The organism is Flaviaestuariibacter amylovorans (assembly GCF_039541815.1).
GTDB lineage: Bacteria > Bacteroidota > Bacteroidia > Chitinophagales > Chitinophagaceae > Flavisolibacter > Flavisolibacter amylovorans.
The window spans coordinates 460205-502089 of the sequence record NZ_BAABGY010000016.1; the positions used below are offsets into that span (position 1 = coordinate 460205).

A 41885-nucleotide genomic window follows, 5' to 3' on the forward strand; every position below is an offset into this window, starting at 1 on the left:
TAGGTCGTTTCGGTGCGGGTCAACAGTTAGCGGTCATAAGCAGGGCATTAGTCAAGCAGGGAAAAGCCCTTCTTGCGCGCCTGGGTTTGTTCACGGAGGATAAAGTCTTTCTCTTTGCGACGGCCGATGAGCTCGAGCTCGTTGAGCTTCTCCAGCAGGTCTTTCCAGCGGGAGAGGAACAGGAACACGGGGCCGAAGCTTCGTTGTATGTTGAAATGGTCGTATTGCAGTTCCATCGCGTTGGCCAGCATGTCTTCAAAGGCCGACGGGTTGATCTCGTTCCACTCCTTGAAGTACTGCAGCATCTCCTCTTTCTCTTTCTCCGGCATGAAGTCGAGCTCGACCTTCAGCCAGTTGGCGAGCTGCGCCGCGCCTTCCGCGATGTACACGGGCGAGTGGTGCGGCCAAATGTTGCGATAAGCGAAAAAGATGGAAGCGATATAGTGTGTGCTGGCGGCGCAGAGTTTACGCACGTTCTGGGCCAGTGGCGTGTTCTGCGACTTGGCTACGATCTTTTGCACGATGCTCGTGCTGTACTCCTGGATCGAGCTGAAAAGCGTACCCAGTGTATTGTAATGCTGCACCATCGCGGGGTGTCCCTTGATCGTGGCACAGGGCGGTATGTAATGATTATCGAGCACCACCTCGTCGCCGCGGCGCTCGAAGCGGGCCACCGGGATGTGGAAGGCGCCGAGCTCGTGCACCGCGATGTCTTCCTCGGCAATGATGTGCATCTCGTAACGCGGGCGCGTATACGGGTTGCGCGGGGGCGTCTCGCTCGGGTCGGGGTCGCCCGCAGGTTGCCGGTTGAAGGGGTTGGCCGTCAGGATCGCCATGAACGACTCGGGGCGGCTGTTGCCGACGGCCATCGACACGTGATCGAGGCGGTCCTCGCAAAAGATCTCCAGGTTATCCTGGGGGAGTATTTCGATGCGGATACCGCCGATGGTGACGGCGCGGCACAAGGTGAGGCTGATCTTGAAATCGGAAGACTGCGCCTTCAGCACCTTCACCTCCACCGACTTCTTGTCGCCGGGGCCCGGCGAGAGCAGCCCGAAGCTGTAGGGGGTGCGGGCAATGCTGTTGGCATCCCTGATCGCATCCAGGAGCGCATTCTCGCTGTCAACGAAATGCTGCTTGTGGATCTTCATCCCGTCGATCCAATTGGTAGCCTGGTATTTGATATATGGGTTCATGATTACAGTCAGTTGAGGTCTTCCACACGAACGCGCTTGGCGAGGATCACCAGCTTCTCGTTGATCGAATTGTCTTTAATGGTGAGGTCGGGGTCCACGTAGCGCTTCGAGCGCAGCAGCGTCGGCTTCGTGAAGAACATCCAGCCGTGCGGATGCTTGCCTTCGTCTACGTACTGGATGGGCGCGTCCTCGAACTTGTAGTTGTAGTTGTTGATGAAGGAGCGGAACCAGTCGGAAAAGCGCATGTCGAGCGGGGCGCGGGCCTTGAAGTTGGTGATCGATGTGTCGTTGGGCGACTTGGAGAACTCGAGCTCCACGATCAGGATCTTGTTGAGGTCGATGCTGTCGAAATCGGGCTCCGGCTCGTCGAGCGGGTAATACCAGACCTTGAAGATCTCGGGCGGGATGGCGGCGAGCAGGTCGAGCGTGAGGAGGAAGAGGTGGGGCACCACGAACAGCAGGATGCTCGAGCCAAACATCGGACCCATCTCAGAGCCGGTCAGGTGTTCAAACAGGAGGGTAAAGCCGACGAAGCCAAAGGCGGCGTTCGCGAACACGAGTGCCGCTTCGGAGATTCCCTTCTTTTCGAAGGAGCCAAAGAACTCCTTGCGCAGGAGGCGGCTGTACACGATGCCAAGGCCCAGGTAGACCACTTGCAGCAGTACGTACCACCAGGTAGTGTCGAAGATGGAGGAGAGCTTGCCTGCAAAGGCCGGGAGGGTGATCACGATCGCGCCCACGAGCAGGAAGAGCACTGCCTTTTTATTACGGGCATTCACGCTCCCCGAGTTCAACACCAGGAAGGTGACGATGGCGATCACACCAATCACTGCAGCTACAATCAAATAAGCCATTGACTACCCGGGTTTGTTTGGTTACACGTAAGAATTGATACTTAAATATATCGGTTCGGTATCGGAACTCAAAGCTTTGGTCCTGCTTTTTTTCGATACTTCGAGGTCGATGCGATAGGCCGCCGCCGCGGGCATCAGGAAGGGGATCAGGTAGTCGAGCAGCCTGCGGTTCTTACCTCCGGTAAAGAAGTCGGGCAGCTCGTGACCCGGTATCTCACTGATGCAGATGATGTAGTGCACCTCCTCGATCTCTACGCTGTCGCCGGCGATCGCGTTGATCCCCAACTGCATACGTCCGAGCCGAGGCAACACCTGCGCGGTCCGTACCGCAGTTCTCCGGAACTCCTTGCGGAGCGATACCGGGTAGCCGATCAGCAGGTCGAGGCAGTAGGCCATGCGCACGAGGTCGCCGCGGATCTTGTGTACCACGGGCAGCAGGTGCAGCAAGGACATCAGCTGCTGGTCGTTGAGCAGCGACGAGTCGCCAAAGAGGTTTTCAAACAGCTCGCGCTTGCCCTGCAGCGACTCGGCTCCGTCGAGCGAGCGCTCCTTGAGCTCCAGCTGCAGCCTCCGGTGCAGGAACTCGTTCTCGAAGGGCCCGAAGAAGGCCCGTGCATCGGCCTCCTGGCGGCGGCTGATCCGGATGTCGTCCAGCACATGCTCCTTCGTCTTGACGCGGCGCTTCTCGTTGTTATAGTGAAAGATGCCTTCCGGGAGCATGTCGTACAGCCCCTCGCGGTTCAGTTCCACTACGAGCTGCGGGTCCCCGTCCTCCTTTACATCGTCGTACACGGCCGCAATGTCGCGGCCCGTGGCGCGGTGAAAAGAGCTGACGGTCTTAAAATAGATCTGCTCCTGGGGCAGGCCTGCATGGATCAACTCGGCGGCATACACCTCTCCCCGGACGTCCGATGGGACCTTGGAAAATTCATGTGCAATGCTTTCGGTGGTGGCAGGCATGTCTTGGTCGGATTATTCTCGATGAGCGGATGTAAAAGTAGATTTTTATATATGTCAGGACAATACCTGAAAGTGGGTATTTTTACTACGAGCGCTTCGTTGTACCTTGATTTCTAATTAGCTGCAACTGCTCATGAAGACCGTATTATTACTGGACGCCGCGCGTATGGACGCACATTTCGAGACGGCCAGCTCCTTTACGCTACAGCGGTTTTCCCTTTACGCGCACCCCAAGAACGACCTCCTGCATTCGGTAGCACCCTGGATCTTCGAATATCCCGGCCCGCCCGCCTTCGCAGAATTTTTCCGGACCGAAGGCTGGGGACAAAGCTGGGGCGTACTGGTGGGCTCCGGTGCGGACATCAACGAGCTGCACCGCCACTTCCGCAGGTTCCTCACCGTGCGCCTCGAGGATGGCGAGGAATTGTACTTCCGCTTTTACGACCCGCGGGTACTCCGGGTGTTCCTGCCCACGTGCAGCCCGGCGCAGCTCCAGGAGTTCTTTGGCCCCGTCGGCACCTTTATCGTGGAAGACGAGGATCCGCAGTTTGCCCTCCTGTACCGGCTGCAGCGTGGCGTGCTGCACACCGAGCGCCGCTCCGCCGCCGATGTGCTGCAGGAGCCGAAGACAGCAATGGCAGGCGCGCAGCCGGGAAGCAGCGTGGCGGCCCCTACGCCAACTGCCGCCACACCGGCCGTACCGGAGCTGCCCCACGCCGAGCTGCCGAAGAAGCCCGCCCCTCCCAAATGGCGCATGTTCGACTAGCGGCGTTTTTGAATCGATCACGCTGCTCTTTGTCGTGAGGCGTCAGGCGTGAGGGGAACCTTCCTGCTGCCGGACACTTTTCCTCACGCCTGACGCCTCACGCTTCACGTCTCAAGACGTCCCGGAGCGGGCTCCAAACTTTTTGCACTAACTCAACTGCCATGGATAACGTATTCTTCGAAACTAGGAACAGCGACCGCAACCGCAAGGCCGGCCTTGTACACAAGCAGGTGCAGCTGCTCGGGCGCCGCAACGGGATGGTCTATTTTGTGACCGTTCCGGAGCAGGCCTATTACGGCTATTGCAGCGAAGCCCTCTTCGGCAAGGAATTCACCGAAACGAAAGAAGCGCCGGAGGCCCCGGCTCCTGTGCCGGAAGACCTGTCGGCGCTTCCATTCCAAAAATATCAGTGAGGGCTTACCTGCGCTGGGCACGGTAGGCCTGCAGCACAGGGGCTTCCACCTCGATCGTGTTGCCGGACAGCTGCACCCTGGCAGGCTCGTTGCCGGCGGGCTGCGACAGCTTTTCCACGAGCTGGCGTACCTCTTTAAAACGGACCACGTTCTGCTTGGCTTCTGCGAGCACGCTGTTGAACTGGCCGGCCTTGCGGTTGAAGTCGGCATCAGAGATCCCCCCTTTCGCGGGCGTGGTGGCCGTAGCACCGGTGCGCAACGGGATATCGCCCAGCGACTCTACGATCGGGATGATGGCGGCGAGCGAGTAGGTCTTGATCAGGGAGCTATCGAGGTTTTGCAACACGGAGTACTGATCTTCGATGGCCGTGCGCAGCGATTCCATCTTCAATTCGGCGGCTTTAAGCGCGGTCTTGTCTTGGTCGGCCAGGAAAGCCGTGAGCACCGGCGTGTGGTCTACCGCCAGCACCTTGTAGGAAAGGCCGCTGACCGAATCGATGCCCTGGAAGGCGCGCGGGCGCACGAAGAGCGATCCTGTGGTGGTATCGGCCGGGAGCGCCACTTCCTGCTCGGCCGCGGTGAAGGCGAACTCCTCGGCTACCGGACGCGACACATAGCTGCGGGCGCCCACGACTACCTTTTCGGCGAAGTTGAGCCCGGTAACGAACAGGAGCTGGTACTCACCGGTAGCCAGCTTCTTGTCGTTGATCTCGGTCATGCAGGAGCGAAGGAAGTATTCGTGGCTCGGGTCCTGGATCACCTGGATGGAAGATTTGTCGCCGGCCTGCCACTGCTCGGTATGCGCGTTCAGCACGTCCCAGCGCAGCTCCAGCGGGCCTGCGGGCGACGCCGTGGCCAGGAGGGTGCCCAGGAAGGGACCAACCGCCTCGGTACTCTTCGGGGTCACGATGAGCTGCGTGGAGCGGCTCGTTTTCTCGGAGCGGAATACGGTCGACTCGTTCTTCCAGAAGGTAGGCGTAAGCGCGATGAGCGCCCCGGTCTTGGGGCTGTAGAAAAGGAAGGAGCCCAGCGGCGGCAGTTCACCTTTGGCAAAGCGAACGCTGTCGGTAAACGGCTTCAGGAGGGCGTCGTTGCGGAGGCGGTTCTGCACGTCGGCGGCCCCAAGGGCCTGGATGCGCCCGGGCACGGGCAGGATCAAGCGTACGACGTTGCTCGCCGAGGAGCTGAGGCTGTCGAACAGGCGCTCGAAGGCAAGGGTGCGTTGGCCCTGATAGTCGCCGTACACGCGCACACGCTCGTTCTTGCTCAGTTTGTATTCAAGGTCCTTGATCTCGTTGGGGTTGAGGTTGAGCAGGAACTTGAGCTCACCCGGCTCGTCGGGCTTACCTACCTGGATATAGACCGCGAGGGTTTTATCGGAAAAATTGACCAGCTTGAAATCGAACTTCTTGGCGTTGCCGGCAACAGCCCATCCCAGCATCAGCAACAGGGCAAATACACGTCTCATAATCAGTGGTTTAGCGAAGGTGTTTTGGTTGAAAGCAAATGGAAAAGCCCCATAGGAAAGGCGATACAGACAGCTAAGATATTAAAAAAATTACATGGAAGTGGGGGGCAGGCAGCAAAGAATTTTGTGCAGCGCCGCCGGCGAAGCCCCGCGGGAAGCGCTGTATCGCGGCTTCCGGTGGCCCAATTTTTTTATCCGTTTCTTCCATGTCAAAGCCCGTATTCACCACCAAATCCTCGACGATCCACAAGGTGGATTACAACGAGAAGGAAAAGACGCTGGAGATCGAATTCCGCAGTGGGAATATGTACCGCTACTACAACGTGCCGGCCCGGATGTGGAGGGTGTTCCAGCTCTACATCGAATGCGAGGGCTCCGCAGGCTCCTTCTTCAACGAGTACATCAAGAACCAGTTCACGAGCGAAAAGCTGAAGAGCGGCGCCGGCGAGGAGGAGTAATGTGCTGATAGCGGAATGGAGTCAAAACCTTCGGGAATGCTCCTGAAAATAGGGCGCTGCGTACAGAGCGCCTTTGGTTCCTACTTACCAATAAACGAATAGACCAATAAACGATGGAGGGACCCAGCCTCGTGATCCTGAAAGAGCAGGCGCAGAAGTTCGTCGGAAAGCCGGTAGTAGCCGCTACCGGGGCGGCACGCATCGACTTCGACCGGATCTCCGGCCAGACGCTCCGCAAGCTCGCCACCTGGGGCAAGCACTTCCTGATGGTCTTCGACGACTGCTACATCCGGATCCACTACCTGATGTTCGGCAACTACTACATCGACAGCCAGCATTACAACCCCGAGAAAGTATCCAAGCTCACCCTGCAGTTCCGCAACGGCGAATGGAACAACTACAACTGCGCCGTGAAGATACTCGAAGGCACCGATCTCGATGCCGCCTACGACTGGAGCACCGACCTCATGAGCGACCACTGGAACCCCGCCGCTACCCGCAAAAAGCTGAAGGCCGCCCCCGACCGCCTCGTGAGCGACGTGCTCCTCGACCAGGCACTCTTTTCCGGCCTCGGCAACATCATGAAGAACGAAACCCTCTTCCGCACCCGCATCCACCCCGAAAGTCGCGTGGGCGCGCTGCCCGACAAGCTGCTCAAACAACTCGTGGACGAGGCGCGCACCTATGCGTTCGACTTCCTGCGCTGGAAGCAGGAAGGCACACTCAGGAAACACTGGGAGGCACATACGAAAAAGGTCTGCCCGCGCTGCGAAGGCCCCCTCACAAAGGAGCATACCGGCGTTACGCCGCGCCGCAGCTTCTACTGTGCCCGCTGCCAGAAGCTGTACGTGTAGCTGTCTATTGGTCTATTGGTAAGGAGGAGGGCGTTCTCAGGGCTGGGATCGTCAAGGTTGGCCATTGTTGCGCAGGAAACAGGGTCTTGCCGAACGACCAATCAAAAATCCGAAATCGCGAACCTGAACTCCGGGATCAAACAGTGAGATCCACCTGCGCCAGCCCTACATCTGAGATCCAAGATCTGAGAACCAAGATCTGAGATCTCTGCGATCTCCCTAGCGCGCCAGCAGCACCCGCTCCGTGCGCCAGCCGGCTCCCTCCACAAAATAGCGCAGCAGGTACGTGCCCGCAGCATAGCGGCCGAGCTCGAGCCGGAGCTGCCGGCTATTGCTACCCTGCAGGTGCTGAACTGTGCGGCCATGCATATCCGTTAGCCACAGTGTTGTGACGCGGGCGTTTGCTTCCAGGACGATCCCGCCCCGTGTTGGATTGGGATAGACGCGCGACGCCGGCTCCCTTTTTGTCTGGACAGGCGCCTCGATCTCCCGTACGATCCGCAAACCGCCCGCCAGGCAGCGGAAGGAACCGCAAAGGCCTTTCTCGTGCCGGGATCTAAAACAGCCACCGGACCGCACTAACACCACATCCAGCTCGGTTTTGGGAACAAGCCGTACGTCCAGTGCCTCATCGTCCCATAGAGGCACCACACCCGTTTCGAAGGAGCCCGCGCTTACCAGCAGCCGGCCCGGACGACGCGCCACGGGAAAGGAGAAGTAACCGGCCGAATCGGCCAGCGCAACCGGAACGCCGTTCGCATCGGCGATGGTAGCAAAAGGCACGGGTCTTCCCGTGGTGTCGGAAACCTGGCCGCGTACCCGTTGCTGGGCCAAAGCGCAAACGGAAAGGCAACAGGAGAGCAACAGTAGATATACGGATCGCATGGATTCTGTTTTTTTATGTAAACGATCAGCGCACCAGCACCACGCGCGCGGTGCGCCAGCCTTCGTCGGCCACGAAGTACCGCAGCAGGTAAGTGCCCGAAGGGTAGGCGCCGAGCTGAATGCGCCAGCGGCGGGTCTTGCCGCCAGCGGTGAGGCGCTGCAGCACCTTGCCGGTGAAGTCGGTCACAAAGAGCTCGCGTACGCCGGCGGACGTCACCAGGTGGGCCACGTCGTGCGTGGGGTTGGGGTAAAGCTGCACCGAGCCGCTGTCGGCAATGGCCACGGGTACGGCCGCGGGAGCCGCCGGGTCGCAGGGAGCCACATAGCCCGCTTCGGCAATGAGGCGCTGCATCAGGTGGGCAAGGAGCTCTACCCGGAACTCGTCGGTGGTCGGCTTCAGGTGCTTGCCCCCGATGCCGCTGTCGTCGGTCAGGAACACATAGTTGCCATTGGTGGCCAGCGCCAGGCAGCGCATCAGGTATTCGGTGGGCTTGTCGATGCCGCTGCATACGACCGGGATGATGCGTACGCCAAGGGCAGCGGCCCGACGGGTGAGGGTGTCCATACGCCCGCGGGCCGCGTCGTGCGGGGGCGCATCCAGCACCAGGAACAGAAGGCGGCTCCGCGCCGCGGGCGACCACTGCAGCGAGTCGAGGGCGGTTGCCAGGGCGTCGTCCACGGCTTCGGGGAAGTCGCCGCCGCCGCCGGCCGACTGCGCACCCACGAACCGGAGCAGCGCTGCCGGGTCTTCGTCAAAATCGTGGTGCCGGGTGAGGTAGGCATCGGTATGGTCGCGGTAGAACACGGAGCCAACGCGGAGGCGCACCGGCCCCTGTAGTGCGCGGGCGCCGCTGATCACCTCCTTGAGCTCGGCCTGCAGGTAGGCGATCTCATCGCCCATACTGCCGGTGGCATCTACCACGAAAGCTACGTCCACCACGTCGGGCACGGCACAGCCCCCGGGCACGGCAAGCTGGTTCACGCCCAGGTGAAAGGGCAGGGCCTTGCGGCGCTCGGCACCCGCGCAGGCGATGGTGTAGGCTACACTGCCGTCGGCTCCACCGGCATCGGCCCAGAGCTCCGCCTTGCCGGTGTTGTCGGTCACGGCGCGCCACACGGTGTCGCGGGTGTCGGGATGCAGTAGATATACGGGTACCCCCACGGCCGGTCCGCGGCCGGCGTGCTGCAGCTGCGCACAGTAGCGCTGCCGGAAGCGCAGGCCCCAGCGCCCGCTCGTTGTCTGGAAGTCGGCTTCCTCGTAATCGCTCCAGAGCTTCCACTTTTTAAAGTCATTGAGCTCGCCGGCGGTGAGCTGCTTTCCGGATGGCGCGGGGAACGCGCCGTCGGTCCTGCCCGATCGTTTCACCAGTATCTCTCCCTTCCGCGGTGTGGCGCGCCCGTCCACCGAAAGCCCGGACACCTTACCGGAAAGATCGGCGCCGCGAACCCTGGCGGTGCTGTAACCGAGCTCTTTGGCGTGCCGTGCCGTGCCCAGAGCCGTGACCACTACTTCCGACAAACCTTCGCTGCCGCTACGGCCGAGCACCGCTTTAACGGCTTTGCCGGCACTCTTCTCATGGACCGGCAATGCCTGCTCGAGATAGCCGGCGGCGGAGAAGTGAAGGGTATCGGGCAGCCGGGCAACGCGGATCGTGAAGACACCGTTGACATCAGCAGTGACCGCATTTCGGGTACCCTTCTCCGTAACCGTGACGAACGGTATGGGATTGCCGCCCGGGTCGGTGACGGTGCCGCTGAGGGTATGGGGTTGTGCGGACGCAGCGCCCGCGAGCAGGCACAGGCAGAGTGCCGCCCAGATCAGTCGTAGGCTCATGTGCAGGGGGTTGTAAGAGGAAGAAATACAGGAGCCGCGGCGCTCTGATTATTAGACCGTTGGAAGAGGAGATCTGCTGCGTGCTTTCCATGCCAGCCGAAAAAAGACGCGCCTCCCGCCTTCGCTGAGCTCTTTGCTGCCCGTCAGGATAACATCGGCGGACGGAGTCAGAACGCAACCACCTTTTTCGCCTTGCTCCGCGCCCGGCCCTCGCCCACCTTTCGGTACAACCAGTCGGAGGCCCTTACGGAAAGGTGACCGATGGCGGCGCCCACGAGCACATCAGAGGCCCAATGCGCATTGTTGGTGATGCGGGACGCGCCTACCAGCGAAGCCAGCCCGTAACTGACCGGAGCCACCCAGCGTTTTTCGCGGTAGGCCAGGGCAAAGGCGGTGGCCGTAGCAAAGGCGGTAGCGGTGTGGGCCGACGAAAACGAGGTATGCCTGCGCGGGCCGCCGGGCCCATCGAAGCTGTTGTAAGCCGACCCGCTGCTGGGGCGGTGCCGCTGGATCCCGTATTTGAGCCGGCCCGTGGCGAAGTCGGACAGGGCGAGGCCGCCGGCCCAGATGGCGCTTGTGTGCCGCATTCGCTCGTTGCGCCGGCAGAAGCCCGCCACGGTCAGCGCGCCGCAGGCCATCCAGGCATAGCGGTCTTCGCCCAGGTGGCTGATCGCGCGCGACACGTCGCGCTCCGGGGCCGTGAGCTTGCTTTGGGTAAAGCGCCGGATGGCGGCGTCGCCGAAGCGATAGGTGACGGCCGTAAGGCCGGTATAGACGAGCACCTTGGCGCCGGTGCGCCAGCCGGACGCGGTCTTTGGCAGGGCAGGGATGTTCACGGGTGCGGGGATCGTGGAGTCGGCGGCCAGCAGGCGCAGGGGGGCCGGCAGCAGCAAAAGCGGCAGGAGTACGTGTTTCACAAGCAGTTGGTCGTTCCCGGAAGCTACAACTATTTTCCGGCACCTTGCCGGCGGGATCGTTCAACGAAGTTTGGCGTGCGCCGCGGGGCAAAAAAGCAGTTGCCGCCGGTGTACTGCGCCGCCACGGGCAGCATCCGGCAATGGGCGCGAAATGTGTTGCAGGAGGCCCGGCCGGAAAGCAGAGGCGTGCACCAATGCGGCTATGAGCTACGTGAGGATTCGCACGGTCAGGCAAAGGCCATCGCCACCGCCATGGCCCCGGCGCCCACGGTCAGTCCGGCGTACACCTCGAAGGGGTTGTGATCGCCGGTCACGAGGCGGGCGGTGCAGATGAGGCCGGTCACGAAAAAGCCGATCGACAGGTACAGGCCAAAGGAAAAAGGCGTATGCAGCGCCAGCACATAGAGAAAGGCCACCGCCACGCCGGCCGCCAGGGCATGCATCGAGATCTTGATCCAGGCATTGAGCACGAGACCCGCGGATGTGGCGAGGAATACCGCGAGCGAGAACCAGGCCAGCGGCTCGGGGAAAGAGCCCTGCTTGTGCAGCACGTACCACATCCAGAAATAATAGATGGTGCAGCCGATATAGGGGATGATGCGGTCCTTCTGCGACTGCAGGCGGATGGAGTCGACAAAGCCGAGCCCCTTGGCCAGCAGCACCGTCACCAGCGGGAAGAGGATGTACATGAGCGAGAAGGAGATCGCGAGGCGTCCCTTCTGCCCGGCGTCGAGCGTTACCGTGAACGGGCTCTCGTAGAGGAAGAAGAGCAGGATGTACACCGGGATGAAGAGCGGGTGGAGCAGCACCGACAGCCCCTGCGCCAGGGCGCGGAGAGCAGGATGGAATGGGTGGGGAGCTTCGGTGGTTGTGTTCATGCGGAGGGCAAAAGTAAGCAGGGAGGAGGAATTGGAGGGAGGAGTTTGGAGGGGAATACTTGATTAATTGAGTACATGAGTACTCGAGTACTTGAGGGGAGGGAAAAAGAAAAGGGAGGGATGATTGCTCATCCCTCCCCTCAAGTATTCTATTGTTCTATTATTCTATTATTCAAGTACTCCCTAAAGTTCTTTCCGCAGGCGCGCTACCGGGATGTTGAGCTGCTCGCGGTATTTGGCCACGGTGCGGCGGGCGATGTTGTAGCCTTTTTCCTGGAGGAGTTCGGTGAGGCGCTCGTCGGAGAGGGGCTTTTTCTTGCTTTCGCCTTCGATGAGGTCGGAGAGGATCTTCTTCACCTCGCGCGTCGATACCTCTTCGCCCGTGTCGGTGGTGAGCGATTCGGAGAAGAAGAACTTGAGGCGGTAGGTGCCGAACTCGGTCTGCACGAACTTGGAGTTGGCCACGCGGCTCACCGTGGAGATGTCGAGGCCGGTACGCTCGGCGATGTCCTTCAGGATCATCGGGCGCAGCGAGGTCTCGTCGCCGGTCATGAAGAACTCCTGCTGGTGGTTCATGATGGCCGTCATGGTGGAGAGGAGCGTATGCTGGCGCTGCTTGATGGCGTCGATGAACCACTTGGCGGCGTCGATCTTTTGCTTGATGAAGAGCACGGCCTCTTTCTGGCGGCGGTCTTTTTTCTGGCCGCGGTCGTACTCTTTCAGCATGTCGCGGTAGCCTTCGGAGATGCGCAGCTCGGGGGCGTTCTTGGAGTTGAGCGTCAGCTCGAGCTTGCCCGCGTTGTTGTAGATGAAGAAGTCGGGTACCACGTACGCTTCCGCCTTGTTGACCTCGCCCACGTTGCCGCCCGGCTTCGGGTTCAGCTTCGTGATCTGGATCATGACCTCCTTGAGGCCTTCGTCGGTAAGGTTGAGGCCGCGCTGGATCTTCTCGTAGTGCTTCTTGGTGAATTCGTCGAAGTAGCGGGTGAGGGCCTGGATGGCGATCTCCACTTCCTTGCCGTCGATCTTCTGGCGCTGGAGCTGGAGGATGAGGCATTCCTGCAGGTCGCGGGCGGCCACGCCCGGGGGGTCGAAGTTCTGGATGCGCTTGATGAGCGATTCCACTTCTTCGTCGGAGGTCATCACGTTCTGGCGGAAGGCGAGGTCATCCACGATGGCCGAGGTCTCGCGGCGGAGGTAGCCGTCCTCGTCGATGGAGCCGATGATCTGCTCCGCGATCTTATACTGGCGGTCGTCGAGGTTGAGCATACCGAGCTGGGCTTCGAGCTGCTCGTAGAAGGAGGTCTCCACGCGGTACGGGAGGGTGGTCTTTTCTTCCTGGTCGCCGTAGTTCTCGTCGCGCATCTTGTAGTCGGCGATGTCGTCGTCGCCTTCCGACACGTAGTCGGAGATGTCGATGTTCTCATAGGGATCGTCGGCAGAGTCGCCCTCCTCGTACTCGTCGGAGTCGTTGGAGGCGAACTCGTCGGGCGTTTCGTCGCCTTCGAAGCCTTCGTCGGTCAGCTCCAGGGCGGGGTTCTCCTCGAGCTCCTCCTTGATGCGGTCGTCGAGAATGGCAGTAGGCACCTGCAGCAGCTTCATCAGCTGGATCTGCTGGGGCGAAAGCTTTTGTAACAGCTTTTGTTGTAGACTCTGGTTCAGGCTCATAAAAATCCCTCTTTTCTGCGGCCGCGAAGGCGGTCTCTGGTTTCACTGCGTCAAGCCGTAAATTTACACCAAATCATTGGGGATGGACAGGCGGCTCTGCGGCTTAGGTTTTCTTTTACTAATGGGTTCCGGCGTTTCGGCGCAATTCCGCGCCCCATCGCCCCGGGACTCGTTCCCCATCTATCTTAAAAAAACTGTTCCACCGGACCGGGCCGTGCGCGGGTTGTCCTTTTTCTGCCGCACCGAGTTCCGCTTTCAGCAGGCCACCGGCAAAAGCCTCTTTATCCGGCTCGGCTCCAAGGAATATGTAGATTATTTGGAACAGAAACCGAATGCCCGCTTCGCGGGCATTCGGTGATCTCAGATCTCGGATGTCAGATCTGTGATCTGCTTAAAGTGCAAGAGTTCTTACTGGCTGCGGCCTTTCCTGGAATCGGAGCAACGGCTGTTCAGTTCAGGACTGGCGGTATAGAACGCGCGTCTCCAGATCAAAACGCTTCCATTGCTGTAGTACGGCCACGACCAGAAACAGATCACAGATCCGCGATCCCAGATCTGAGATCACTGCGCGGCCTTCGGCCGCGCAGGCAGCCAGGGCATCGGCGGCACTTCGGCGGGGAGGCGGTAGTGGTTGAGGCGGAGGGTATCGTTCCAGCCGTTGGGATTGCGCTCGAAGCTTTTCGAGGAAAAGTAAACGGAACCCTGGATCTCGGGGTAGCGCCGTAGGATTTCGATCTGCCGCGGGATCTGGTCCTTGCGGTGCCAGGCCGGGGCCTTCTCGTAAAAGCGGTAGATGCCGTGCCCGATGTACACGTGGCGGCCATAGGCATGTTTCGCCCACCAGTCTACCAGCGTGGCGTACTCGGCCCGCGGGTGGCCGATCTCCCAGTAGATCTGCGGCGTCACGTAATCGATCCAGCCTTCGCGGAGCCAGAGCAGGATGTCGGCATAGAGGTCATCGTAGTTGGTGACGCCGGCCTGCGTATTGGAGCCCTCCGGATCCTGGCTCTTGTTGCGCCAGACCCCGAACGGCGAGATGCCGAACTTCACCCAGGGCTTCGTGGCGCGGATGGCGCGGCCGATCTTGGTAATGATGGAGTCGGTGTTGGAGCGGCGCCAGGCGTCCTTCGTGAGGCCGTTGCCGTAGAGGCGGTAGGAGGCCGAGTCGGGAAACTCCTTGCCGGCGATGCGGTACGGGTAGAAGTAGTCATCCATGTGGATGGCGTCCACGTCGTAGCGTTCCACGATGTCTTTCACCACGTTCACCACCCATTGCTGGGCCTCGGGGTTGCCGGGGTCGAAATAGCGCGTGCTGCCGTAGGTCACAAACCACTCGGGGTGGAGGCGGGTGACGTGGGCCGGCGCGATGGAGGAGCTCCGCGTGCTGAATACCGCGCGATAGGGGTTGAGCCAGGCGTGGTATTCCATGCCGCGCTTATGGGCTTCCTCGATGCCGAACTGCATCGGGTCGTAGAAGGGCACGGGCGGGCGGCCCTGCTGGCCGGTGAGCCACTGGCTCCAGGGCTCGTAGGGCGAGGGGTAGAAGGCATCGGCGGCGGGGCGCACCTGCACCACCACGGCGTTCATGCCGTTGGCCTTGTGCAGGTCGAGCTGGCGGCGGAAGTCGATGCGCTGCGAGTCGGGGTTGTATTGCCCCCGTGCCGGCCAGTCGATATTGTCGACCGAGGCCATCCACACGCCGCGGAACTCGTACGCCGGGGCGGCCGGGCTGGCCGAGGTATCAGCGAAAGAGGCGGGCACCGAGTCGACGCGCGTCGTGTCCTGCGCGGTGGCTGCCGCCGCGAGGGCCAGGAAAAAGGTAGTGAGGAGGTGCTTCATGGTGGATACTGGGAGTGGGTTCTGATGGTTCTTTGGGTTTTGAAGGTCGGGGGTTTTGAAGGTCGGGGGTTTTGATGGGTTTTCGGCCGCTGCGTTTGGTGCGGTTTCGTTAAAAACGGAACAGTCGCGCCGCAAACGACCCCTTACCAATAAACAAATAGACTAATAGACCAATAAACGTCACCCCCGGAGCTGGTCGAGCATATTGGACAACTGGGTGGCTTCGGCTTCGGAGAGGCGGCCCATGATCTCCTCGATATGGTCGCCCTCCTTATCGATCTTCTCGAGCAGGGCGAGGCCCTTGGGCGAGATGGTGACGTCGACGAGGCGCTTGTCTTTGGGGCAGGTGCATTTCTGCACGAGCTCCTTGGCCACGAGGCGGTCCACGATGCGGGAGGTATCGCTCATCTTGTCGAGCATGCGCTCGCGGATCTGCAGGGTAGAGAGCGGTTCGGGTGCCGCGCCGCGGAGGATGCGCAGGATGTTGAACTGCTGGTGGGTGATGTCTTCGGAGGCGAGGAAGTGCTTGACGCGCTCCATGATCCAGCCGTAGGTATACAGCAGGTTGATCATCGCCTTTTGCTTGGCGGAGACGAATTTCTTCTGGTGAATGTCTTGTTCGATACCCATATAGCGTCGATAAAGGTAAGACCGTGCCGGTTAAGGAAACTTCAAGTTCAGCCGGATAAAAAAGCAGGCCAGCGGCCCGTTCGCTGCGCTCACGATTGCGCGTGGCGACGCGGCGATGAGCGGCTTTCTGATATTACCGGCCGCGAGCGGCCTGCTTTTCCTAAAGTTGGACGCGGGTTTCATCCCGCCGTTGGCGGGACAGGCTGCGGAGATGCGAAGACGAGGGGAGCGCGCAAAGAATGATGCTTTACGCGGAGTGGCCGTCATTGCGAGGCAGCAGGCCGCCGGAGGCAGGCCTGCAACGAAGCAATCGCCTGCGTTACGCGGAAAGATCGTAAAACGTGGCACCGCAGTAGCGCCAGAAAAATCAAGAGCAGGCAACAGTGCAGCTGTATGGGCAACAGGCCACTTCGTCGTGGCCTCACGCGTAACGTAGGAGATTGCTTCGCTGCGCTCGCAACGACAGTCGCCCGCGGCCGTCGGTAGTAAAGGAAAAGGACCGGTTAGGCACAGCCGCGCCGGTGAAGCATTCACGATTGCCGATTCACGATTCACGTTTCCCAAACCTTCACGCCCTCCGAGCAGTTCGCGCAGATATCGATATTGCTCCGGCTCTGCAGCACCTGGGAGCGGAACTGCTGGTACACGCCGCTGCGCCAGATCTGCCGGAACGAGCCTTCGCGCAGGTGGCCGAGGCGGTGCTGCGCGTCCTTGTCGAAGCAGCAGGGCACCACGGCGCCGTCCCAGGTGATCACCGGGTCGTGCCAGAGGCGCCAGCAGTGGTTGGCGTTGTTGCCCTTGAAGGCCATCTTGCCATCGGCGCCCTTTTTATAACGGCTGTACTTGTTGTTTTCCGGGATGAGTCGGTTGGGGTCGTTCTCGTAATCGTACACCTGCGCCGTCTTCAGCCATACGTCGTCGACGCCGATCTCTTTGGCAAGCGCCCGCACTTCCTCCACCTGGTGCTCGTTGTGGCGCACCACGAGGAACTGGAATACGATAAACGGTGTTTTGCTGTTCAGCTCCTTCTTCCATTTCACGATGTTGCGGGCACCTTCGAGCACTTTATCGAGGCGGCCGCCCACGCGGTACTGCTGGTAGGTCTCCTGCGTGGTGCCGTCGATGGAGATGATGAGGCGGTCGAGGCCGCTCTCCACGGTGCGGCGGGCCACGTCGTCCTTGAGATAGTGGGCATTGGTGGAGGTAGCCGTATAGATCCCCTTTTGCGAGGCATAGCGCACCATTTCGAGGAAGTCGGGGTTGAGGAAGGGCTCGCCCTGGAAGTAGAACACGAGGTAGGCCAGCTCGGGCGCCAGCTCGTCGATCGTTTCGCGGAAGAAATCTTTTTTGAGCATGCCCGTGGGGCGCGTGAAGGCGCGGAGGCCGGAGGGGCACTCGGGGCAGCGCAGGTTGCAGCTGGTGGTGGGCTCGAAGGAGATCGACACGGGCATGCCCCAGTGGATCGTCTTGCCGGTCCAGCGGCTCAGGTGGTAGGAGCTGTAGACCTTCAGCCCGTTCCAGGCGCGGCGTGGCGTGAGCTTCGATAGGAAGTTGAGGCTGTCGGTGAAGTTGAAGGGCATGCGCGGCGAAGATACAAGAACAACAAGGTTTAGGGGGTTTAGAAGGTTTAGGAGGTTTTCCGTCCAAAGGCTACCAGTGAAGTTCTCCGTGGGGTTGATTTTAGTCCGGGCAACCAGATTCGAAATGAAAAAGCCGGTCTAGAGGTATTGCCCATGCGTCGGCGGCAGCCAACCTCCTAAACTCCCTAAACCTTCTAAACCCCCTAAACCTTCTAAACCCCCTGAACCTTTCTCCCATTAGCTTTGCCGCATGCCCCCGCCGCGCCGCCGCCCTCCCTCGAAATCCGTTGCCCGCTCGCAGGTCTTCGCGCGGCGCTTTATCGCGCTCATGATCTTCCTGGCAGGCGCCGGGCTCGCCTGGCTGGCCTGGATGTGGTGGCGCACCGAAGACCTCCGCTCGGTACATTACCCCGAGTTCGGCATCACCATTCCGGCCCAGTACCCCATCCATGGCATCGACGTGTCGCGCTACCAGCAGGGCATCTCCTGGAAGGCCGTGCGCGAGATGAACAGCGACGGCATCCGCCTCGGCTTCGCTTTTATCAAGGCCACCGAGGGCGTTTCTTCTGTAGATCCCTACTTCAGGCGCAACTGGAAGCGGAGCCGCGACGCCGGCATCGTACGCGGCGCTTACCACTTCTTCCTGCCCGCCCGCAGCGGCCGCATCCAGGCCGAGCACTTCATCAAGACCGTAGCCCTCGCCCCCGGCGACCTGCCACCCGTGGTCGACATCGAAAATGCCGGCGGCCGCTCGCCCGCGGCGGTGCGCAAGGAGCTGAAGGCCTGGCTCGACATCACCGAGCAGTACTACGGCGTGCGGCCCATCATCTATACCTACCTCAGTTTTTACAACAACTACCTCGCGGGCCACTTCGACGAGTACCCGCTGTGGGTGGCGCACTACCTGCAACCGGAGCGGCCCCGCACCACGCGGCAATGGGCCTTCTGGCAGCACTCCGAGAGCGGGCGCGTCAACGGCATCCTTTCGAAGGTCGACTTCAACGTATTCAGCGGCGACTCGGCCGCCTTCCGTGCTTTATTGGTACCTTGAGCCCATGGATCAATACGAAGAAGGCGGAATGGACCCCAAGATGCGGCGGCACCTCAAAAAGGTGATGAACACGCTGTTCCTGGGGCTCTTCTGGATGTTCTTCATGACGCTCTTCGGCTTCGCGCTCGGCTGGGCCGTGCCCCTGCAAGGCGGCGTCGACGGGTTCAACATCTTCTTTTACCTCTTCGCCGTGGTCAGCTTCGCGGCACTGCTCCGGTATTACTACAAACTTTGGAAGTAGGCGGATGGCACGCAGAACACGCAGAACACACGGAAATTATTTGCTTTTCACTGCGTGTATTCTTTCCGGTAGCCCATTTTCCTAAGGGCGTGGGGCTTTATAGCTGCTTTTCCGCTAAAAATTCAAGCGGTTGATAGGGGAAGCTCTTTGGAGAAAACGCGGAAAATGGTTTTGAGAGTAATGCGGGTGCGGGTGCCAGTCACTGCAGCATCACCGGTTACACCGTCAGCCCTCCCTCTTACGCGTTTTATCCAAAAGGGCAGCACCTGAGTGGGGCCTCCACATTTAGAGGAAAACCGGCACCCGCGGCCGCCGCACCGAAAGAATGCAGGAATAAAAACAACCGCGTCCCCCACTAGTATTCCGCGTGTTCCGCGCATTCTGCGTGCCCCTTTCCCTAACTTGTTGCCATGAAACGCATCTTCCTCCTTTGCCTGCTCTTTGTGTCGCTGACCGTCGTCGCCCAGCACCGGGATGAAAAAGAGATCCGCGCGGTCCTGGGCAAGCAGGTCGTCGCCTGGAACCGCGGCGACCTGCCGGGCTTTATGGAAGGCTACTGGAAAAGCGATTCGCTGATGTTCATCGGCTCCAAGGGCCTTGAATACGGCTGGCAGGATATCCTCGGCAACTATGAAAAGGCATACCCCGATACGGTGGCGATGGGCAAGCTGACCTTCAACCTCCTGCACGTGAAGCGGCTCTCGCCCGAGTACTACTACGTGGTGGGCAAGTGGCACCTCGCACGCACGAAGGGCGACCAGGGCGGGCACTTCAACCTCCTCTTCCGCAAGATCAGGGGCCGCTGGGTGATTGTATCGGACCACAGCTCTTGATCTCAGATCTCGGATTTCAGATCTTTTTAAGGGGCTGTTCTCGAGGTTCCGGCAAGAGAGAAGGAACGCGGATCTTACGGATTTGATAGGATGAGCGCGGATGAGCACCTTCTGAACTTCAGGCGTTACCGCTGCCGCCTTCTTTCACCAGTAGGATTTTGAAGTACGATAAGGAATGCCGCACAGAAACAACCCATTACAAATAGACGAATAGATGCCGGCGCTCCGGCCGGCATGCAGACAAGCTACGCTTCGTCTGCACAAATAGACAACCCTCTACTTAGCGAAAACCTTAGCTTCTTCTTTTTCTTAGCGGTTAAAAAACACCTCTTTTGCTTCCAATGCCTTTCTCCGTTAAGAGTTGACCAAAGTCCTGTGTGCAGGTTCTTCCCGTCCGTAATTTCGCGCCATGTCGCGCAAACGCATCAACTACATCATCTTCTTCTCCCTCCTGTTCCTCGGCTTCGTGGGCGCCCTCGCCCTGTTCGTGCCCGACTTCTTCAAGAAGCGCATCCCGCCCGTGGCCGAAGTGCAGCCCTTTGCCTTCACCGACCAGGACGGCCGCACCGTAACGCAGCAGGACATCGCCGGCAAGGTCACGGCCGTCAACTTCTTCTTCACCACCTGCCGCGGCGTGTGCCCCAAGATGAACAACAACCTGAAGCCGGTGTACGAGGCCTTTAAGGGCCAGAAAGACTTCCTGCTCCTCTCCCACACCTCCGATCCCGAGTACGATTCCGTGCCCGTGCTGCGCCGCTATGCCGACTCGATGCAGGTGGATACCCGCCAGTGGCGCTTCCTCACCGGCCGCAAAGACTCGCTCTACAACGCCGCCCGCCGCTCCTACGCCATCGACGACCCCAACAACAACCTGCAAAGCCCCGCCGACGAATTCCTCCACTCCCAGTTCATCGCCCTGGTGAACCGCGAAGGCAAGGTGATGAAGATCTACGACGGACTAAAAGCCAATGAAATGCAGGAACTCCAGCGGGACGTTCGTAAATTGCTGGAGAAATAAACAGGCGCCGCATGGCCTCCAACCCACAGAAAACGACCGAGCTGAAGATCGCCGAGATCCTGCGGCGCAAGAACCTGAGCGTGACCGACTCGCGTAAAAAGATCCTTTCGATCTTCCTCTCGCACCCCGATGCCCTCGCCCATGGCGATATCGAGAAAAAGGCCGGCGAGAAGTTCGACCGCGTTACGGTATACCGCACCCTCCAGACCTTTGAGGAAAAGGGCATCCTCCACAGCATTCCCACCGCCGACAACTCGGTACTGTACGCCCTTTGCAAGGATTGCGGCGACGGCCATCACCACGATGACCACGTACACTTCATTTGCAGCCAGTGCCAGAAGACCTACTGCCTCGACGACGTCGTATCTCCGCAGATCGGCCTGCCCGACGGCTACCGCGCCGAAACGGTGCAGGTGCTGATCAACGGGGTGTGCAAGCATTGCGCGTAGCGCAGTTTGAAGTTTGTAGTTGTGCGTCGACTCTATACCTCCTGTTTCTTGTGGCTCCTGCTCACTGCCTGCGGGCAACGGTATACGCTGCGCGACATGCAGGGCCGGGAGGTCGACGTAACGTCGTACATACGCAGCGGCGCCTACCGGCCGGATAGCTGCGAAGGCCGCCTCGACCGGCTCGTACGCACCGGGATCCCGCGCCGGGATGCGGGCTTCAATGCCCGCCTGGTGCAAGCGTATCGAAGCTTTCGCCATTCCGGCGATCCGGACCTCGCCCGCCTGCCGGAACATACCGGCAATCCCGGCCGCCTCACGGAGTATTGGTACACGTATGTTCCCGATGATGCACCGGTAGACGTTTACCGCACCGTTATTGATACCGGAAACGGATCGCCCCTGCTGCTCTATATCCGGCTGGATGAACAACACCGGCTCTATGGGGGCTATTCCTTGAATCATTGGGTACAGAACGCCTGCGACCGGCAATAAAAAAAGGTACCCGGAGGCACCCCACTTCAAACGCCAAACGGCAAACTACAAGCTGTCCCGCTTCACCAGCTGCACCGTGGTGTCGTGCAGTACTTTGTACACGGCCATCACCTGCGCGCCGTCGGGCTGGGCATAGCCGAGGGTCAGACGCCTGCGCTTGCGGTCTACCTCCCAGAGGCCGAGGCCGGTGCGCTCCGGCAGGTTCCAACAGCAATAATCTTTCTTCGACGCATCATATACCCAAAGGTCGTACTGCTGGTTGGAGGCCCCGCTTTCCTGCGCATTGAAGAGCAGCAGGTCGGTGTGCCCGTCGAAGTTGATGTCCTGCGTCACGATGCGGCCGCCTTCGGAGAAATCATGGGTGACCCATCGCTCCGTGAGGTCAAGTTGGCGGACCGTGTCGGTACCCGGCAGGAGCGGCAGCTGGAAATGCTCTTCCTCTTTTTGCTTGAAGATGCGCTTCAGCGTAGGGTGCGTACAGCGCTTCACGTGCAGCGACTCGAGGCTTTCGCCGCGGTAGGTGAGTTCTCCTTCCCATACGTCGCCGTTGAGCGCTACGCGCAGCTTGCCGGTGCGCACGGGCCCTTCGGAATAGGCCGCGAAGCGCACCGCGCCGTCGGGGTGGCGCTGCGATACGGAGGGACGCTTCGCCGCCTCCTGGCAGGAGGCCAGCAACAGCAGGGCAAAGCCCGAAAAGAGGACAGGAACGAGCGTGGGAAGCCGCAGGGTTTTCATGGACGCAATAAAAGAGGTTGGGGAACAGCACAAAGGTCCGTGGTTTCCCGAACAAATACAAGTCCCGGTTGCCCGTTCATCAATAATTATGTGTTAAAGGAAATTTGCATGTGTGAGTGGTCGTGAGCTGTGAAGCGCGAACCCTCAATCGTGAATGTTTTGGCGACGCAAGCCGTCACGGTACTTCCGGACGAACTAGTCCGGATCGAAGTGCTCCTGACCATCCGCACCTTTCTCCAAAAAAACAGAGCCCCCAACGTTTGGGGGCTCTCTTCACGATTCACGATTGACGCTTCACGCTAGAAGGTGGCCTTCTGCTTTTCGCCGGGCGCTGCCGCCGGCACCGGTGCCTTTACGTATTTCTCCAGCCACTGGTGCTGCTCGTACATGAGGTGCAGCAGGTTCTCGCGGCCGCGGTAGCTGTGCGCCTCGTAGGGCAGCTGCACGTAGCGCACGGTGCCGCCATGGCCTTTCACGGCATTGTAGAGGCGCTCCGAGTTGATGGGGAAGGTGCCGGGGTTATCGTCGAGCTCGCCGTGCACCAGCAGCAGCGGCGTCTTGATCTTATCGGCGTAGGTGAACGGGCTCATCTCGGTATACAGCTCGCGGGCCTGCCAATAGGTACGGTCCTCGTTCTGGAAGCCGAAGGGCGTGAGCGTACGGTTGTAAGCGCCGCTGCGCGCGATGCCCGCACGGAACAGGTTGGTGTGCGCCAGCAGGTTGGCCGTCATGAAGGCGCCGTAGCTGTGCCCACCCACGGCCACCCGCTTCGGATCGCCCACGCCCATCGAAGCCAGCTTGCCAATGGCCGCCTCGGCGTTCAGCACGAGCTGCTCGCGGAACGAGTCGTTGGGCCGCTTGCCGCCCTTGCCTACGATGGGCATCTCGGCGTTGTCGAGCACGGCGTAGCCCTGCGTTACCCAGAACACGGGCGTGGCCCAGCTCACGGTGGTAAAGCGGTGCTGCGAGCCGCGTACCTGGGCGGCGTCGGAGGCATTGTTATACTCGCGGGGGTAGGCCCAGATGATCACCGGCAGCGGACCGTCGCGCTTCGGGTCGTAGCCCTTCGGCAGGTAAAGGTCGCCGGTGAGGTCTACCGAGTCGGCGCGCTGGTAGGATACCTTCTGCTTCGTGACGCCCTCGAGGCCCGGGTAGGGATTGGCGAAGGCGGTGAGCGCCTTTTCGGTGCCGGCCTTCAGGTCGCGGAGGTAGAAGTTGGGCGGCATCGTCTGGCTTTCGCGGCGGGTGAGCACGCGGAGGCGCTCGGCGTCGAGCACGTCGGCCACGTATTCGTACTGGCCCTCGGGACAGCGCCAAACGATCTTGCGCTCGCCGGTCTTGAGGTCGATGGTGGCGAGGAAGGGCAGGTCGCCCTTGGGCGTAGAGCCGGAGCTATTGTTGAACAGCAGCTTACTGCCACCCTCCACGAGCTGGAGCACGGGGCGGCCGTACTCGTTGCGGTGCGTCACGGCGTTGCCGGGGTTGTTGTAGGCGTCGAGCGTGCTCAGGTCGTAGAGCTTGCGCAGGTTGTTGGCCGACGGGTCGTACACGTGCACGCGGGTCGTTTGCTTGCCGCGGAGGCCTTCTTCCACGAGGGCCACGTTGCGGGTGCCCCACTGGGCGCCGCGATAGCGCATCTCGGTGCGGAACAGCTCCTGCGGGGCGCCGGTGAAGGGCGCGCTGAGCGCGTACACGGCGTCGTGGTGCGGCACTTGCTTGCGGATGAGGCCGCTGTCGAGGGGCATCGCCCAGGTAACGGTGGCGGGCGCATCGTCGCGCCAGTCGAAGCTGCGGGGCACGTTCTGGGTGTTGTCGTTGCCGGAGGGTGTGCTCTCTGAGGAGGGCAGCTCGGCGATCACTTTCACGGTCTTGCCGGTGCGGTCGAGGATGGATACGGTAGCCGGGAAGCCGCCGGCGGGCACGAGGTAAGAGAACGGACGGCTGAGGGCGCGCGCCAGCAGGTATTGCTTGTCGGGCGAGGGTGTGAGCGACGCGTAGAGACCCGGCGTGCCGATCTTCGTTTCAACGCCGCCGCGCCACTGCATCAGCTGCGACGTGGCGTAGAAGGCGAACACTTCTTCGTCGTGCGGCGAGGTGATGAGGTCCTGGTAGGTGCGGCTGGGCGCGGCCTTGCCGATGTTCTGCTGCACGTTGGGGCCTTTCGGAAGCGCGCGTTTCTTCGGCGCGGCCGAAGCGGGCTGGGTGGCCACCTTGTAGAGCAGGGTAGCGTCGTCGATCCAGGTAAAGGCGGAGCCCAGCGTCGAGTTGAGGGGCTGCTTATTGACGCGGGTCGCCTTTTGCGTGGCTACGTCTACCATGTACAGGTCTACACGGTCGTTGGCAGTGTGCAGGAAGGCGAGGCGGGTGCCCGCGGCGTTCCAGCTCGGGGCCGAGGCGGCGAGGCCGGCGGGGAGGCCCGTCACCGGAAATTCCTTTCCGCTGGCGATGTTCTTCAGCTTAAAGCCGCTGAGGAAGGTCTGGCGCGAGGGCGCGAAGTTGTTGGGGTTGAGGCGGAGGCCGGCGAGGCGCAGCTCGGGCTGGCCCAGCTCTTCCACCGACGGGTAAGAGTTGCGCTCGCCGAGGAGCATCCATTGTCCTTTGTCGTCGGTACTCACGAGCGGGGTCGGGCGGGCGAGCAGCAGGTCGGCGATGGCCTTCGGCGGCTGCTGGTACGATACGGCGTCCTGCGCGCGGGCCGACAGTGCGCCGCCGAGCAGGAAGAGGTAGAAAAAGCGTTTCATGTGCAGAAGGGAAATTTTGAGGGAAACAAGATACTCACTGCCAAGGTTCACGGCGCAATTGACCGCCGGTTTTTACCCGCGCTAGGTAAAAATGCCACCTTACCTGTAGCCGCCGCGCACTACAATCCTCTAAAAGCAGGCGCTTCGGTCTGCATTTAGAGGTGATCGGGTGGTATCGCGAAGGCGCGAAATCATTTGGACGCGCAGGGAGCAAAGGACGCAACGTCACACTCCAACTGTTCAAAAGATATTACTGCGCACTGACTTCCCGCCCGTCGTAGGCAGAGCGTCCCGCAAAGTGGGACATGCGCGAAGGGCTTACTGCAGTTTGCAGCAGTTCCTTAACTCCGATAGCGTAATCATCCCCCAACGCCAGCAGTCTTCTTCGCACCTTATGCTTATCACTTTTCAGGCACAATGCCGCTCAGGCAACAAGGGTGAGCACAGGAGTGGGGTGCCTCCGCGCATGTACCGCCCTGCGGGACGCTCCGCTTACGAAATGCAGGAGGCAACGAAAGGAAAGAGCGCATCTTGCGCCATCGCAAACTGCATAGCGCCCTTTTGCTCCTCCGCGTTCAACAAATCTCTCCGCGCCTTCGCGTTCAATATGCGGCTCCGTACGTTTGCCTTCACCCCACGAAAAACAACCATCGCACCGCGACGGCTTTCATTACCCTATGATGCAGGCGCTTCGGCCTGCATCCCCTCCGAAGCTTCGGAGCGAAGCGCCGGGACCCCGTTCTCGCATTATCCCATTACCTTCCCGTATGCGTTTCCTGCTCCTGCTCCTCTTACCGATGGCGGCCATCGCCCAATACCGCGAGTTCGGCGGCACGCCTGCCACGGCGCGGCAGGACTCGATCATGACCGTGCACCTGAAAGGGGGCGCCTGGAAGTATTCGTACCTGACGCCCGAATGGACGCAGCACATCGATGCCGGCCTCCGCGCCGATTCCACCATCGCCTACCTGTGGCAGCAGAAAGCAATGCCGCTGTTCAAGATGCGCAAGCACGACCTTGCCATGGAGTACCTCGACAAGGCCGTGCAGTACGACGCGCACTGGCTCGACTACCGCGCCTTCATGAAGTGCATCTTCGCGAAGCAATACCGCTCGGCGCTTCAGGACTTTGCAGCCGCGCGCGCCGCCAAAGGCAACGCCTCCGTGATGGACCACACCTACGATCTCTGGTCGGCCGTATGCCACCTGCAGCTGAACGAATCCGACAGCGCGCTCCGCCTCCTGCAGGCACAAATTAAGGAGCACGACGCCAAGGGCTGGACTCACCACCTCGACCTGTATTACCTCGGGATCGCTTATTACGAGACCGGGCGCTACCCCGAAGCGCTCGCCGCCTTCGACCGGGCCATCGCCAAATACAGCCAGTTCTCCGATGCGTATTTCTACAAGGGCAAATGCCTCGGGCAACTGGGCCGCAACGAGGAGGGCCTCCGCGTTATCCGCCAGGGCAAGGTCTTTTACGAGAAAGGATACAGCATCAACGAAGACAACTCCATTTACGAAACCTATCCCTACCAGGTGGCCTGGCGCTGGAAGAGCGTGAAGTAGTAATGTGCTAATGAGTTAATGTGCTAATGTGCTAGTGGGGTAATGTGCTGATGGGGTAATGCAGGAAGGGAATTGAAGCCGGGCGGGCGCAGCTTGCAAGCACTTTTCCGGAGGAAAGAAGGGCTGCGCCTGCGGTAGAAAGAAGCCTTGACGCGTGCGGAGCAGTCCTCCTGGTTCAGGCAAGGTAGATCTCGATGCGCTCCTTGTTTTTGCCCTGCCGGTCTCTTTTGAGACGCAAGGCGCCGATCTCGCCCGTGGTTCGTATATGGGTGCCGCCGCAGGGAACCTGGCCAAACCCCTCGATCCTCCAGTAGCGGATCTCCTTAGCCACGTCACTGAACGCACTTTGGATCGGCTTGTTCGCCGCGATCAGCGCGCCTGCCTTTGCCTCCAGCACGGGAAAGATTTCCGAGATATTCGTTGCCCACACGAAATCGATGCGCGCCTTCTCGGAGGTGATGTTGGCGCCGATCTTTTCCGGCTGGTTGAAATACTGGTTAACTAACTCCAGGATGACCTCCGCCGCAAAATGCAGCTTCATGATCCGGTAGCGCTTCTCCCAGTCGATGGCCACGGGCACCCGGTCGCCGGTCCTGAGGCCGTGGCCCTCATCGAGCGTATAGTAGATCTCCAGGCCCCGCTTCTCTGCCTGCACGATCCGGCAGCCGCCGATGGTTCCGTCGTCGGATTGCTGCCCTCCCGAGAAAGCGTACGCGATCGTGTCCTGCAGCGTTACTACGTTGCCGTCAACGCCCGTGACCACCGTTTCTATTTCGGCCAGGTAGGGGTCGTCCCAGAACAGTTTGTGTACAGGCATCGTGCGCAGGTTTGTGAGGTGATGCACGCCGGGCATACCGGAACGGGCGGTACAAAGGAACCAAAAGCCATGTGAGACGAAGGCATACAGTCCTTCGAATTATGCGCGTGAAACTGTTATGGCACACCGCCAAAAAAAGCCGTCGCGGTGCGACGGCTTTTCATCAGCCCATTAACTCATTAGCACATCAGCACATTAGAATTTCAGCAGCTGCCGCTGCACGCTCTCCCCTGTCCGTGTGTCGGTGAGCTGGATCACGTATTGTCCTGAAGGCAATCCGCCGAGGTGCAGCGTCACCGTATTTCCACGGAAGGCCACGGGGCGCAGCGCGGGGGCGCCCGAAGGGTGCAGCAGCGTAGCCGTCACCGATGCCGGGGAACCGCTATAGCTCACCGTCACCTGTTGCCGCGCCGGGTTGGGGCTAACGCCGATCGTAGCGCCGCGCAGCGTGCCCCCGTCGCCGGAGCAGTCACCCGCCTGTGTCACCGAGCAGGACTGCACCCGGATGCGGAACACGATGGCTTTGCCGGTGCAGCCGCCGCCCTGCGGCACTACGCGAATGGTGGCGATGCCGGTGGCCGTCGGCATGAACGACGGGATGCCGCCCGTGCCGCTCGCCGGCAGCCCGATGGAAGGATTGTCGTTGGTCCAGCTATACGAAGCCGCCGTGCCGCTGAAACCGATGGGACTGCTCATGCTGCCGAGGCAGAAGAGGGCGTTCGGTACCGGGTTCACCGTCGCCTGCGGCAACACCGTGAGCCCGGTGGTGGCCGCGGCGCTGCAGCCGCCGGTGGCCCCCACGCTGTAAGTGATCGTGTACGTACCCGGCTGCGAGGCTGCGAGGCTTACGGTACCGGTCTGCGCATCGAGGGCGAGGCCGGCCGGCGCTGCGCTGAAGCTGCCGCCGCCCGAGCCGGTGCGCCGCACGAAGGCACGGCCCGTGCGGCAATACGACGACTGTCCATAGCTGATGGCGCCCGCCGCCGGCGATACGCCGATCGTAAAGGTCTGCGGGGCGCCGCTGCAGCCACCGAGGCGCGGCGTTACCCTGATCGTTGCCGATTGGGGCACGCCGCTTTCGTTGCGGGCTACGAACGAGGGAATATTGCCCGACCCGCTGGCACCGAGCCCGATGGAGGGGTTATCGTTGGTCCAGCCATATACCGTGCCCGGGGCGCCGCCCGTAAAGGTCACGGCGGCCGTAGTGCCGCCCGCGCAGAGCGCCTGGCTGGTCACCGCCTGCACCGTGGGTGCGGGGTTGACGGTAATGCGGAACACGACGGGCTTCAGCACACAGCCGGTGCCGCCCGCTGGCTGCACGGTGATGGTGGCGGTTTCGGCGCTGCTGCCTGTCGTTTGCGCCGTGAAGGCCGGGAGGCCGCCCGTGCCGCTGGCCGGAAGGCCGATCGCGGGGTTGCTGTTGGTCCAGCTGTACGTGATCCCCGGGGGGCCGCTGAAGGAGGTGTTGGGTACAGAAGCGCCGGCGCACAGCACGCGGTTCGACACGTTGCTTACCAGCGATGCCGGCCGGATGCTGACGGTTGCCGTGGTGCCGCCGCCGCCGTAGGTGTAGGTAACGGTGTAGGTACCTGCTACCGAAGCGGCGAGGTCGATGGCGCCGGTGCCGGCATCGAGGGACAGGCCTGCGGGCGTAGCCGAGAAGCTGCCGCCGGCGGTACCGGTCAGGGCCGGGAGCACGGTGCCGCTGCTGCCGCAGTAGGGCGCCCCGGCATAGCTGATGCCGGCGCCGCCGGGGCTATCGTTCAGGAGCCGTACCAGGTGCACCCGCGGCGACCCGTTGTAGGTCGAGAACAGCCCCCCTGCCACGATGCGGTCGCCCGCCGGCGTGATCGATTGTATGCGCCCCGTGTTCAGTCCGAGCGCGGTGCCCGTCGTAAAGCTGCCGTCCCCGCTTCCGTCCGGATGCAGGCGGAGCAGGCCACCCGGCGCGGTGGCACCGAAGCCTTGCTGCGTACCCACCAGGATCCGGCCATCGGGCTGCAGGGCCATCGCCGTTACAGGGAGCGAGGCCACCCGCGTATTGAAGGCGGTATCCGCCGAGCCGTCGGCGTTCAGCCGCAGCAGCAGCGAGCCGGACCCGGGATAGAGAACGCCCCGCAGCAGCACCTTGCCATCGGCCTGCACAGCCATGCCCGAGGGGTAGAAGCCCGCCGGAAGGCTGGGCTGGAAGCCGGCATCGGCGCCGCCACCCGCGGTAAAGCGGCCCAGGTACGGGGCCCGGTCCACCGAACCGCTGTCGCCCAGGAGCAGCACCTTTCCATCGGCCGCCACCGCGAGGTGCTGTAACAGGAAGTCGGCGGGCAGGGCCGGCGCGAAGGGTGCTGCCGCGCTGCCGTCGGCGTTAAGGCGGTAAAAGCTGTTGACGGCCCCGTCGCCCCCGAACAGCAGGATCCTGCCATCGGGCCCGAGGTCCAGCGCAAACACGTTGATCCCGGCCGGCACCGCCGGGTTGAAGGCCGCATCCCTTGACCCGTCGGGCTGCAGGCGGGTGATCCCCGAAGGAATACCGGCGCCGCGGAAGCCGCCGGCGAGCAGCAGCCGGCCATCCGCCAGCGGCCGCAGGAAGCCGACCTCGTCGCGCACAGCGGGATGATAGGCGGTATCGAAGGAGCCGTCGGCGTTGAACCGGACGAGCTGGCTCGTAAAACCACCTTCGGTCAGCACCTTTCCATCGGGTTGTACGGCCGTCTGCTCCACCGGCAGCGACACGAACCCGGGGTTGAAAGCGGCATCGCGGCCGCCGTCGGCGTTGAGGCGCAGGAGGCGCGCATGGTCGATGCCGCCGATCGTGAACCGGCCGGCCACCAGGGCACGGCCATCGGCACCGGGCGCCACATCATGCAGCATCCCGTTGGTGCCGCTGCCCGGAACAAAGCCCGCATCCACCGAGCCGTCGGCATGGAGGCGCGCCACGTGGTGCCGGGGCTGCCCGTCATAGGTGGAAAAGAATCCCTGGACCAGGACCTTTCCATCGGCCTGCAGGGCGAGGTGCACCACCACGTTATCGGCGCCCGCCCCGGTGTTGAAGCCCGCATCCACCGATCCGTCGGTATGGAGCCGGGCGACGCGGTTGCGCGGCACCCCGTTATAGGTGGTGAAGTCGCCCACCACGAGGATGCGTCCGTCGGGCTGGAGGGCGATCGACCAGGCCTTGTTGTTGTCGCCGATGCCGCTGCCGAGCTGGAAGCTTGGGTCGAGGGCGCCGCCCGGTTGCAGGCGCGCCACGGCGAGGGGGTAGGCACTGCCCGGCGTGGCCAGGCTGCCCGCCAGCAGCAGCTTCCCGTCGGGCTGGAGGGCGAGGTCGTAAATATCGCCGGCCGTTGCCCTCTGCACGAAGGCCGGGTCGGGCGAGGCGTCGGGGTTCAGGCGCAGCAGGTTCGAATAATTGCCGTTGCCGTCGGGGAAGCGCCCGCCCGCCAGTACGCCGCCGCCGGGCAGCGGGAGGATGGCCGACAGGTAGGTATCGTCATTGTCCGGGAGGTACTGGAAGGAGGGGTCGGTACTGCCGTCGGTGAGGAGGCGCAGGATCGCGGGCTGGCCGTTGTAGACCGTCAGCAGGAGGATCTTGCCGTCGGGCTGCAGCGCGATGTCGGGCGAGTAGGGCCCGTCGTTGGAGAAACCGGAGGCGCGGAAGGAGCTATCGCGGGTGCCGTCGGGGTGATAGCGCAGCACGGTGCTGCCGGCGCTGGAATAGCGCGCGCCGTATACCAGCAGCTTGCCGTCGGCCTGCGTCAGTACGCGGTAGATGGTGCCCAGCTCCCCCGTGGCCGGGGTAAAGCTGTGATCGACGCGGCCCGGCTGGGCAAGCGAAGCGGTGCCGAGGCAGAGCACCAGGAGGAGGAACAACAGGTGTTGTTTCATGGTTGTCGGGGTTTGAGGTTAAGGGAGTTGGGAAGCGAGCAGGCGGGGCCGCTGGCCCGGTCAGGGCGGAAGGGGAGCACGGAAGGAGGTTTTTTTTCATACCGTCGGTTGATGCATGAGCGATCGGTTGCCGGCACCGGGTGCTGCGGGCAGGAGGTCAGTTTTCAGAAGGGATGGATCGATCTGTGGCCGCTGCGCTCCTGTCTTCGGATTCAGCTCATCGGCAAGCACACGGGTAGCGTAAGACGTGGTAGCTGCAGCAAAAAAAGCGCCTCGTTTTACCGGAGCGCGCCGGATACCTTTTTACCGGATCGCCTCCCGCAATAACCTTAGGAGGAACATGCGTACGGCCCGAGATCCGGTGAGGGAAGAGTTTCCGGAACAGCTTCGGAGCCGATCGATGGAGCGCCCGTTGTTGAAGGGAGGCCCGGCACGGGAACGCCAAGACGCGAAGTACACAGGAGCGCAAAGGAGGCCGAGGACGCTACGTACTTGCTTTACCGTGCACCGACTCCCTGGCTCTTCCCGGCTGTCCTCTCTGCGTAAGGCGAAGCGTCCTGCTGCGCAGGACATGCGCGAAGGCCTCACTACGGATCATTACGTTTCCTTTATCCGATCTGCGTGCGCCGGACGCTCTGACCAATGGCCGGAACGGGTGCGGAGTGCCTCGCGCATGTCTCGCCCGGGCGAGACGCATTGCCTTACGACAGACTACAGGAATGGGAACACAGCAACAACCAGTTGGAAGAACACTACGTCGCGCCCTTTGCTCCCTCCGCGTCCGAACATTCCTTTGCGCCTCTGCGTTCCCACGAAAAAAGCCGTCGCTCCGCGACGGCTTTTCATCAGTAAGGACGCGGGCCCTAAAACATTCTCCCATCATCCCATTACCCCATTCTGCCATTACTTCACCACAGGGTGCGTCACGGCTTCGAGCTCCCCGTGCACGAAGAGCATGAGCTCGGCAATGTGGTCGGGCGACAGCGAGAACTTGAGGCCGGCGGCCTCGTAGAGCTCGGGCAGCGTGCGCGTGCCGCCAAGCGCGAGGGCATTTGTATAATTACGGATGGCGCCTTCGCGGTTCTCCTTGAACTGCTTCCAGAGGCCGATGGCGCCGAGCTGCGCGATGCCGTACTCGATGTAGTAGAACGGCACTTCGTAGAGGTGCAGCTGCCGCTGCCAGGAGTACTTGCGGAACTCCTCGAGCCCGCTCACGTCGAGCGAGATGGAGGTGTAGTCGTTCATGATGCGGCGCCAGTGCTCGGCCCGCTCCTCCGTAGTATGATTCGGGTTTTCGTACACCCAGTGCTGGAACTTGTCGATGGTGGCGATCCAGGGGAAGATGGTGATGACGCGCTCGAGCTGGTGCTCCTTGGCGCGGCGCAGGTCTTCGGGGTTGTCGAAATACACGTCCCAGTATTCCATGCTCATGAGCTCCATCGCCATCGAGGCCACCTCGGCGATCTCCATCGGGTATTGCTTGAAGGCCGTCAGCGGCAGGCGGTGCGCCAGGAAGGAGTGGATGGCGTGACCGCCCTCGTGCACCATGGTGGTGACGTCGCCCATCTGGCCGGCGGCGTTCATGAAGATGAAGGGCGCGCCCGTTTCCTCGAGCGGGCAGTTGTAGCCGCCGGGGGCCTTGCCCTTGCGCGAGTCGAGGTCGAAGCGGTTCATCTTCTTCATCGTTTCGAGGCAGTCGGCAAAGAAGGGATCGAGCTTGCGGAACACGTCGATGGTCTTCTGCACGAGCTCGTCGCCGGTCTTGAAGGGGGTGAGCGGGGTCACGCCTTCGGGCTCCGCCTCCACGTCCCAGGGACGCAGGTGCTGCAGGCCCAGCTTCTGGCGCTTGCGGTCGTAGATGAAGTCCACAAGCGGCATCACGTGCGTCACCACCGCGCTGTGAAACTGGAAGCAATCCTCCTTGGTATAATCGAAGCGGCCGAGGTCCACGAACTTGTAGTCGCGGTAGTTGTCGAAGCCGGCATTCTTTGCTACCTGGGTGCGCTTCTCCACGAGCTTCGTGAAGAGCTCGTTGAGGCCCTCCTTATCCTGCTGGCGGCGCTCCTGGATCTTGAAGTAGACGCGCTCGCGGAGGGAGCGGTCGTGGCTTTCGAGGAACTTGGCCGCCTGCTGCAGCGTGTATTCTTTGCCGTCTACCTCCACGCTCATCTTGCCGGTGATGACGCCGTATTGCTGCGCCAGCACGGCCGTTTCGGCCTGAATGGGAATATTGGCCTCGCGGAACAGCTCGATGCTTTTTTTCACGGAGCGCAGGTAGGTACCGTATTCCTTCGGGTCGAGCTCGGCGGCGAGGGGCGACTCCACGAGCTTGCGGTTCAGCTGGTCGCCATAGGGCTGCATCTTGGGCTGGATCTCCATCACGAAGTAGGTGAAGGCGTCCTCGAGGGCTTTGTTCTCGGTGTCGCAGGTCATGCGGATCTGGCGCCAGGCGGCGTCCTCGCCGATCACGGCCTCGAGCTCGCTCATGTCGCGCAGCCACTGCTCGAGGCTTTCGCGCGTGTCGATGTTGCGGGCCAGGAGGTCATCGAAATAGGGTTTCAGGCCTTCCCAGTCGGTGATGGTAAAATCCTCGGGAAGAAACTGACGGGGGAGCTTTTGTATATCCGCGCTGTAGTTCATGGGCAATGGTGAATGGTGAATGGTGAATGTAGTGACGGGACAGGCGTCTAAAAAATTGGGCCGTCCCTCGGCAGGCTCGGGTTGACAAGAGCACTGGTGTCACTGGACAGGTTCGGGGATGATAAGCTCTTTTGGCAAGCTCGGGAGGACGGGCGCGTTCTTCTTTTGGAAAGACGAGTGGTTGCAGGAAGCGCGTACCGGCCCGTCCGGAAACGTCATTGCGAGCGCAGCGAAGCAATCTCCTGCGTTACGCAGGGTGGTCGCCGGGGAGGCATGTTCCCGGGCGGTCACCCCGAAGGTTGGGGAGTTTGCTTCGCTATGCTCGCAATGACGGGTGGCATTCCGCCACGCCTTGCTTGCGGGAGCAAGGATCTATGGAAACGAACCGATTACTCGGCGTCGTCTTCTTTCTTCTTCTTGGGCGCGGCCTTCTTCTTCGGCTTTGCCTCGTCGCCTTCGGCTTCGTCGGCCTCGGCTTTGGGGGCAGCCTTCTTCTTCGGCTTCGCCTCGGCGTCGTCGCCTTCAGCGTCCGTTTCGGCCTTCTTCTTCGGGGCGGCCTTCTTCGGCTTTGCCTCAGCGTCGTCGCCTTCGTTGTCGGCGTCAGCCGAAGCCTTCGCAGCCTTCTTCTTCGGGGCGGCTTCCTCAGCGCCGTCGGCGCCTTCGGCGCCTTCTTCAGCGGCGGCCGACTTGAACTCGACGCCCTGGCCCTGCAGCAGCTCGAACCACTTCACCATCTTCTTCATGTCGGAGTTGTACACGCGGGCGAAGTCGAGGTTGGGGTACACTTCCTCGAAGTAGGCTTTGATGCCCTGGGCGTCCTTGGCATCCGGGAGCTTCTTCTTGGAGCCCTGCATGGCCAGGAACACTTCGGTGAGGTTCACGTTCTCGCCCGTGGTGTAGATCTCGATGCTTTCGAGGTGGGAGAGGTTGTGTATGCGGGAGGAGATGAATTTCGTGCTTTTGTCTTCTACCGAACGCACCAGCGCGCCATCATTCTTGCTGCTCACGATCTCGTAGAGCCCGGGTAAGCCGGTAACGGCCACTATTCTGTTGTATTCCATCGTTCAGGATTTTTAGGGGCTGCAATATAAGCCTTAAAAAGGTTTTGATGGTTTTGGAAGGTTTTATAGGTTTTTATGGTTGAGGTTCGCTCCTCGTTCCTTGTTCCCTGTTCCTTGTTCCGTGTTCCTTGTTCTATTGTTCGGCTGCGCCGCGCGAGACCCACGGATCTGCGGCAGGATGCCCCCGGGCGAGCGCTCCCTGGCCGCGGGTGCCCCCACGGGGACCCTGAACCGCCCTGCGGGCGGGGTCCTATCCCCCACGGATAAATCCGTGGGCTGGTATGATATCGAAAACCCATAGCTGAAGCTATGGGCTGGTGGGCCCCGTTTTTACCCTGATAGCCAATCATCGGTGTCTGCAGCGCCCCTCTCCCCCGGAGAGGGGGCGGGGGAGAGGTCATTCACCTTAATTAACCTTGCCCGGCACCGTTTTGGCGGACCTTTGCGCAAACACCCACGACCCATGCTCCAACGGAAAGGCCTATTCTTGGTCCTGGTATTCCTCCTCGCTGCCGCCTCCGCTCACTCCCAGGCCGTCTCCGGACGCCTCGTCGATCCCGAAACGGGCGCCCCGCTCGCCGGCGCCACCGTGGCCCTGGCCTCCATCCGCGACTCGGCCGGCGCCACCCAGACGCGCACGACCGACTCCGCCGGCCGCTTCCGCTTTACCGTGCCCGGCCGCGACTCGCTCCGCCTCCGCTTCAACTACGTGGGCTACGAAACCCTCCAGCGCACCCTGCGGGTAGACTCGGCCGACGTGGCCCTCGGCGATGTGCGGCTGCCCCGCGCCGCCCGCGAGCTCACCGGCGTCGTCATCAACGCCACCGCGCCGCCGGCCACCCAAAAGGCCGACACCGTGCAGTTCAACGCCTCCGCCTTTAAAGTGAACCCTGACGCCACGGCCGAAGACCTCGCCCGCAAGCTCCCCGGCATCACCATCGAGAACGGCCAGGTGAAATCCAACGGAGAGAACGTACAAAAGGTAACCATCGACGGCCGCGAGCTCTTCGGCGACGACGCCACCGCGGCCCTCCGCAACCTGCCCGCCGAGGTCATCGACAAGATCCAGGTCTTCGACCGCCTCTCCGACCAGGCCCAGCTCACCGGCTTCGACGACGGCAACACGAACCGCGGCATCAACATCGTTACGAAAGCCAATATGCGCAACGGGCAGTTCGGGCGCCTCTTCGCCGGCGCCGGCACCGGCGAGAACGGCTCCGACCTCCGCTACAGCGCGGGCGGCAACACCACCTTCCTCAAGAACAACCGCCGCGTCTCCCTCGTCGGCAACTTCAACAACATCAACCAGCAGAACTTCGCCCAGCAGGACCTGCTCGGCGTTACGGCCAACGCCCGTAGCGGCGGGGGCAACCGCGGACCGGGCGGCGGCGGGCGCGGGCAGGGCGGCCGGCCACAAGGGGGCGGCGGACAGGGCGGCTTCGGCAGCAACGCCAACTTCCTCGTAGGCCAGCAGGCCGGCATCAACCGCACCACGGCCTTCGGCATCAACTTCACCGACCAGTGGGGACCGAAGCTCACCGTCACCGGCTCCTACTTCTTCAACAACAACCGCAACAACACCGAAGAGCTCAGCACCACCGACTACTTCAGCAAGGCGAGCGCCTTCAGCCAGACGCGCGACACCACCACGTCCACCAGCTCCAACACGAACCACCGCATCAACGCGCGCATCGAATGGAAGATCGACTCGTCGAACACGCTGCTCATCATCCCCAACCTCTCGTTCCAGCTCAACGAAACAGACCGAGCCACCAACCGCTTCTTCAACTACAACGAGAACGACCGCACCCTGGAGCAGCGCTTCAACAGCAACCGCACGTCGAGCAACCGCACCGGCAACAACCTCAATAACACCATCCTGTACCGCCACTCCTTCGCAAAGCGCGGGCGCACCGTATCGGTGAACCTCACCACGTCCTCCAACACCCGCACCGGCGAAACCTTCGTGAGCACCGCCGACCGCCTGCTCTACACCGGCACTACCGAAGACACGAGCACGCAGCGCTACACCGACCAGAACAACGACGGGTGGCAGGTGTCGGCAAGCATCAACTACACCGAGCCGGTGGGAAAAAAGGGACAGCTCCAGCTGAGTTACAATCCGTCCGTATCGCGCTCCAATGCCGACCAGGCCGCCTGGGGCTACGACCCGGTGTCGAAACAGTACAACCTGTTCCTCGACTCGCTCTCCAACAAGTTCGAGAACCGCACCGACGCGCAGAACGGAGGCCTCTCCTACCGCGCCGGCGACCGCGACCGCATGTTCTCCATCGGCGTCAACTACCAGCACACGCGCCTCCGCTCCGACCAGAGCTTCCCGCGCGTGCTCACGGTCGATAACTCGTTCTCCAACGTGCTGCCCAACGCGATGCTGCGCTACAAGCTCTCGGCCCGCAGCGCGCTCCGCTTCAATTACCGCGCGCAGGTGAACACCCCGTCGGTAACGCAGCTCCAGGGTGTGGTGGACCCCACCAACGCGCCGCTCTTCACGGTGGGCAACCCCGAGCTCGACCCGCAATACACGCACACCCTCAGCAGCCAGTATACCTTCACCAACACGCAGAAAGGCCAGCTGCTCGTAGCCAACGTGTTCCTGCAGGCCGCCAACAACTACATCTCCAACGGCACCTTCACGCCCCTCCGCGACTCGCTGGTGGCGGGCCAGGTGATCCAGGGCGGCTCGCAGCTCACGAAGCCCATCAACCTCGACGGCTACCGGAGCCTGCGCACCCTGCTCACCTACGCCTTCCCCGTAAAGGCGATCAAGTCGAACGTGAACTTCAACAGCGGCTTTACCTATAACCGCCTGCCCGGCTATATCAACAACACGCTCAACCAGGCCAACAACTACGTCTACAACCTGGGCACCGGCATCTCGAGCAACATCTCGCAGTACGTCGACTTCACCGTGTCGTACAACACCAACTTCAACCAGGTACGCAACAACTCGTCGGACAAGAGCACGCAGGACTACAACTACTTCCAGCACGTGCTGTCGGCGCAGCTGAACCTGCTGTCGAAGAACGGGTGGCTCCTGAACTCGGATGTGAGCAACCAGTATTTCTCCGGGTACTCGAACCTGCCGTCGCAGGCCTATACGCTGTGGAACCTGGCCGTGGGCAAGAAGCTGGGCAAGGAGCGGAAGGCCGACCTGCGCCTTTCTGTTTTCGATCTGCTGGGTCAGAACCAGAGCATCGTGCGCAACGTCACCGACTTCGGCATCGAGAACCAGCAGACGCAGGTGCTGCAGCGCTACTTCATGCTCACCTTCACCTACAACCTGCGCAACTTCGGTACCGCCGCGGCCAGGGCGGCCAACCGGAGAAATACGGGGTTGTAAGGGTTTTGAGGGTTTTAGAGGTTAGGTGCGCATTCGCGGCAGGAAGGCGGGAGAAGGGGAAGAAGAGTTTTTTACCGCTAAGAAGCTAAGGGGCTAAGGGTTTCGCTAAGAGGCTGTTTGAATTAACTGATAGGCTGGCAAGGCTGCAAGCGGCCTGTTTCGCGCGGCGGCGCGGCGCCCCGAAGCTTCGGGGCGGCGTGCTTTCGCTACGACGCGCCCCTCCTGATTCCCTTCGGTATGCCGAGGTGTTCCGTTCCCTGTTCCCTGTTCCTTGTTCCCTGTTCGATATTCAATATTCCCCCTCCGTTCATCCCCGGAAAGTGCGGTCCGGGCCGCTTTGTGCAACAACGCCTTCCATACGGCGTACCTTTACGGCCCTCGAATACCTGCATGCATTCCCGGAAGCCGCTGCTACTGTCCCTGACCCTCCTGGGTACCCTGGCCTCCCGCGCCCAGACCGGCGCCGTGCAGGGACAGCTCCGCGACCCCGAGAGCGGCGCGGCCCTCCGGGGCGCTACCGTCGTTCTCGCGCCGGCTGCCGACTCCACCGCGCGCAAAACGCTCCTCACCGACTCGTCGGGACGCTTCCGCTTTAGCACCCTGCCGGCCGACTCCTTCGTGCTGCGTTTCAGCTACAGCGGCTATGCCCCCCAGGAGCGGCGCTTCCGCCTCGCCACCGGCGCGCGCCTGCGGCTCGGGCCGATCGACCTTGCGCGCAGGGGCCAGGAGCTCACCGGCGTCGTGATCCAGGCCACACCGCCCCCCGCCACACAAAAGGCCGACACGCTGCAGCTCAACGCATCCTCGTATAAAGTGAATCCCGACGCCTCGGCCGAGGACCTCATCCGCAAGATGCCCGGCATCTCGGTAGAAGGCGGCCAGGTAAAGGCCAACGGCGAGAACGTACAGAAAGTGACGATCGACGGCAAAGAGCTCTTCGGCGACGACGCCACCGCGGCCCTCCGCAACCTGCCCGCCGAGGTCATCGACAAGATCCAGGTCTTCGACCGCCTCTCCGACCAGGCCCAGCTCACAGGGGTAGACGACGGCAACACGCAGCGCTCCATCAACATCGTCACGAAGGTGAACGTGCGCAACTCCCAGTTCGGGCGCTTCTATGCGGGCTATGGCACCAACAACCGCTATACCGCCGGCGGGGCCGCTACCCTCCTGAAGGAGGAGCGCCGCATCTCGCTCGTGGCCAACTTCAACAACGTCAACCAGCAGAACTTCGCCAACCAGGACCTGCTCGGCGTCACCGCCAACATACGGGGACGTGGCCGCGGTCCGGCCGTTCCCGGCGCCAATGCGGCGGCCCTCACCGTGGCGCAGCAGGCCGGCATCAACCGCACGAGTGCCTTCGGCGTCAACTACAACAACAAGTGGGGCAAGAGCCTTATCCTCAGCGGCTCGTATTTCTACAACTACAGCCGCAACCGCACCTACGAGGAGGCTGCCACCGAATACTTCTCCACGGGCCGCAACGCCTTCGAAACCACTACCGACACCGTGCGCTCCGGGAGCTACAACGGCAGCCACCGCATCAACGCCCGCCTCGAGTGGCGCGTCGATTCGGTGCATACCCTCGTGTTCACCCCGGCGCTCTCCTTCCAGGACAACGGCAGCGAGCGCACCGTGGACCGCTTCTTCGGCTACCGCACCAACGGGCAGGGCCTCACCGAGCGCTACACCAGCAACCGCAACGGCTCCGACCGCGGCGGCAATACCATCAACGGCTCCCTGCTTTTCGTGCGCCGGTTTGCCCGGCGCGGGCGCTCCTTTTCGGCCAACGTGTTCCGCAACAGCAACGAGCGCCTCGGCGACACGTATATCGGCACCACCGACACCCGGTTTTACAGCACGCGCGCTCCCTTCGACACGCTCACGCAGCGCTTTACCGATCAGCAGAGCGGCGGCTGGCAGGTGGGCGCAAGCCTTACCTGGTCGGAGCCGCTGAGCCCCCGGTCGCACCTGCAGCTCACCTACAATCCCAGCATCGCCCGTGCCACCGCCGACCAGGAAACCTATGCCTGGGACGGGGCCCAGGGTAAATACAGCACCTTCCTGGCCCCGCTTTCGAACCGCTTCCGCAACCGCACCGACGCGCAGAATGCCGGCCTCTCGTACCGCTACGGCAACCGCGACCTCAACTTCTCGGGCGGCCTCTCGTTCCAGCACACCCGCCTGCGCAGCGACCAGCAGTTCCCGCTGGCCCAGCGTGTGGACGGCGCCTTCCGCAACCTGTTGCCCAACGCGCAGATGCGGTGGAAGGTATCGGGCCGCAGCTCCCTGCGCTTCACCTACCGCGCCTCCGTCAACACGCCCGGCGTGACGCAGCTGCAGGGTGTGGTGAACCCGGGCAACCCGCCCCTCTACTCCGTGGGCAACCCCGACCTCGACCCGCAATACACACACGCCTTCAACGGGCAATACACGTTCACGAACCCGAAGAAGGGCCAGCTCCTTACGGGGAACCTGTTTGTGCAAACGGCCAACAATTTCATCGCCAGCGGTACCTTCCAGCCGCAGGAGGACTCGCTGGTGGCGGGCACGTTGCTCGAAGCTTTCTCGCAGCTGCGCAAGCCGGTGAACCTCGACGGCTACCGGAATGTGCGCGGCCTCGTCAACTACGCGTTCCCGTTGAAAGCGATCAAATCGAATCTCAGCTTCAATGTAGGCCTCAACTGGAACCGCCTCCCGGGCATCGTCAACAACGCGGAAACGACCACCGACAATACCGTATACAGCCTGGGCACTGTGGTGGCCAGCAATGTGTCGTCGTACGTGGACTTCACCATTTCGTACACGGCCAACAAGAACGACGTCCGCAACCGGAGCAGCAACAGCAAGGCGTCCACCCTCTCGTATAACTACTACCAGCACGTGGCCTCGGTGCAGCTCACGCTGCAGTCGAAGCGCGGCTGGGTGCTGCAGACCGATGCGGCCAACCAGTATTTCTCCGGGTTCAACAACAACCCGGCGCAACAGTACACCCTGTGGAATATGGCCGTGGGCAAGAAGTTCGGCAAGGCCCGCAGCGCCGACCTGCGGCTTTCGGTGTTCGACCTGCTGGAGCAGAACCAGAGCATCGTGCGCAACGTCACGGATACCTATATCGAGAACGAGCGCACCGAGGTGCTGCAGCGCTACTTCCTCCTCACGTTCACGTACAACCTGCGCCACTTCGCCGACGCTTCGACGCGCAAATGACCCGGCCCCAGCGCTGCGCGCGCAACCTTCGCCTTCGCTCGGTTGGCCCCGAAGGGGGAACTTAGGTTGGTGTTTCCTTCCGGTAGCCAATTGTTGCAAAGAAGCACCTTGCTACGAAGCACTCTTCCTGGTCTCCCGCTGTAACGTATCTACCCAACGCAGCTGGCCGCAGTCTCCGACTGCGGTCCAGGCCGAACTTTAGGAAAAGCCCTGACCAACGTAGGCTGCTCCTTGGGTGCGTTAAGTCCTACGACTAAAGCCCTGGCTGGTCTATCTCGAAAAGCTGCCGCTGAAGCGGTGGGCTCGTTGGGTCGTCGACAAAAAAGCCCCCTGCTGCTAACAGGGGGCTTTGGGATAGATGTATTTCTGCTTTGTGGTTAGTGCTTCACGAGCGTGATCGTCTCAGATGTAGTACCATCCGCTGCCAGTGCCTTGAGGTGATACTGACCCGCAGCAAGACCTGCAAGATCGATCGTAGCGGTGGTGGACGTACCGGCAGCGAGGGCGATGGACTGCACCTTCACCGTTCTTCCCTGCATGTCCGTGAGCTGCAGCAGCACGTTGCCAGCTACAGCACCGCCCTGCA

The 41885-nt window shown here is 61.8% G+C and carries 33 protein-coding genes; 14 read left to right on the forward strand and 19 right to left on the reverse strand.

What is annotated here, in order from left to right; all coding sequences use genetic code 11:
• Positions 1-47: 47 nt before the first annotated feature.
• From ABD937_RS21645 to ABD937_RS21655, 3 genes are read right to left on the reverse strand one after another with little or no spacing between them, the layout of a single operon-like run.
• Positions 48-1196 (reverse strand): hypothetical protein, encoded by a 1149-nt coding sequence (locus tag ABD937_RS21645; protein ID WP_345258065.1) that lies wholly within the window; start codon positions 1194-1196, stop codon positions 48-50.
• Positions 1197-1204: 8 nt separating this feature from the next.
• Positions 1205-2050: a TssN family type VI secretion system protein gene (locus tag ABD937_RS21650; RefSeq protein WP_345258066.1), complete on the reverse strand. Its 846-nt coding sequence runs from the start codon at positions 2048-2050 to the stop codon at positions 1205-1207.
• A gap of 21 nt (positions 2051-2071) precedes the next feature.
• Positions 2072-3010, reverse strand: a complete 939-nt coding sequence (locus ABD937_RS21655) for a type VI secretion system baseplate subunit TssG (RefSeq protein WP_345258068.1) — start codon at positions 3008-3010, stop codon at positions 2072-2074.
• Positions 3011-3143: 133 nt separating this feature from the next.
• Here ABD937_RS21655 and ABD937_RS21660 point away from each other — a divergent pair, with 133 nt between their 5' ends.
• Positions 3144-3776: a DUF4123 domain-containing protein gene (locus tag ABD937_RS21660; protein ID WP_345258069.1), complete on the forward strand. Its 633-nt coding sequence runs from the start codon at positions 3144-3146 to the stop codon at positions 3774-3776.
• Positions 3777-3937: 161 nt separating this feature from the next.
• Positions 3938-4189 (forward strand): hypothetical protein, encoded by a 252-nt coding sequence (locus ABD937_RS21665; protein WP_345258070.1) that lies wholly within the window; start codon positions 3938-3940, stop codon positions 4187-4189.
• A gap of 4 nt (positions 4190-4193) precedes the next feature.
• On the opposite strand, the gene ABD937_RS21670 is transcribed toward ABD937_RS21665, so the two are convergent.
• Positions 4194-5657, reverse strand: coding sequence for a hypothetical protein (locus ABD937_RS21670; protein ID WP_345258071.1), 1464 nt, complete (start codon positions 5655-5657; stop codon positions 4194-4196).
• Positions 5658-5863: 206 nt separating this feature from the next.
• Here ABD937_RS21670 and ABD937_RS21675 point away from each other — a divergent pair, with 206 nt between their 5' ends.
• Both ABD937_RS21675 and ABD937_RS21680 read left to right on the forward strand, forming a co-directional pair.
• Positions 5864-6115 (forward strand): KTSC domain-containing protein, encoded by a 252-nt coding sequence (locus ABD937_RS21675; protein ID WP_345258073.1) that lies wholly within the window; start codon positions 5864-5866, stop codon positions 6113-6115.
• A 113-nt stretch (positions 6116-6228) separates the two neighbouring features.
• Entirely contained in the window at positions 6229-6969 is a 741-nt protein-coding gene (locus ABD937_RS21680) for a DNA-formamidopyrimidine glycosylase family protein (protein ID WP_345258075.1), read from the forward strand.
• Between the two features lie 219 nt (positions 6970-7188).
• Here ABD937_RS21680 and ABD937_RS21685 read toward each other — a convergent pair whose 3' ends face one another.
• The 5 genes from ABD937_RS21685 to rpoN all read right to left on the reverse strand — a co-directional run bounded on the left by ABD937_RS21685 (position 7189) and on the right by rpoN (position 13151).
• Positions 7189-7854, reverse strand: coding sequence for a T9SS type A sorting domain-containing protein (locus ABD937_RS21685; protein ID WP_345258076.1), 666 nt, complete (start codon positions 7852-7854; stop codon positions 7189-7191).
• A 25-nt stretch (positions 7855-7879) separates the two neighbouring features.
• On the reverse strand, positions 7880-9688 hold the full coding sequence (locus ABD937_RS21690; RefSeq protein ID WP_345258078.1) for a carboxypeptidase regulatory-like domain-containing protein: 1809 nt from the start codon (positions 9686-9688) through the stop codon (positions 7880-7882).
• Positions 9689-9855: 167 nt separating this feature from the next.
• A complete protein-coding gene (locus ABD937_RS21695) occupies positions 9856-10605 on the reverse strand; it encodes a phosphatase PAP2 family protein (RefSeq protein ID WP_345258079.1) in 750 nt (249 codons plus the stop codon).
• Between the two features lie 227 nt (positions 10606-10832).
• Positions 10833-11483 carry a hypothetical protein gene (locus ABD937_RS21700; RefSeq protein ID WP_345258080.1) on the reverse strand — a complete coding sequence of 217 codons (651 nt, stop codon included), beginning with the start codon at positions 11481-11483 and terminating at the stop codon, positions 10833-10835.
• 183 nt (positions 11484-11666) lie between these two features.
• On the reverse strand, positions 11667-13151 hold the full coding sequence (gene rpoN / locus ABD937_RS21705) for an RNA polymerase factor sigma-54 (protein WP_345258081.1): 1485 nt from the start codon (positions 13149-13151) through the stop codon (positions 11667-11669).
• A gap of 82 nt (positions 13152-13233) precedes the next feature.
• Here rpoN and ABD937_RS21710 point away from each other — a divergent pair, with 82 nt between their 5' ends.
• The gene (locus tag ABD937_RS21710) at positions 13234-13509 is read left to right on the forward strand and encodes a hypothetical protein (protein WP_345258083.1); all 276 of its coding nucleotides are present in this window, start codon (positions 13234-13236) and stop codon (positions 13507-13509) included.
• Between the two features lie 203 nt (positions 13510-13712).
• Here the strand turns inward: ABD937_RS21710 and ABD937_RS21715 are convergent, their stop codons facing one another.
• The 3 genes from ABD937_RS21715 to ABD937_RS21725 all read right to left on the reverse strand — a co-directional run bounded on the left by ABD937_RS21715 (position 13713) and on the right by ABD937_RS21725 (position 17200).
• Complete coding sequence (locus ABD937_RS21715) at positions 13713-14990, reverse strand: glycoside hydrolase family 10-like protein (RefSeq protein WP_345258084.1); 1278 nt, start codon at positions 14988-14990, stop codon at positions 13713-13715.
• Positions 14991-15170: 180 nt separating this feature from the next.
• Complete coding sequence (locus ABD937_RS21720; RefSeq protein ID WP_345258086.1) at positions 15171-15620, reverse strand: MarR family winged helix-turn-helix transcriptional regulator; 450 nt, start codon at positions 15618-15620, stop codon at positions 15171-15173.
• A 551-nt stretch (positions 15621-16171) separates the two neighbouring features.
• Positions 16172-17200, reverse strand: coding sequence for a radical SAM/SPASM domain-containing protein (locus ABD937_RS21725; protein WP_345258087.1), 1029 nt, complete (start codon positions 17198-17200; stop codon positions 16172-16174).
• A gap of 250 nt (positions 17201-17450) precedes the next feature.
• On the opposite strand from ABD937_RS21725, the gene ABD937_RS21730 reads away from it, so the two are divergent.
• The 6 genes from ABD937_RS21730 to ABD937_RS21755 all read left to right on the forward strand — a co-directional run bounded on the left by ABD937_RS21730 (position 17451) and on the right by ABD937_RS21755 (position 21284).
• Complete coding sequence (locus tag ABD937_RS21730) at positions 17451-18251, forward strand: glycoside hydrolase family 25 protein (protein WP_345258088.1); 801 nt, start codon at positions 17451-17453, stop codon at positions 18249-18251.
• Between the two features lie 4 nt (positions 18252-18255).
• Positions 18256-18492, forward strand: coding sequence for a hypothetical protein (locus tag ABD937_RS21735; RefSeq protein ID WP_345258090.1), 237 nt, complete (start codon positions 18256-18258; stop codon positions 18490-18492).
• 410 nt (positions 18493-18902) lie between these two features.
• Positions 18903-19325, forward strand: a complete 423-nt coding sequence (locus ABD937_RS21740; protein WP_345258091.1) for a YybH family protein — start codon at positions 18903-18905, stop codon at positions 19323-19325.
• Positions 19326-19734: 409 nt separating this feature from the next.
• Positions 19735-20343, forward strand: coding sequence for an SCO family protein (locus ABD937_RS21745; RefSeq protein ID WP_345258092.1), 609 nt, complete (start codon positions 19735-19737; stop codon positions 20341-20343).
• An 11-nt stretch (positions 20344-20354) separates the two neighbouring features.
• Positions 20355-20792: a Fur family transcriptional regulator gene (locus ABD937_RS21750; protein ID WP_345258093.1), complete on the forward strand. Its 438-nt coding sequence runs from the start codon at positions 20355-20357 to the stop codon at positions 20790-20792.
• A 21-nt stretch (positions 20793-20813) separates the two neighbouring features.
• On the forward strand, positions 20814-21284 hold the full coding sequence (locus tag ABD937_RS21755; protein ID WP_345258094.1) for a hypothetical protein: 471 nt from the start codon (positions 20814-20816) through the stop codon (positions 21282-21284).
• 45 nt (positions 21285-21329) lie between these two features.
• Here ABD937_RS21755 and ABD937_RS21760 read toward each other — a convergent pair whose 3' ends face one another.
• Positions 21330-22019, reverse strand: a complete 690-nt coding sequence (locus ABD937_RS21760) for an XAC2610-related protein (RefSeq protein WP_345258096.1) — start codon at positions 22017-22019, stop codon at positions 21330-21332.
• A 299-nt stretch (positions 22020-22318) separates the two neighbouring features.
• Positions 22319-24760: a S9 family peptidase gene (locus ABD937_RS21765; protein WP_345258097.1), complete on the reverse strand. Its 2442-nt coding sequence runs from the start codon at positions 24758-24760 to the stop codon at positions 22319-22321.
• Between the two features lie 767 nt (positions 24761-25527).
• Between ABD937_RS21765 and ABD937_RS21770 the strand changes: the two genes are divergently transcribed.
• A complete protein-coding gene (locus ABD937_RS21770; protein ID WP_345258098.1) occupies positions 25528-26328 on the forward strand; it encodes a tetratricopeptide repeat protein in 801 nt (266 codons plus the stop codon).
• A gap of 175 nt (positions 26329-26503) precedes the next feature.
• On the opposite strand, the gene ABD937_RS21775 is transcribed toward ABD937_RS21770, so the two are convergent.
• The 4 genes from ABD937_RS21775 to ABD937_RS21790 all read right to left on the reverse strand — a co-directional run bounded on the left by ABD937_RS21775 (position 26504) and on the right by ABD937_RS21790 (position 34728).
• Positions 26504-27145 carry an alanyl-tRNA editing protein gene (locus ABD937_RS21775; RefSeq protein ID WP_345258099.1) on the reverse strand — a complete coding sequence of 214 codons (642 nt, stop codon included), beginning with the start codon at positions 27143-27145 and terminating at the stop codon, positions 26504-26506.
• Between the two features lie 195 nt (positions 27146-27340).
• The gene (locus ABD937_RS21780; protein WP_345258100.1) at positions 27341-31027 is read right to left on the reverse strand and encodes a hypothetical protein; all 3687 of its coding nucleotides are present in this window, start codon (positions 31025-31027) and stop codon (positions 27341-27343) included.
• 903 nt (positions 31028-31930) lie between these two features.
• Positions 31931-33667 carry a M3 family oligoendopeptidase gene (locus ABD937_RS21785; RefSeq protein WP_345258101.1) on the reverse strand — a complete coding sequence of 579 codons (1737 nt, stop codon included), beginning with the start codon at positions 33665-33667 and terminating at the stop codon, positions 31931-31933.
• Between the two features lie 389 nt (positions 33668-34056).
• On the reverse strand, positions 34057-34728 hold the full coding sequence (locus ABD937_RS21790) for a DUF5606 family protein (RefSeq protein WP_345258103.1): 672 nt from the start codon (positions 34726-34728) through the stop codon (positions 34057-34059).
• A gap of 463 nt (positions 34729-35191) precedes the next feature.
• On the opposite strand from ABD937_RS21790, the gene ABD937_RS21795 reads away from it, so the two are divergent.
• Together ABD937_RS21795 and ABD937_RS21800 are read left to right on the forward strand one after the other, a co-directional pair.
• On the forward strand, positions 35192-38089 hold the full coding sequence (locus ABD937_RS21795; RefSeq protein WP_345258104.1) for a TonB-dependent receptor domain-containing protein: 2898 nt from the start codon (positions 35192-35194) through the stop codon (positions 38087-38089).
• A 390-nt stretch (positions 38090-38479) separates the two neighbouring features.
• Positions 38480-41299: a TonB-dependent receptor gene (locus tag ABD937_RS21800; protein ID WP_345258105.1), complete on the forward strand. Its 2820-nt coding sequence runs from the start codon at positions 38480-38482 to the stop codon at positions 41297-41299.
• A gap of 377 nt (positions 41300-41676) precedes the next feature.
• Here ABD937_RS21800 and ABD937_RS21805 read toward each other — a convergent pair.
• Positions 41677-41885: hypothetical protein (locus ABD937_RS21805; protein WP_345258106.1), on the reverse strand; the 209-nt coding region annotated here is incomplete at its 5' end.

Excerpts from the sequence above, each read along its gene's own strand:
- ABD937_RS21680 (WP_345258075.1), top strand. The coding sequence starts at position 6,229 with ATGGAGGGACCCAGCCTCGTGATCCTGAAAGAGCAGGCGCAGAAGTTC.
- ABD937_RS21795 (WP_345258104.1), top strand. The coding sequence starts at position 35,192 with ATGCTCCAACGGAAAGGCCTATTCTTGGTCCTGGTATTCCTCCTCGCT.
- ABD937_RS21710 (WP_345258083.1), top strand. The coding sequence starts at position 13,234 with ATGGACAGGCGGCTCTGCGGCTTAGGTTTTCTTTTACTAATGGGTTCC.
- ABD937_RS21670 (WP_345258071.1), bottom strand. The coding sequence starts at position 5,657 with ATGAGACGTGTATTTGCCCTGTTGCTGATGCTGGGATGGGCTGTTGCC.
- ABD937_RS21685 (WP_345258076.1), bottom strand. The coding sequence starts at position 7,854 with ATGCGATCCGTATATCTACTGTTGCTCTCCTGTTGCCTTTCCGTTTGC.
- ABD937_RS21750 (WP_345258093.1), top strand. The coding sequence starts at position 20,355 with ATGGCCTCCAACCCACAGAAAACGACCGAGCTGAAGATCGCCGAGATC.
- ABD937_RS21780 (WP_345258100.1), bottom strand. The coding sequence starts at position 31,027 with ATGAAACAACACCTGTTGTTCCTCCTCCTGGTGCTCTGCCTCGGCACC.
- ABD937_RS21775 (WP_345258099.1), bottom strand. The coding sequence starts at position 27,145 with ATGCCTGTACACAAACTGTTCTGGGACGACCCCTACCTGGCCGAAATA.
- ABD937_RS21645 (WP_345258065.1), bottom strand. The coding sequence starts at position 1,196 with ATGAACCCATATATCAAATACCAGGCTACCAATTGGATCGACGGGATG.
- ABD937_RS21790 (WP_345258103.1), bottom strand. The coding sequence starts at position 34,728 with ATGGAATACAACAGAATAGTGGCCGTTACCGGCTTACCCGGGCTCTAC.
- ABD937_RS21715 (WP_345258084.1), bottom strand. The coding sequence starts at position 14,990 with ATGAAGCACCTCCTCACTACCTTTTTCCTGGCCCTCGCGGCGGCAGCC.
- ABD937_RS21770 (WP_345258098.1), top strand. The coding sequence starts at position 25,528 with ATGCGTTTCCTGCTCCTGCTCCTCTTACCGATGGCGGCCATCGCCCAA.
- ABD937_RS21765 (WP_345258097.1), bottom strand. The coding sequence starts at position 24,760 with ATGAAACGCTTTTTCTACCTCTTCCTGCTCGGCGGCGCACTGTCGGCC.
- ABD937_RS21735 (WP_345258090.1), top strand. The coding sequence starts at position 18,256 with ATGGATCAATACGAAGAAGGCGGAATGGACCCCAAGATGCGGCGGCAC.
- ABD937_RS21665 (WP_345258070.1), top strand. The coding sequence starts at position 3,938 with ATGGATAACGTATTCTTCGAAACTAGGAACAGCGACCGCAACCGCAAG.
- rpoN (WP_345258081.1), bottom strand. The coding sequence starts at position 13,151 with ATGAGCCTGAACCAGAGTCTACAACAAAAGCTGTTACAAAAGCTTTCG.
- ABD937_RS21725 (WP_345258087.1), bottom strand. The coding sequence starts at position 17,200 with ATGCCCTTCAACTTCACCGACAGCCTCAACTTCCTATCGAAGCTCACG.
- ABD937_RS21675 (WP_345258073.1), top strand. The coding sequence starts at position 5,864 with ATGTCAAAGCCCGTATTCACCACCAAATCCTCGACGATCCACAAGGTG.
- ABD937_RS21745 (WP_345258092.1), top strand. The coding sequence starts at position 19,735 with ATGTCGCGCAAACGCATCAACTACATCATCTTCTTCTCCCTCCTGTTC.
- ABD937_RS21655 (WP_345258068.1), bottom strand. The coding sequence starts at position 3,010 with ATGCCTGCCACCACCGAAAGCATTGCACATGAATTTTCCAAGGTCCCA.
- ABD937_RS21740 (WP_345258091.1), top strand. The coding sequence starts at position 18,903 with ATGAAACGCATCTTCCTCCTTTGCCTGCTCTTTGTGTCGCTGACCGTC.
- ABD937_RS21720 (WP_345258086.1), bottom strand. The coding sequence starts at position 15,620 with ATGGGTATCGAACAAGACATTCACCAGAAGAAATTCGTCTCCGCCAAG.
- ABD937_RS21760 (WP_345258096.1), bottom strand. The coding sequence starts at position 22,019 with ATGAAAACCCTGCGGCTTCCCACGCTCGTTCCTGTCCTCTTTTCGGGC.
- ABD937_RS21650 (WP_345258066.1), bottom strand. The coding sequence starts at position 2,050 with ATGGCTTATTTGATTGTAGCTGCAGTGATTGGTGTGATCGCCATCGTC.
- ABD937_RS21660 (WP_345258069.1), top strand. The coding sequence starts at position 3,144 with ATGAAGACCGTATTATTACTGGACGCCGCGCGTATGGACGCACATTTC.
- ABD937_RS21690 (WP_345258078.1), bottom strand. The coding sequence starts at position 9,688 with ATGAGCCTACGACTGATCTGGGCGGCACTCTGCCTGTGCCTGCTCGCG.
- ABD937_RS21700 (WP_345258080.1), bottom strand. The coding sequence starts at position 11,483 with ATGAACACAACCACCGAAGCTCCCCACCCATTCCATCCTGCTCTCCGC.
- ABD937_RS21785 (WP_345258101.1), bottom strand. The coding sequence starts at position 33,667 with ATGAACTACAGCGCGGATATACAAAAGCTCCCCCGTCAGTTTCTTCCC.
- ABD937_RS21730 (WP_345258088.1), top strand. The coding sequence starts at position 17,451 with ATGCCCCCGCCGCGCCGCCGCCCTCCCTCGAAATCCGTTGCCCGCTCG.
- ABD937_RS21800 (WP_345258105.1), top strand. The coding sequence starts at position 38,480 with ATGCATTCCCGGAAGCCGCTGCTACTGTCCCTGACCCTCCTGGGTACC.